This window comes from Brevundimonas sp. TWP3-1-2b1 (assembly GCF_049896165.1).
Classification (GTDB): Bacteria; Pseudomonadota; Alphaproteobacteria; order Caulobacterales; family Caulobacteraceae; genus Brevundimonas; species Brevundimonas subvibrioides_B.
On sequence record NZ_JAFCTT010000004.1, the window covers coordinates 166,414 to 224,084 of the forward strand.

Annotated in this window: 48 protein-coding genes (2 of these 48 only partly in view); 20 read left to right on the forward strand and 28 right to left on the reverse strand. The window is 65.1% G+C overall.

All coding sequences use genetic code 11. The annotated features are described in order from the left end of the window. Both ACP7AB_RS05655 and hisC read left to right on the forward strand, forming a co-directional pair. Positions 1–99, forward strand: the final stretch of a protein-coding gene (locus ACP7AB_RS05655) for a hypothetical protein (protein WP_425989108.1). The gene continues 609 nt to the left of window position 1, outside the view; only the last 99 of its 708 coding nucleotides appear in the window; its start codon lies beyond the left edge, outside the window; the stop codon is at positions 97–99. Positions 100–129: 30 nt separating this feature from the next. After that, complete coding sequence (hisC, locus tag ACP7AB_RS05660) at positions 130–1,227, forward strand: histidinol-phosphate transaminase (protein WP_425989105.1); 1,098 nt, start codon at positions 130–132, stop codon at positions 1,225–1,227. Positions 1,228–1,233: 6 nt separating this feature from the next. On the opposite strand, the gene ACP7AB_RS05665 is transcribed toward hisC, so the two are convergent. From ACP7AB_RS05665 to ACP7AB_RS05680, 4 genes are read right to left on the reverse strand one after another with little or no spacing between them, the layout of a single operon-like run. Next, positions 1,234–1,971 carry a lysophospholipid acyltransferase family protein gene (locus ACP7AB_RS05665; RefSeq protein ID WP_425989103.1) on the reverse strand — a complete coding sequence of 246 codons (738 nt, stop codon included), beginning with the start codon at positions 1,969–1,971 and terminating at the stop codon, positions 1,234–1,236. Further along, positions 1,968–2,618, reverse strand: coding sequence for a YdcF family protein (locus tag ACP7AB_RS05670; protein ID WP_425989101.1), 651 nt, complete (start codon positions 2,616–2,618; stop codon positions 1,968–1,970). The genes ACP7AB_RS05665 and ACP7AB_RS05670 overlap by 4 nt, the downstream gene beginning before the upstream one ends. A 9-nt stretch (positions 2,619–2,627) precedes the next feature. Then, complete coding sequence (locus ACP7AB_RS05675) at positions 2,628–3,560, reverse strand: cell division protein FtsX (RefSeq protein WP_425989098.1); 933 nt, start codon at positions 3,558–3,560, stop codon at positions 2,628–2,630. After that, on the reverse strand, positions 3,557–4,267 hold the full coding sequence (locus ACP7AB_RS05680; protein WP_425989095.1) for a cell division ATP-binding protein FtsE: 711 nt from the start codon (positions 4,265–4,267) through the stop codon (positions 3,557–3,559). The genes ACP7AB_RS05675 and ACP7AB_RS05680 overlap by 4 nt, the downstream gene beginning before the upstream one ends. Positions 4,268–4,344: 77 nt before the next feature. On the opposite strand from ACP7AB_RS05680, the gene ACP7AB_RS05685 reads away from it, so the two are divergent. Together ACP7AB_RS05685 and ACP7AB_RS05690 are read left to right on the forward strand one after the other, a co-directional pair. Continuing rightward, on the forward strand, positions 4,345–5,256 hold the full coding sequence (locus ACP7AB_RS05685; RefSeq protein ID WP_425989093.1) for a zinc-ribbon domain-containing protein: 912 nt from the start codon (positions 4,345–4,347) through the stop codon (positions 5,254–5,256). Continuing rightward, positions 5,249–5,782: a phosphoribosyltransferase gene (locus ACP7AB_RS05690; RefSeq protein WP_425989091.1), complete on the forward strand. Its 534-nt coding sequence runs from the start codon at positions 5,249–5,251 to the stop codon at positions 5,780–5,782. The genes ACP7AB_RS05685 and ACP7AB_RS05690 overlap by 8 nt, the downstream gene beginning before the upstream one ends. Here ACP7AB_RS05690 and recQ read toward each other — a convergent pair. Next, complete coding sequence (gene recQ / locus ACP7AB_RS05695; RefSeq protein WP_425989089.1) at positions 5,779–7,650, reverse strand: DNA helicase RecQ; 1,872 nt, start codon at positions 7,648–7,650, stop codon at positions 5,779–5,781. The two genes, ACP7AB_RS05690 and recQ, sit on opposite strands and share 4 nt — an antisense overlap. A gap of 84 nt (positions 7,651–7,734) precedes the next feature. Then, the gene (locus ACP7AB_RS05700; RefSeq protein WP_425989086.1) at positions 7,735–8,847 is read right to left on the reverse strand and encodes a class I SAM-dependent methyltransferase; all 1,113 of its coding nucleotides are present in this window, start codon (positions 8,845–8,847) and stop codon (positions 7,735–7,737) included. Between the two features lie 196 nt (positions 8,848–9,043). Between ACP7AB_RS05700 and ACP7AB_RS05705 the strand changes: the two genes are divergently transcribed. Further along, positions 9,044–10,072 carry a class I SAM-dependent methyltransferase gene (locus tag ACP7AB_RS05705; protein ID WP_425989083.1) on the forward strand — a complete coding sequence of 343 codons (1,029 nt, stop codon included), beginning with the start codon at positions 9,044–9,046 and terminating at the stop codon, positions 10,070–10,072. On the opposite strand, the gene dapD is transcribed toward ACP7AB_RS05705, so the two are convergent. From dapD to argB, 3 genes are read right to left on the reverse strand one after another with little or no spacing between them, the layout of a single operon-like run. Continuing rightward, a complete protein-coding gene (gene dapD, locus ACP7AB_RS05710; protein WP_425989080.1) occupies positions 10,069–10,941 on the reverse strand; it encodes a 2,3,4,5-tetrahydropyridine-2,6-dicarboxylate N-succinyltransferase in 873 nt (290 codons plus the stop codon). The genes ACP7AB_RS05705 and dapD overlap by 4 nt on opposite strands. Continuing rightward, positions 10,938–11,615, reverse strand: coding sequence for a pyrimidine 5'-nucleotidase (locus tag ACP7AB_RS05715; protein ID WP_425989078.1), 678 nt, complete (start codon positions 11,613–11,615; stop codon positions 10,938–10,940). The genes dapD and ACP7AB_RS05715 overlap by 4 nt, the downstream gene beginning before the upstream one ends. Continuing rightward, positions 11,612–12,538: an acetylglutamate kinase gene (argB, locus tag ACP7AB_RS05720; protein ID WP_425989452.1), complete on the reverse strand. Its 927-nt coding sequence runs from the start codon at positions 12,536–12,538 to the stop codon at positions 11,612–11,614. The genes ACP7AB_RS05715 and argB overlap by 4 nt, the downstream gene beginning before the upstream one ends. A gap of 133 nt (positions 12,539–12,671) precedes the next feature. Here argB and ACP7AB_RS05725 point away from each other — a divergent pair, with 133 nt between their 5' ends. Together ACP7AB_RS05725 and ACP7AB_RS05730 are read left to right on the forward strand one after the other, a co-directional pair. Continuing rightward, positions 12,672–13,523: a class I SAM-dependent methyltransferase gene (locus ACP7AB_RS05725; RefSeq protein ID WP_425989076.1), complete on the forward strand. Its 852-nt coding sequence runs from the start codon at positions 12,672–12,674 to the stop codon at positions 13,521–13,523. A gap of 206 nt (positions 13,524–13,729) precedes the next feature. Next, positions 13,730–17,332, forward strand: coding sequence for a M10 family metallopeptidase C-terminal domain-containing protein (locus ACP7AB_RS05730; RefSeq protein WP_425989073.1), 3,603 nt, complete (start codon positions 13,730–13,732; stop codon positions 17,330–17,332). Positions 17,333–17,362: 30 nt separating this feature from the next. On the opposite strand, the gene ACP7AB_RS05735 is transcribed toward ACP7AB_RS05730, so the two are convergent. Beyond that, positions 17,363–17,617 (reverse strand): DUF6471 domain-containing protein, encoded by a 255-nt coding sequence (locus tag ACP7AB_RS05735; RefSeq protein WP_426046116.1) that lies wholly within the window; start codon positions 17,615–17,617, stop codon positions 17,363–17,365. A 143-nt stretch (positions 17,618–17,760) separates the two neighbouring features. On the opposite strand from ACP7AB_RS05735, the gene ACP7AB_RS05740 reads away from it, so the two are divergent. The 5 genes from ACP7AB_RS05740 to ACP7AB_RS05760 all read left to right on the forward strand — a co-directional run bounded on the left by ACP7AB_RS05740 (position 17,761) and on the right by ACP7AB_RS05760 (position 27,013). Beyond that, complete coding sequence (locus ACP7AB_RS05740; protein ID WP_425989070.1) at positions 17,761–19,569, forward strand: type I secretion system permease/ATPase; 1,809 nt, start codon at positions 17,761–17,763, stop codon at positions 19,567–19,569. Further along, a complete protein-coding gene (locus ACP7AB_RS05745) occupies positions 19,566–20,942 on the forward strand; it encodes an HlyD family type I secretion periplasmic adaptor subunit (protein WP_425989068.1) in 1,377 nt (458 codons plus the stop codon). The genes ACP7AB_RS05740 and ACP7AB_RS05745 overlap by 4 nt, the downstream gene beginning before the upstream one ends. Before the next feature lie 7 nt (positions 20,943–20,949). Then, positions 20,950–21,720, forward strand: a complete 771-nt coding sequence (locus ACP7AB_RS05750; protein ID WP_425989066.1) for a sulfotransferase domain-containing protein — start codon at positions 20,950–20,952, stop codon at positions 21,718–21,720. 269 nt (positions 21,721–21,989) lie between these two features. Beyond that, entirely contained in the window at positions 21,990–25,220 is a 3,231-nt protein-coding gene (locus ACP7AB_RS05755) for a beta strand repeat-containing protein (RefSeq protein ID WP_425989063.1), read from the forward strand. 110 nt (positions 25,221–25,330) lie between these two features. Beyond that, positions 25,331–27,013, forward strand: a complete 1,683-nt coding sequence (locus tag ACP7AB_RS05760) for a glycosyltransferase family 4 protein (RefSeq protein ID WP_425989061.1) — start codon at positions 25,331–25,333, stop codon at positions 27,011–27,013. Between the two features lie 380 nt (positions 27,014–27,393). Here the strand turns inward: ACP7AB_RS05760 and ACP7AB_RS05765 are convergent, their stop codons facing one another. Further along, positions 27,394–28,689, reverse strand: coding sequence for a glycosyltransferase (locus tag ACP7AB_RS05765; RefSeq protein ID WP_425989059.1), 1,296 nt, complete (start codon positions 28,687–28,689; stop codon positions 27,394–27,396). Positions 28,690–28,811: 122 nt separating this feature from the next. Here ACP7AB_RS05765 and ACP7AB_RS05770 point away from each other — a divergent pair, with 122 nt between their 5' ends. The 3 genes from ACP7AB_RS05770 to ACP7AB_RS05780 all read left to right on the forward strand — a co-directional run bounded on the left by ACP7AB_RS05770 (position 28,812) and on the right by ACP7AB_RS05780 (position 32,081). Then, the gene (locus ACP7AB_RS05770; RefSeq protein WP_425989057.1) at positions 28,812–29,681 is read left to right on the forward strand and encodes a class I SAM-dependent methyltransferase; all 870 of its coding nucleotides are present in this window, start codon (positions 28,812–28,814) and stop codon (positions 29,679–29,681) included. A gap of 34 nt (positions 29,682–29,715) precedes the next feature. After that, positions 29,716–30,411, forward strand: coding sequence for an acyltransferase (locus ACP7AB_RS05775; protein ID WP_425989055.1), 696 nt, complete (start codon positions 29,716–29,718; stop codon positions 30,409–30,411). Between the two features lie 62 nt (positions 30,412–30,473). After that, entirely contained in the window at positions 30,474–32,081 is a 1,608-nt protein-coding gene (locus tag ACP7AB_RS05780; protein WP_425989052.1) for a glycosyltransferase family 4 protein, read from the forward strand. 5 nt (positions 32,082–32,086) lie between these two features. Here ACP7AB_RS05780 and ACP7AB_RS05785 read toward each other — a convergent pair whose 3' ends face one another. The 11 genes from ACP7AB_RS05785 to ACP7AB_RS05835 form a co-directional block, all read right to left on the reverse strand. Beyond that, positions 32,087–32,647: a class I SAM-dependent methyltransferase gene (locus ACP7AB_RS05785; protein WP_425989049.1), complete on the reverse strand. Its 561-nt coding sequence runs from the start codon at positions 32,645–32,647 to the stop codon at positions 32,087–32,089. 22 nt (positions 32,648–32,669) lie between these two features. Further along, positions 32,670–34,316: a hypothetical protein gene (locus tag ACP7AB_RS05790; protein ID WP_425989046.1), complete on the reverse strand. Its 1,647-nt coding sequence runs from the start codon at positions 34,314–34,316 to the stop codon at positions 32,670–32,672. Positions 34,317–34,319: 3 nt separating this feature from the next. Continuing rightward, complete coding sequence (locus ACP7AB_RS05795) at positions 34,320–35,804, reverse strand: hypothetical protein (protein WP_426046117.1); 1,485 nt, start codon at positions 35,802–35,804, stop codon at positions 34,320–34,322. A 269-nt stretch (positions 35,805–36,073) separates the two neighbouring features. Beyond that, positions 36,074–37,126 (reverse strand): hypothetical protein, encoded by a 1,053-nt coding sequence (locus tag ACP7AB_RS05800; protein ID WP_425989041.1) that lies wholly within the window; start codon positions 37,124–37,126, stop codon positions 36,074–36,076. Beyond that, the gene (locus ACP7AB_RS05805; RefSeq protein WP_425989040.1) at positions 37,123–38,700 is read right to left on the reverse strand and encodes a hypothetical protein; all 1,578 of its coding nucleotides are present in this window, start codon (positions 38,698–38,700) and stop codon (positions 37,123–37,125) included. The genes ACP7AB_RS05800 and ACP7AB_RS05805 overlap by 4 nt, the downstream gene beginning before the upstream one ends. Beyond that, positions 38,697–40,352, reverse strand: a complete 1,656-nt coding sequence (locus tag ACP7AB_RS05810; RefSeq protein WP_425989037.1) for a glycosyltransferase family 4 protein — start codon at positions 40,350–40,352, stop codon at positions 38,697–38,699. Before ACP7AB_RS05810 ends, ACP7AB_RS05805 begins: the two co-directional genes overlap by 4 nt. Before the next feature lie 19 nt (positions 40,353–40,371). Continuing rightward, positions 40,372–41,175, reverse strand: coding sequence for a methyltransferase (locus ACP7AB_RS05815; RefSeq protein ID WP_425989034.1), 804 nt, complete (start codon positions 41,173–41,175; stop codon positions 40,372–40,374). A gap of 97 nt (positions 41,176–41,272) precedes the next feature. Then, a complete protein-coding gene (locus tag ACP7AB_RS05820; protein ID WP_425989031.1) occupies positions 41,273–42,244 on the reverse strand; it encodes a glycosyltransferase family 2 protein in 972 nt (323 codons plus the stop codon). After that, positions 42,241–44,397: a glycosyltransferase gene (locus ACP7AB_RS05825; RefSeq protein WP_425989029.1), complete on the reverse strand. Its 2,157-nt coding sequence runs from the start codon at positions 44,395–44,397 to the stop codon at positions 42,241–42,243. Before ACP7AB_RS05825 ends, ACP7AB_RS05820 begins: the two co-directional genes overlap by 4 nt. Before the next feature lie 19 nt (positions 44,398–44,416). After that, a complete protein-coding gene (locus ACP7AB_RS05830) occupies positions 44,417–45,301 on the reverse strand; it encodes a hypothetical protein (protein ID WP_425989026.1) in 885 nt (294 codons plus the stop codon). Between the two features lie 15 nt (positions 45,302–45,316). After that, the gene (locus tag ACP7AB_RS05835; RefSeq protein WP_425989023.1) at positions 45,317–48,070 is read right to left on the reverse strand and encodes a glycosyltransferase; all 2,754 of its coding nucleotides are present in this window, start codon (positions 48,068–48,070) and stop codon (positions 45,317–45,319) included. A 212-nt stretch (positions 48,071–48,282) separates the two neighbouring features. On the opposite strand from ACP7AB_RS05835, the gene rfbC reads away from it, so the two are divergent. The 5 genes from rfbC (at position 48,283) to ACP7AB_RS05860 (ending at position 52,770) form a co-directional block, all read left to right on the forward strand. Beyond that, positions 48,283–48,858, forward strand: a complete 576-nt coding sequence (gene rfbC, locus ACP7AB_RS05840) for a dTDP-4-dehydrorhamnose 3,5-epimerase (protein ID WP_425989021.1) — start codon at positions 48,283–48,285, stop codon at positions 48,856–48,858. Between the two features lie 24 nt (positions 48,859–48,882). Then, positions 48,883–49,941: a dTDP-glucose 4,6-dehydratase gene (rfbB, locus tag ACP7AB_RS05845; RefSeq protein ID WP_425989019.1), complete on the forward strand. Its 1,059-nt coding sequence runs from the start codon at positions 48,883–48,885 to the stop codon at positions 49,939–49,941. Further along, positions 49,934–50,848 (forward strand): dTDP-4-dehydrorhamnose reductase, encoded by a 915-nt coding sequence (gene rfbD, locus ACP7AB_RS05850; protein WP_425989016.1) that lies wholly within the window; start codon positions 49,934–49,936, stop codon positions 50,846–50,848. Before rfbB ends, rfbD begins: the two co-directional genes overlap by 8 nt. Continuing rightward, positions 50,845–51,717 carry a glucose-1-phosphate thymidylyltransferase RfbA gene (gene rfbA, locus ACP7AB_RS05855; RefSeq protein ID WP_425989013.1) on the forward strand — a complete coding sequence of 291 codons (873 nt, stop codon included), beginning with the start codon at positions 50,845–50,847 and terminating at the stop codon, positions 51,715–51,717. The genes rfbD and rfbA overlap by 4 nt, the downstream gene beginning before the upstream one ends. A gap of 168 nt (positions 51,718–51,885) precedes the next feature. Then, positions 51,886–52,770 (forward strand): FkbM family methyltransferase, encoded by an 885-nt coding sequence (locus ACP7AB_RS05860; RefSeq protein WP_425989011.1) that lies wholly within the window; start codon positions 51,886–51,888, stop codon positions 52,768–52,770. Here the strand turns inward: ACP7AB_RS05860 and ACP7AB_RS05865 are convergent. From ACP7AB_RS05865 to ACP7AB_RS05890, 6 genes are all read right to left on the reverse strand, one after another. Continuing rightward, a complete protein-coding gene (locus ACP7AB_RS05865) occupies positions 52,757–53,668 on the reverse strand; it encodes a hypothetical protein (RefSeq protein WP_425989009.1) in 912 nt (303 codons plus the stop codon). The genes ACP7AB_RS05860 and ACP7AB_RS05865 overlap by 14 nt on opposite strands. Continuing rightward, positions 53,668–54,345 carry an ABC transporter ATP-binding protein gene (locus ACP7AB_RS05870; protein WP_425989006.1) on the reverse strand — a complete coding sequence of 226 codons (678 nt, stop codon included), beginning with the start codon at positions 54,343–54,345 and terminating at the stop codon, positions 53,668–53,670. The genes ACP7AB_RS05865 and ACP7AB_RS05870 overlap by 1 nt, the downstream gene beginning before the upstream one ends. Next, the gene (locus tag ACP7AB_RS05875; protein ID WP_425989004.1) at positions 54,345–55,508 is read right to left on the reverse strand and encodes a chain-length determining protein; all 1,164 of its coding nucleotides are present in this window, start codon (positions 55,506–55,508) and stop codon (positions 54,345–54,347) included. The genes ACP7AB_RS05870 and ACP7AB_RS05875 overlap by 1 nt, the downstream gene beginning before the upstream one ends. A 38-nt stretch (positions 55,509–55,546) precedes the next feature. Next, positions 55,547–56,323, reverse strand: a complete 777-nt coding sequence (locus ACP7AB_RS05880) for an ABC transporter permease (protein WP_425989001.1) — start codon at positions 56,321–56,323, stop codon at positions 55,547–55,549. Between the two features lie 173 nt (positions 56,324–56,496). After that, positions 56,497–57,552 carry a nucleotidyltransferase family protein gene (locus ACP7AB_RS05885; protein WP_425988999.1) on the reverse strand — a complete coding sequence of 352 codons (1,056 nt, stop codon included), beginning with the start codon at positions 57,550–57,552 and terminating at the stop codon, positions 56,497–56,499. Continuing rightward, positions 57,549–57,671, reverse strand: partial view of a GDP-mannose 4,6-dehydratase gene (locus ACP7AB_RS05890; RefSeq protein ID WP_303696038.1) — the 3' end only. The gene runs 882 nt beyond the window's last position; 123 of the gene's 1,005 nt are visible here — the last part of the coding sequence; the start codon falls outside the window, past its right edge; it ends in the stop codon at positions 57,549–57,551. Before ACP7AB_RS05890 ends, ACP7AB_RS05885 begins: the two co-directional genes overlap by 4 nt.

Consider the following 57,671-nt stretch of genomic DNA (forward strand, 5'->3'; position numbering starts at 1 on the left):
CTGTTCATGTTGGCGGGCTATGTGCAGGCCGAAGACGGGCGGCTGAACCATGCGCCCGGTTCGCTGTCCGGCGTCATCGGCTCAGCTCCTCTGTTCTGACGTCTCCCCGAGTTCCGAAAGACCGACCTCATGACCGAGATCAACGCGCCCGCGCCCAAGCCGGGCATCCTCGACATCGCCCCCTATGTCGGCGGCAAGTCGTCGATCGTCGGCATCGCCGAGCCGATGAAGCTGTCGTCGAACGAGAACGCCCTGGGTGCCGGGTCGAAGGCGCGCGAGGCCTATGAGGCCGCGATCAAGAACATCCACATCTACCCCGACGGCCGCGCCACCAGGCTGCGCACGGCGGTCGCCGAACACCACGGGCTGGAGCCCGAGCGGCTGATCTTCGGCAACGGGTCGGACGAGGTCTTCGCCCTGCTGAACCAGGCCTATCTGACGCCGGGCGACAATATCGTCACCGGCCAGTACGGCTTCCTCGCCTACCGGATCAGCGCTCTCGGCTGCGAGGCCCAGGTCAAGCTGGCGCCGGAACCGGGCTACAAGGCCGAGGTCGACGCGCTGCTGGCCGAGGTCGATGAGCGGACCAGGATCGTCTACGTTTCCAACCCATCGAACCCGACCGGCAGCTACAATTCGGGCGAGGAAATCCGCCGCCTGCACGAGGCCCTGCCGTCACACATCGTTCTGGTCATCGACGAGGCCTATGCCGAGTTCGTCACGGAGGCCGACTGGGAGACCGCCTTCCCGCTGGCCCGCGAGGCGGCCAACGTGGTCGTCACCCGCACCTTCTCCAAGATCCACGGCCTCGGCGGCCTGCGCGTCGGCTTCGGCTATGCGCCGATTGGCGTGGCCGAGGCGGTGGACCGCATCCGTCTGCCGTTCAACGTGTCCATCCCCGGCATCGAGGCGGCGACCGCCGCCCTTGGCGACGAGGCGCACCAGAAAGCGTCGCGCGAGATGGTCCAGACCTGGCGTCCGCGCCTGACCCAGGCCATCCGCGGCTTCGGCTTCGAGGTCCTGCCGAGCGCCGGCAACTTCGTCCTGGTCCTGTTCAGGGACGAGAAGCGCAACGCCGCCGCCGCCAGCGACTACCTGAACTCCAAGGGCATCATCGTTCGCCCGGTCGGCGGCTACGGCATCCACGACGGCCTGCGCATCACCGTCGGCACGGAGGACCAGAACCGCGCCGTGATCGACGCCCTGAGCGAGTTCGCAGCGAGCTGAGGCGCGCTATCGCTGGGCGCGCGGCGCTCTGCTGCCTGAGGCCTGAAGCAATGCGTTCGACGCCGTCTCGATGCGCAGTTCCAGCTCGGCCATGAAGGGCGCCCGCTTCATGTTCGCCTCGATCGGCGGCAGGAATTCATAGACGACCGTGCCCGGATAGCGGCGGAAGCCATGGGCGGGCCAGTGAACCCCGGCGTTGGTCGCGACGGGCGTGCAGGGCAGTTCAAGGTCGCGGTACATGGCCATCACGCCGGGCTTGTAGTCGGGAACAGCGCCGACCGGGGCGCGGGTGCCCTCCGGGAAGATCCAGATCTGGCGACCCTCGGCCGAGCGCGCCCGGGCCTGTTTGACCATGTCGCGCAGGGCCTTGGACGCGGCGGACCGATCCACGGAGATCATCTTCGTCTTCCAGGCGAACCAGCCGAAGAAGGGCAGGATCATCAGCTCCTTCTTGGTGATGATGCAGGGATCGGGCAGCACCACGAAGGGGATGATGATGTCGAGCATGCCCTGGTGCTTGCAGGCCAGGAGCGCGCGGCCGGTCGGGCGATGTTCGAGTCCGCGGAACTCGACCTTGATGTCGGTGATCCAGTCCAGGCCCAGCAGAACGGAGCGGGCCCACATCTGGACAACGCCCAGGGCGTAGCGATGCGGCAGCACCAGCGCCGGCGACATGCCGACTGCGAAGATCGCCAGCGACAGATAGAGCCAGGCCACGAAGACCAGGGAGCGGATCGTGTTCACTGGCTGTCGGCTTTCCGGGCAGGCGCTTCATCGGTGGGTGTTTCGACGGCGGCCCGCTCGTCGTGGCCGGTGACCCTGTGCACGGTCTCCCGGCCGAGGACGGCGAGGTATTTGACGTATTCCAGCGTCATCCGTCTCGCCGTGACGGCCGCCCGCCACCAGCGCGAGTTGTCCAGCGACGGCGTCGAGACGGCATAGGGCGTCAACTCCAGATCCGGCGCTGCGCTGCGCAGCTCCAGAATGGAACGGGGCATATGGTAGTCGGAGGTGACCACGATCAGGCTGTCATAGCCCCTGGCGCGGGCCCAGGCGGCGATTTCCTGGGCGTTGCCGTTCGTGGTCTCGGCCTCGAAGCCCAGGTCGACGCAGCAGTTGAACAGGCGGTTGGACCCCGGCGTCAGTTCGCGCAGTTCCTGGCGGCGGACCTCGCGGTTGACGCCTGAGATCAGGACCCGCTCGCCCTTGTCCTGTTCCAGCAGGCGGATGGCGACGTTGACACGCTCGGCGGAAGGGCCGGTCAGGGCGACGATGCCGTCGGCGCGCGCAGGCTCCGGTGCGGGCGTGAAGCCGCGCACCCGGTCGGCGAAGGCGAACAGCCCCACCAGCCAGATCAGGGCCACGATCCCGACAAGCGCCAGAAACTTCATGCTGAATCTCTAGCCGCCGACCTGGGACGCGCCAAGTCTCGCCATCGCCCGTCCGGCGCCAAGTCGCGCCGCGACAAGCGCCACCGTAGCGGCGACCAGCGGGCAAGGCGAGAGCATCAGGATATCGGCCCAGGCGACGGGCAGGGCGGGGGTCAGGCCTTCGGATCCGCCGAGCGCGCGCAGGAGGGCGAGCAGGGCGATGGCTGTCGCCGTTCCGGCCGCGCCGGCGACCAGGGCCAGCAGGGCGTAGCGGCGCTGGAACAACCAGGCGATGGCGGCGTCGGTGGCCCCGGAGAGGCTCAGGGTCTCGATCACCGATCGGCGCGCCTGGATGCCCGCGCGGACGGCGTAGATGATGGCCGCCCCCGCCGCGAAGGCCGTGGTCAGGAAGGCCGCGAGCGCCAGGACGGTGATCAGGGTCGCCGACCGTTCGACCTCGCCGCGCCACAGGCTGTGGTCGTCGACCGTCGCGTCCAGCCCTGCCTCGGCCAGGGCGCGGCCCAGGGTCAGGGCGCTGGCGGGCGCGCTGCGGTCCAGGCGGACGGTGACCAGATAGGGCAGGGGCAGGTCGGCCAGCACGGCTTCGCCCATCCACGGGCGCAGCAGGGCCTCGGCGGTCTCGCGGTCCATGGCGGCGGCCTCGGCCACGCCGTTGACGCCGGCCAGGGTCTCGGCGGCGCGGGCGGCTGCGGTGGCGCCGCTCTCACCGACGCGCGGACGGACCTGGACCGTGGCCTCGGCTCGCAGTTCCCGGGCCCAGCCGTGCGCCGCCCGGTCGGCGGCAACCGCGCCGACGGCGGCGAGGCAGGCGAGGAAGCAGAGGACGGCGATGACCGCGGCCAGCCAGCGCTCCCCGGCCGCGTCGCGCGGCAGGAGACCGCTCTCGGGCCGGACCGGTCGGGCTCGCGGGCCGGAGCCGAACAGGGTGGACCAGCGGATCATGTCGCGACCCCCGAGATGCGGCCGTCGCGCAATTGCAACCGGCGCGCGCCCGACCGTCTGGCCAGATCTTCGTCATGGCTGGCGATCAGGACGGTGGCGCCCAGCCTGTTGAGCGCCTGGAACAGTTTCAGCAGTCGGTCGGCCATGGCCGGGTCGACGCTGCCGGTCGGTTCGTCGGCCAGGATCAGGTCCGGTTTGGCCATGACGGCGCGGGCGATGGCAAGGCGCTGTTTCTCGCCGCCGGACAGGGCGGTGGGCAGGGCGTTGGCGCGATCGCCCAGCCCGACCCAGGCCAGCATCTCCTCGACGTCGGCGGCGTAGTCGCTGCGTTTGCCGCCCCGCACCCGCAGCGACAGGGCGGCGTTGTCGAAGACGCTGAGGTGATCCAGCAGACGGAAGTCCTGGAACACGACTCCCATGCGCCGACGCCAGGCGGGCCGGTCGCGGGCCGTGATCCCGGTGACGTCCTCTCCGAACAGGGCGATGCGGCCTTCCCCGGGCCGGTCGGCGAGGGTCAGAAGACGCAGCAGCGAAGACTTTCCCGCTCCCGACGCGCCGGTAAGGAAGTGGAAAGAGCCACGCGGCAGGATGAGGTTAACGTCACGGAGCACGCCGGGCGATTCGGCATAGCCGAACCCGACCGCCGACAGGCGGACGGTTTCGGGCGAAGGCGCGGATTCGGCGGCGCGACGGGGCGACTGAGGCATCGATTGTTTTCGTTAGGACCGGACCGCATTGCGTTCCGACAGGAGGGGGCCGGCGAGCGGCCTCGCAGTCAGCGACCATGATACTGACCTGCCCGTCCTGCGCCACCAGCTATTTTGCCCCCGACGGCGCCATTCCGCCAGGCGGCCGCAAGGTGCGTTGCCAGTCCTGCGCCCATGTCTGGCACGGCATGCCCAGCGACGAACCGCTGGAGCTGACGGCGGCCAGCGAGCCGATCCTCGCTCAGGAGCCCAGGAGTTTCGAGGACGCGCCGCCGGTCTCGCCCGAGATCCCCGCGCCCGAACTGCCCAAGGCCTTTCGTGCCCGGGCCGAACAGCAGCGTCGGCTGCGCCGAGCCGCGACCCACGGCGCGGTCTGGGCCGGTCTAGCCAGTATGTTCGTCGGCCTGATCGGCGCCGGCTGGCTGTTCCGGGTCGAGGTGGTGGAACTGTATCCCCGCGCCGCGGCCGCCTACGCCATGGTCGGGACGCCGGTGAACCCGACCGGGCTCGAGTTCGAGGCCCTGACCGCCAAGGCCGTGGCCGAACGGCCGGACATGGTGATGGTGTCCGGCGCCCTGAGGAACGTCAGGGAGCGCGAGATCGTCGCGCCGCCGGTCCGGGTCGCCCTGCTCGACGCCCACGGGGCCGAGGTCGGGTATGCTCTGATCGAGCTGGACGGGGCCCCCGTCCTTCCGGGCGGGGTCCAGGGCTTCGCGGCCCTGATCCGCGACCCCGGCGCGCACGGCGTCGATGTCGGCGTCGATTTCGCCAGGGCGGGAGCCGGACCGGCCGCGCCTACGGAGGCCGCGCCCGCCGCCCACGTCCGGCCCTTGCCGACGCCCGACGAACACGGTCTGCGGCCCGCCATGATCGAGGAGGCGCCCACGATGCATGCCGAGCCGATCGACGCGACTCCGGTCCCCGCCGCGCCGGCGCATGAGTCTATCGACAGCCATGGGGCCGAGGCGGTATCCGCCTCGCATGGCTGAAGCTCCCCCGACGCCCACCGTCCTCCTTTCCGAAGCCGAGATCGGCCGGATCGTCGCCGATCTGGCCGAACGGATCGCGCCGGTCATCGACGACGAGACCGTGGCGGCGGTGCTGCTGACCGGAGGGCTGTGGTTCGCCGCCGACCTGACGCGGGCCCTGTCGCGGATCGGACGGAATGTCCGCTTCGACGCCCTGTGGCTGGCCTCCTACGGCGATGCACAATCGAGCCGGGGCCGGATCGACGTGCATGCCCCGTTCCAGCGGTCGCTGACGGATCGCAAGGTGCTGATCCTCGACGACGTGTTCGATACCGGCCTGTCGCTGGCCGAGGCCGTGCGGCATGCGAGGGAGGCAGGGGCCGCCGAGGTCGTGACCTGCGTCTTCGCCCGCAAGCCCTGGCCGAAGCCCCGCGCACCCGAGCCGGACTTCGTCGGCTGGGAGGCGCCGAACCGGTTCCTGGTCGGCTACGGCCTGGACCACGCGGGCGCCCTGCGCGGCCTGCCGGACATCTGCGCGCTGGATTAGGCGTCCGCCAGCGCGGCCAGAACCCCCTTGCCGTAGCGGTCGATCTTGGTCTGGCCGACGCCGGAGATGGCGGCGAGCGCGTCGAGCGAGCCGGGTTCGCGCTGGGCGATCTCCAGCAGGGTCTTGTCCTGGAAGATGACGTAGGGCGGGACGTGCTGTTCGGCGGCGCGGTCGCGGCGCCAGGCGCGCAGGGTCTCGAAACGGGCGCGGACGTCGGCGTCGAGCGCCTCGACCGCGGCGTTCCGGTCGTTGCGGGTGCGGTTCCTCGGGCTGGCGGATCGGCCGGTGTCGGAGCCCGGCGGGGTGCGACGGACCTCGATGGCGATCTCGCCGCGATAGACGGCGCGGACACGTTCGGCGTCGCCGAGGCCGACCAGCGGCTTGCCGTCGTTGGGATCCTCCAGCAGCAGGCCTTCGAACATCAGGTGGTCGACGACGTCGCGCCAGCCGCCCAGCGAGATCTCCTTGCCGATGCCCCAGGTGGAGAGGTCGCTCTCCCACGGCTGGACCTCCTTCGTCTTGCCCAGCAGGTGGTCGACGATCCGCCCCTTGCCGAAGCGGCCGCCGAGGCGCTGGACGGCGGCGAGCGCCTTCTGGGCCGGGACGGTGGCGTCATAGAGGGCGGGCGGGTCGGAACAGACGTCGCAGACGCCGCACGCGCCGGCGTCGGTTTCTCCGAAATAGCGCCGCACGGCCTGGGGCCGGCAGGTCGCGCCGTCCAGCATGGCGAACAGCTGGCGAGCTTTCCGCGTCTGGACCTGTTTGACCTCCTCGGCCATCGGGCGACTGTCGAGACGCTTCAGGGTCCAGGCGATGTCGGAGGGGCCGTAGAGGGTGATGCCCTCGGCCGGTTCGCCGTCGCGTCCGGCGCGGCCGATCTCCTGCCAGTAGGCCTCGAGGCTGCCCGGCGGATCGGCGTGGATGACGAAGCGGACGTCGGCCTTGTCGACCCCCATGCCGAAGGCGATGGTCGCGACCATGACGGCGCCGTCTTCGGCCAGGAACCGTTCGAGCCGCTTGTCGCGGTCCTGGCCCGGCATGCCTGCGTGATAGGCGATGGCGTTGGTCCCGGCGGATTTCAGGGCGTCGGCGACGCGTTCGCAGCCGTCGCGGCTGCCGCAATAGACGACGCCCGACTGGCCGCGTCGGGCCCGAACCAGTTCGATGACGTGGGCGTCGGTCCTGGCGCGGGAGGCGCTCTCCTTGCGAATGGCCGAGAGCTGCAGGTTCGGGCGGGCGAAACTGTCGACGAAGACGGCGGCGCGCTCGAGGCGGAGCGAGGCCAGGATGTCGTCGCGGGTGCGGGCGTCGGCGGTGGCGGTGACGGCGATGCGGGGGACGCCGGGGAAGAGTTCGCCGAGGCGACCGAGGGTCCGATAGTCGGGGCGGAAGTCGTGGCCCCACTGGGACACGCAGTGGGCCTCGTCGATGGCGATCAGCGACAGGGGCAGGTCGCGCAACCGGTCGGTCAGGGCGCCGGAGGCCAGGCCTTCGGGCGAGACATAGAGCAGGTCCAGTTCACCGGACTGCGCCGCGCGTAGGACATCGGTGCGCTCGTTCAGCGACAGGCCGGAGTCGAGCCGGGCCGCCGCCACCCCCTGCTGCTTCAGCGCCTCGACCTGATCGGTCATCAGGGCGATCAGGGGGGAGATGACGAGGCCGAGGCCGGGGCGCAGGATGGCCGGGATCTGGTAGCAGACGCTCTTGCCGCCGCCGGTCGGGAGGACGGCGAGGACGTCGCGGCCGGCCATGATCTCGGTGACGACCCTGGCCTGCAGCCCCCGGAAGTCGGCGTGGCCCCAGACCCGCTCCAGCGTCTGCCGCGCGGCGTCGAGGCCGGGCGGGGAGGTGGGTGAGTCGGCGAGCATCGGCGGTTTGTGCCCGATCCATTCCGGGGTGTCACGCCGCTGTGGGAGGTTCCGCCCGCCTGGCCCGCGAGATCGCGTCGGCGGCTAGATCTTCTTGAACCAGAAAGAGGCTCCGTAGAGGTTCAGCGTCTCCAGCGGGCCTTTTCGGAGAGCCGAAGCGGCGCGCTCGAACAACGCGGGGTCCCGGTGGGCGAACCAGCAGGGGAACAGGATTTCAAATCGATTCTCGCCGAACAGCAGAGCAGTGGCCAGTAGATATTGCTCGTTCCACAACCGATCCACGTGGCCCGAAATGTAGTCGTCGGGCAGGTAGATGTCATGGACATGGAGAATGACCCCCGGCTTCACACGAGGAAGGATTTCCATGAAGAAGACTGTGACGTCCGATCCCTGGAAGCTGCGGTGTGAACTGTCGAGAAACAGGATGTCCCCCGGCTCGAGCGCTTCGAACAGGCTGAGATCGGTCTCTTCCAGAGGTTGCCGAATGACCTGATCACACAGGGTGTCGATTTCATTCCGGGGCTGAGGATCGATGGACGTGAGATGGGTTTTGAGGCCGTAGAGTTCGACTGCCCGGCGGGCGACCTTGGTCGAGACGCCTGACCCGATCTCGACAAAGCGAGGGGGGGCGAACTTCTTCAGGAAGTGCGTCAGAACCATCGTGTCGAGCGGAGGGAACCAGGCGTTTATCCAGAAGGGATCCCGGTCGTCGTAGCTTCCGCCCAGAGGCACTGCGGTGAAGTCTGACTGCAGCCCCCTCATGTCGTCGATGACAGCTTCGTAGCGACGACGCCCCTTTTCGATGATCCCGGTCAGTTCAGGATGGGACGGTCGGCCTGCGCCGTAGCGGATCGTCGCGCGGTAAGGATAGTCGAGAGCGTTGAACTCGCGCGTCCTGTCGTCGGTGCTGAAGATCGGCGGAGCGCCGGGGGCTCCGAGCGCGACCGCGAGATCCGAGCGGATTCCCCAGTCCTCGGGATCCGAGGCCGCAGCAGCCCTGAGCATCTCGAGCCCCTCGTCCGTGCGCCCCAGTTTTACCAGGGCGACACCGAGAAATCTCTGTGTCGGAGCATGTCCTGGAGCCTGGACGAGCACGCGTCTCAGGCCGAGTTCGGCGTGATTGAGCAAGTGATCCCGAATCCAGGCCACGCCTTGATTGAAGGGCTTCTGGAGCGGCTTGGGCAGTGTTGACGGCATGGGGGCTTTTAAAGGTGGTGGAGTTCAAGAAGGCAAGCACAGGATCGCCTTTGGCCCGCTTGACCGGACGAGCGGGCTCGCCGCCCCACCGGTCCTTGAACGATGCGGCCTTCCATCGCCTGCGGCGCGGTTACCGTGCCACAGGTGAAAAACCCTGTCGGCCTTGTCGTGCCGGCTCCAGGGTTTAGGTTGACTCATGCTCTCGATGAACCTCGCCGACCGGACGCATCCCCGCCCGCCCGCCTGGGCGCAGGCCCTGTTTGCCTCGCCTCTTGTCGCGGCAGGAGACGCGGGTGACGCAAGGATGTGGGCCATCGAAGATCCGATGTCGAAAGCCACGGTAACCGAGCAGTTCACGGTCCATGCAGGCGAATACGACAACCGCTATGGCCATTCGGAGCACTTCCTCCGCCTGTTCAGAACGGCGTTCGCGGCGGCCGGAGTGGCGCTTCCGGCGTGCCCGACCATTCTCGATCTGGGCAGCGGATCGGGCGTCAACTCGGTGCTGCCGTGCCTCGAGCTTTTCGATGATCCTGCTATCGTCGCCACCGACCTCTCGCCGCAGCTGATCGGCATGCTGGCGCGCCGCATCGCCAACCACGGCCGGGCTGCCCGCGTTCTGCCGGTGGTGATGGACGCGATGTCCGACCATGTACAGCCCTGCCGGTTCGACCTGGTGACAGGCGCCGCCATTCTTCATCACCTGGAGGAGCCCGAACGTTGTCTCGCCGCGGCCCTTCGAGCGCTCAAGCCGGGGGGCACGGCGATCTTCTTTGAGCCGTTTGACGGCTACTGCCTGCTGCGGCTGGCTCACCAGAGGATTCTCGCAGAAAGCCGCCACCTGCCGCTCAATCCCGTTATTGCCGAAGTGCTGAGCCGAATGATCGCCGACACTGCGGCCCGCACCCGGCCGGACTCATCGTCGGCCGCCTGGCGGGGGCTTGACGACAAGTGGCTGTTCTCGCGGGAGTATATCGAAACCGCCGCTTCGGCTGCCGGCTTTGCGCGGGTCGCCCTGGTACCCCACAGCGACAATTCCCGCCTGTTCCGGAACTTCGGCAATATCCAGCTCGGCCTGGCGACCGGTCGATCCGACCTCGCGATGCCAGCTTGGGCGAACGGCATCCTCGACGAGTTCGACGACGCCATCACCGCTGCGGGAAAGCGGGCGATGATGCTGGAAGGGACGGTCGTGTTGACCCGAGGGCCCGACCTGAGCCTCTAGTCCCGCAGCAACTCGTTCACGCCGGTCTTCGCCCGCGTCTGGGCGTCGACGCGCTTGACGATGACGACGCAGTAGAGCGACGGGCCGCCGTTGGCGTCGGGGAGGGTTCCCGGGACGACGACGCTCCAGGCGGGGACCTCGCCGCGCGTGATCTCGCCCGTGGCGCGGTCGACGATCTTCGTCGAGGCGGAGAGATAGACCCCCATCGACAGGACGGCGCCCTCGCGGACGATGACGCCCTCGGCGACCTCGGCGCGGGCGCCGATGAAGCATCCGTCCTCGATGATGGTCGGGTTGGCCTGAAGCGGTTCGAGAACGCCGCCGATGCCGACGCCGCCCGACAGGTGGACGTTCCTGCCGATCTGGGCGCAGGAGCCGACGGTGGCCCAGCCGTCGACCATCGAACCCTCGCCCACATAGGCGCCGATGTTCACGAAGGACGGCATCAGGATGACGTTGCGGTCGATGAAGGCGCCCTTGCGCACGATCGAGCCGGGGACGGCGCGGAAGCCGGCTTCCTTGAACTCGTTGGCGGTCCAGTCGGCGAACTTGTTGGGCACCTTGTCGTACCAGGGGCCGACGGCGGGTACGCCGCCGCTGGAGGAGGGCGCCGACAGGCCGCGCTCGCCGGCGCGCATGATCTCGTTGTCGTTGAGGCGGAAGGACAGCAGCACCGCCTTCTTGAGCCACTGATGGGTCGTCCAGACGCCGTCCGGGGCGCGCGAAGCGACGCGGGCCTGGCCGGAATCCAGCAGGTCGATGGCGGCGTCGACGGCCTTGCGGGTCTCGCCGTGGGTCGAGGGCGACAGGTCGGCGCGCGCCTCCCAGGCGGATTCGATGACGGCTTCGAGCTGGGCGTGATCGGTCATGCGGCCTCCTTGAGGGCATAGGGGGTCAGGAAGTCGAGCAGGTCGGGCGCGGTGGCGTCGATCCAGTCGCCGGTCGCCAGCCCCCGGGCCGCAAGGTGTCCGGATGTGGCGATCAGCACGGTGGTCATGCCCATGGCCTTGGCCGGCTCGAGGTTGCGCGGCGTGTCCTCGAAGAAGACGGCCTGCTTCGGGTCGATGCCGAAACGCTCGAGGAAATGCCGATAGGTCGAGGGCGCAGGCTTGGGCGTCAGGTCCATGTCCTCGATGGCGAAAACACCGTCGAACAGGGCTGTGACGCCGATCCGGTCCAGGACGCGCGAGGCGTGGCGGCGCGCGCCGTTGGTCAGGACGAACTTGCGGCCAGGCAGACGGGTGAGGACCTCGGCCAGACGCGGGTTCGGCTCCAGCGAGTCCAGGGGCACGTCGTGGACCTCGCGGAGGAAGGTCTCCGGATCCACGGCGTAGTTGGCCATCAGCCCGGCCAGGGTCGTGCCGTGTTCGTTCAGGAACTGACGCTGTAGCGTCCTGGCTTCGTCGGCGGGCAGGCCGACGGCGTCCACCATGAAGGCGTTGATCCGGCCCTGGACGAGACCCATCACGCCCTGTTCAGGCGGATAGAGGGTGTCGTCGAGGTCGAAGACCCAGGCGTTGATGCTCGAGAGATCGAGGCTCACGCCTTCACCAGGGTGCCCGCACCGTATTCGGTGAACAGCTCGACCAGCATGGCGTGGGGACGACGGCCGTCGAGGATGACCACGGCCTCGACGCCCGCGCGGACGGCGGCCATGGCGGTCTCCAGCTTGGGGATCATGCCGCCGGAGGCGGTGCCGTCATCGATCAGGGCCTGGGCCTCCGCGACCGTCATCTGGCGGATGATCGCTCCCGTCTTGTCGAGCACGCCCTTCACGTCGGTCAGCAGCAGCATGCGTTTGGCGTTCAGCGACCCCGCAATCGCGCCGGCCACGGTGTCGGCGTTGACGTTGTAGGTCAGGCCGTCCTCGGAGACGCCGATCGGGGCGATGACGGGCACCCAGTCCTCGGTCTCCGAGGCGATCAGGCCCGCGATCAGCTTGGGATCGACCTTCGTCGGCTCGCCGACGAAGCCGAGATCGACCTCGTGCTCGATCAGACTGTCGGGGTCGCGCTTGGTGCGGGTGGTCTTTTCGACGGTCAGCAGGCCGGCGTCCTTGCCCGACAGGCCGACGCCACGAACGTCGGCCTCGCGGCCCGCGACCGTGATCCAGTGGGCGATCTCTTTGTTCACGGCGCCGGACAGGACCATCTCGGCCATGGCCATTGTGTCCTTGTCGGTCACGCGCAGGCCGTCGATGAAGCTCGACCTGACGCCCGCCTTGTCCAGCATGGCGCTGATCTGCGGCCCGCCGCCGTGGACGACCACGGGGTTGACCCCCATCAGCTTCAGCAGCACCACGTCGGCGGCGAACTGCCTGGCCACGGCGACTTCGCCCATGGCATGGCCGCCGTATTTGATGACCACGGTCTCGCGGTCATAAACCTGGATATAGGGCAGGGCTTCGGCCAGCGTCTTCGCCGTGGCCCAGCCCCGTTCCTCGGATTGCCGGTCGTTCTCGTCCATGGCGGCGCTGATACCGGTGAGGCTTCGCCGTGTCACGGCCCAACCGTGGCGCATCGCCCTTGATCCAATGCAATCAGTTGTGCAGACAGTCCATCCGTCAGGTCCTGCGGGACGACGCGTGCAGGATTGAGTCATGGACAGAACCGACAAGATACTGGCCCGTATCCCGGATGGCGGTCGGATCCTGGAGTTTGGTCCCAGTTTCGCTCCGGTTGTCCCGAAGGCCGTTCGGGAAAATGTCTTCACGCTCGATCATGGCGATCAGTCCGAACTTCGGGCGAAGTATGAGCCGTTGGGCGTCGACATCAGCAAGATCGAGCCTGTCGATTTCGTCTGGAGAGGCGGGCCGATCGACGAGGCGATCCCGAGAGAGCTTCACGGTACCTTCGATGCGGTGATCGCCAGCCATGTTCTTGAGCACATCCCCGATCCGATCCGCTTTTTCCAGTCCGTCGGAGTGCTGTTGAAGGACGGTGGCGTACTGTCCCTCGCCAATCCGGATCAACGCTACTGCTTCGACCTGCTCAAACCGACCACGACATCGGCTGACCTTTTGGAAGCCTATGAACTGAAGCGCGACCGTCATACGCGCAAAGCCTTGCACTATCTGAATTATTTCAGCGTCAACAACAACGGCGCAGGCGTCTGGGGGGTCGGTGACACGATCGGCGAACTGACGTTGAACAATCCCGCCCTCGGCTATATCCCGCCCCAGCCGGGCGAGGACGACGTCTACACGGACTGCCACGCCTGGTTCTTCACGCCGTCCAGTTTCGCCCTGATCGTGCTGGAGCTCAGCGCGCTGGGTCTGGTCCCCTTCAAGACCGAAGACATGTTCGAGCCGTGGGGCTGCGAATTCTACGCAAGCCTGGTCAAGGGCCCGGGACCGGATCCCAGCGCGATAGCCGCTCAAAGGCTGGAGTTGCACCACGGGATGCGAGAGGAGATGCAAGCCCAGATCGAGACCTGGGCTCGGACCCGATAGACCTGTATCCTTCCAGATACGGAACGCGACTTGGAGTTGTCCGGGCGGGGCGGGGAACAGTCCTTGAACTACGTCCTGTCTTGGCCAGCAACCGTACATTTGCCGACTCGCGAGAAGTTGTAACTATGACCGCTGCAAGTGGCTATATTGGCTGATAGATCAGCTGCGAGACGACCTCGGGGCGCGTCAGAGCGGAGCAGCGGCGCATGTCGAATTTCGAAGGTGGCGGTCAGGCTGACGGCGTGCAAGGCTTTGCTTATAACCTGAGTGGCAGATGTTCTTGCGGATGCGGCGGATCCGCACATGTCGTTGTCGATGATGGACAGCTCCTGCCATTCAACGGCCTGAACGGCGACGACCGCGGCGGAGGTGTCGTACAGCCGAACGGAAAGGTCTCGTTCGACACGAACGAAGCCGCCGTGCAGTTGACGCGCTCCGGACTCAGCTGGGCGACCGGACTGGGCCAGGCCGTCACGGTTACCTATGCCTTCCGGTCGACCGCGCCGGGCACCTTGCCTACGGACGTCGCCGGCTTCTCGCGCTTCACCGAGGCACAGATCAACGCCACGCTTCTGGCGCTGGCCTCCTGGTCGGACGTGGCCAACATCACGTTCCAGCGCGTCACTACTGACGGTGCCTACAGCAACAACGCCACGATCCTGTTCTCGAATTACGCTTCGGGCGAGGCGGGTTCGGCCGCCTTCGCCTATCTGCCAGGCTCCGCCTCGACGACGTCGAACGCCGGTGACGTCTGGGTCAACGTCTCACAACCTTCCAATGCCAACCCGGTTCTTCTGGCCTACGGACAACAGGTCCTGACCCACGAGATCGGGCATGCCATCGGCCTGTCTCACCCCGCCGCGTACAATGCGGGCGAGAACGTCACCATCACCTATGCCGCTGACGCAGTCTACTACGAGGACTCGCGACAGTATACCGTGATGAGTTACTTCGCTTCAACGAACACCGGTGCGTCTCTGGGCGGAAACTTTTCTTCCGCACCTCTAATGGACGACATCGCTGCGGCTCAGCGTCTCTACGGCGCCAACATGACGACTCGCACCGGTGACACGGTCTATGGTTTCAACTCAAACGCCGGCCAGCCTTGGTATTCCGCCACGAGCGCCACGAGCCCGCTCGTCATGGCGATCTGGGACGCGGGCGGGACCGATACGCTCGATGCATCGGGCTATTCGCAGAACCAGGTGCTTGATCTTCGTCAGGGCGCCTTCTCGGACCTGGGCGGTCTGATCGGGAATGTCTCCATCGCCTACGGCGCGGTGATCGAAAACGCGATCGGTGGAACCGGCGCTGACACCATGTTCGGCAATTCCGCCAATAATCGGCTGACCGGCGGCGGCGGCAACGACACGATAGACGGCGGGCTGGGTGACGACATCGCCGTCTACACCGGCGCGAGCTCGGCCTACACCATCACCTATCAGGGCCAGACGGCGATCATCACTGGTCCCGACGGCGTGGACACTCTGAGGAATGTCGAGCGGGTCCAGTTTTCGGACCAGACCTTGGTTCTGGCCGCTCCTGTCGGTGGAGTTTCGATCACCGGCGACGCCGCCGACAACACGATCCAGGGCACCGGGTTCGCGGATAGTCTCTACGGTCTGGGCGGCAACGATATACTGAACGGACTGGACGGAGCCGACCTGCTCGACGGCGGGGCCGGGAACGATCGCCTCTCGGGCGGGGCCGGGACCGACACGCTCCTCGGCGGCGCCGGTGCCGATACCCTCGACGGCGGCGCGGACTTCGACTGGGCCTACTACACGACATCGACCTCGTCCGTGACGGTCGATCTCGGGACGGGGCGCGCCACGGGCGGGGCGGGCAATGATGTCCTGTCGAATATCGAGGGCGTCTGGGGCTCACCTGACATGGATCGGCTCGTCGGCAACGGCCAGGCGAACATTCTCAACGGCGGCGGCGGCAGCGATGTCCTGATTGGCGGCGGCGGCAACGACACCCTTATCCTCAGCGGGACCCCGACGGTCGTGGCTGCTCCGGACATCATCAAGGGATCCGCAACGGCAAACGCCGCGAGCGGGACAGCCATCTCGCTGGACGGCGGCTTTGACAAGGATGCAAGGACCGGGGTCGCCAACCCCACGACCATTCCGCATGCCACGGTCGTCGCCACATGCCACGGCGGTCTTGAGTATTACTCGGTCACCCTCGCCGCAGGCGCGTCTTTGACGCTCGATATCGACAACGGCAGTTTCGACACCACCCTGCGGCTGTTCAATGCGGCGGGGATCGAGCTGGCCTCGAACGACGATGCCAATCCCGACGGCGGCGAACGGACGGATTCGCAGATCACCTTCACAGCGACCACGGGGGGCGTCTACTACATTCAGGTCGGTCAGTGGTCGACCGGATCCGGCGCAGACTTTACCAGCGTCGCGCCCCCCTTCGGCGGCACCTACACGCTCCACATCTCGGCTTCGGGACACGACTTCATCACCGCGGCCCCCGTCGGCTCGACCCTGGATGGCGGCGCCGGCGACGATACGCTCACGGGCGGCTCGGCCAACGATATCTTTATCGGCGGTAGCGGCAGCGACATGATCACCGGCGGGGCCGGAATCGACACCCTGATCCTCGACCAGGCCATGGGGAACTACGTCTTCAGCTCGCTCGGGAACGGGATCTGGACCATCCTCGATCCGCAGGGCGGCCTTGATCGTGTGGACGTGGAATGGGTTCAGGCCGCAGGCTCCGGACCGATGGCGATCGCGGTTGCGGCCGCCGGCAACGGGTTCGACCCGAACCGTTACATCGCGGGCTACAACGATTTGCTGGCGGTATTCCGCAGCAATCCCTCGGCGGCCTACGACCATTTCGTTCGCTTCGGCCAAACCGAAGGCCGATCCGCGACGGCGTTCGACTCGCTGGGCTACATCGCGAGTCAAGCCGACCTGATCCGCGTGTTCGGACCGAATGCGGCAGCGGGCGCCGCCCACTATGTTCAGTTCGGCTCGCTGGAGGGTCGAGGCATAACATTCAACGGGCTGGCCTATTCCGCCAGCAACCTGGACCTGGCCCGCATTTTCGGCGGCGACCAGGACGCGGCGACGCGCCACTATATTTCGTTCGGGTTCAACGAAGGGCGGGCCACCGCCGGGTTCGATGCCGTCGGCTATCTTCTCAGCAATCCAGACCTAATCGGCCTTGGGGCTGGCGGGGCTCTCACTCACTGGCTCGCATACGGCGCCGACGAAGGTCGCCCCGGCGATGCGATCTTCGGACGCGAGCAGACGAGCCATGCGCTGACGGGCGGACTCACCAACGGCAAGATTGATTCCGTGACCGATCGCGACTGGTTCTCCGTGCAACTGACTGCGGGCCGGCAGGTCGTGCTCGACCTGGTGGACCAGCCGAACGGGCCAGGGCTCATGAGAGGCGGTACGGTCCAGCTGTACAATGCCAATGGGACCCTGGTCGCCTCGCTGCCGAATGCTGCGAACGGAGAATTGACTTACGTTCCGACGAGCAGCGGAACTTTCTATATGGCTGTTTCGGGGGTCAACGGCGGAACAGGGGCCTACGACGTGCGGATCACCGGAACCTTCTCCGCAGGCCCCGCGATCGACGGGGACGCCGCCGAATCCTCGGCTGCCCCGGCGGATCCGCACGCCGATGCCGTTCTCGCGCAGTTCGCCCTGATGGCCGCCGCGAGCGCGTTTGAATTCGATCTCGCGATCGTCCGAACGAATTGGAGCGACTGGAGCGAGAACATGCCCGCTCACCTGCAGCCGGATCCGGTTTTGTCGCTTTCCGAATGGTTTGCCTGACTGGGGCGAAGCGGCGACTGCCGCCTTGGTTCACTTGTTCGGATTCTGAATGCTAACCTGCTCGCAGCCAATCGCGAGCAGGCATTGAACGAAGAAAGCGGCCGTGAAGGCTCCGCGACTGATCTTGTTGCGTAGGTTGACTTCGCTTTCGACAATTCCGCGTTCCGCCAAACGCTCGACCAGGTCGCCATAAGTCAGGCCGCGCCGTTTCAGCTCGGCTTTGAGAATGGCTTTGACATCCTCTCCAGTGAGTTTTCGGGCCTGAGGTTCGATCCTATGCGACATCGCCATCTTCAATGCATTTGTCATCGAATACGATACAAATGCCGTTGACAGCAAGTCGCTATCGCCTCAATGCGTCCGGGAAGATCGTGAACGTTCGACCGCGTGTCGCCTCGAGAGGCCTCTGACGCAGGAAAGATACAGGTATGAAGCGCCCGCAATCGCAGAAGAAGGCCCCTGATACTCTGCTCGTCGCGGCAATCAGGGAGGGGCGACCGGCGTTCCTGTTCGCAGGGCTGTTCAGCCTGATCACCAATGCGCTCTATATGGCGCTGCCAATCTATACGAACCAAGTCTACGGCCGGGTGCTGTCAAGCTACAGCGTGTCCACGCTCATCGTCCTGACGACAGGCACGATCGCTGTGTTCGCGGTGTCGAGCATTCTCGACAACTATCGGGCGCGCGTCCTGTCAAACTTCAGCGCCGTGCTGGATCAACGGGTTGCGGGGCATGCGTTCACCGCGTTGTTCGACGGCGTCATTCAGCGTGCGCCGCAAGCGGGCGCGCAAGCCCTTCGTGATGTCGATGGATTTCGCCAGACCTTGACCGGCAACGGGATCAGCATCCTGTTCGACCTGCCGTGGGTGCCTCTCTACATCATCGTCCTGTTCGTGATCGATCCGGCCGTGGGCGCCATTACCCTGGCGGGCGGCGGCGTATTGCTGGTCTTCGCCCTGCTTCAGGACCGCGCTAGTCGCCCCGCCCTGATGGCGGCGAACGAAGCCGCGCTCAGGAGCTATGCGTTCACTGAAACAGGCCTGCGAAACAGCGAGGCGGTCCGGGCCATGGGTATGCTTCCGCATATCGGTCGAGAGTGGGGCCGTCACAGGCTTGAGACCATGGCGCAGAGCGAAGTGGCCGGTCGGTCCTCCGAATTCTGGGGTAACTGGATCAAGTTCGTGCGGATGCTGGTCCAGATCCTGATCATCGGGGTCGGCGCCTTCCTGATCATCAAGGGCGACCTCGGGCCCGGCCTGCTGTTCGCCAATATGATTCTGTCATCCCGGGCGCTTCAGCCGATCGATAGAACGGTTGCCTCCTGGCCGTCTCTGGTCGCTGCGCGCCAGGCCTATGATCGCTTGAATGCCCTGCTCGCGGACTATCAAGCCGCCAAGCCGAGCACGGCCCTTCCCCGCCCCAAGGGCCGTCTGACGGTCGAAGGGCTGAACTATGCCGTGCCGGGGACGAACCAGCTTATCCTGACGGGGATCAATTTCGATCTCGCTCCGGGCACGTTCCTCGGCATCATCGGTCCGTCGGGGGCGGGGAAGTCGACATTGGCCCGGCTCCTCGTCGGGGTGACCACGCCTCTCAACGGCGCCGTTCGTCTGGACGGGTCGAGCGTGTTCGGCTGGAGCCGCACCGACTTTGGACAGTACGTGGGCTATCTGCCGCAAGACACCGAACTGTTCGCCGGCACGGTCCGGGACAACATCGCCCGCTTCCAGCAGGACGTCAGCGATGAAGACGTCATCGCCGCCGCCCGCACGGCTGGGGTTCATGATCTGATCGTTCGCCTCGCCCAAGGCTACGACACCGAACTGGGAACCGGCGGCATGGTTTTGTCGGTCGGGCAGCGCCAGCGTGTCGGCCTGGCCAGAGCGGCTTTGAAAAATCCCGCCTTCGTCGTTCTGGACGAACCCAACGCCAACCTCGACGCACAGGGTGAACAGGCGTTGATGGAGGCCCTCGTTGCCATGAAATCGCGAGGAGTCACCGTCGTCGTCGTTTCACACAAGCCCAGCATCCTGACCAACGCCGACCAGCTGCTCATGCTTCGTGACGGCCGGATCAACATGTTCGGCAATCGCGGCGAGGTCCTGGCCAAGCTCGCCGCCTCCGCAGCTCCCGCAGCCTTTGCGGACGCTCCTGCCCCGCCCGTCGGCAGCCCGGGGCAGGCGGCGGCCAAGCCCTTCATCCCGCCGGGCATGAAGGTCGTGGAGGCCAAGCGATGAACTTCGACCTCAATCGCATTTTTGCGGACAAGCGCCAGCTTGAGGCCCCTGTCGTCGGAGCGCCCGATACGCCGCTGTCGGCCGAAGCCCGCGAAAGCATGCGGGCGCCGATCGTGGCCGGGATGGCGGTTGTCATCATCTTCGTCCTCGGCCTTGGCATCTGGGCGTCCGTGGCCCCGATCTGGGGCGCGGTGGTTGCCAGCGGATCGGTGCGCGTCGAAGGCAACCGTCAGACGTTGAAGAGTCGCGAGGGCGGTACGGTGCGGGAGATCCTGGTTCGCAACGGCGATCTCGTGCAACAGGGTCAGGTCCTGCTGCGCTTCGACGACGGCGTTCCCAGGGCCCAGGTCGCGGTGATGTCCAACCAGTATGACGTGGCGCTGATGCAGCGGGCGCGTTTTCAGGCGGAAGTGTCAGGCCGATCGTCGGTGCCGGTTCCCGCCGAGCTTCTGGCGCGCGCGTCGGACCCCCGGGTCGCGGCCACCATTCTGAACGAGACGACCCTGTTCAATTCGAGGCTCGCGGCCATTCAGGGCCAGGGCGCGATCCTGAACCAGCGGTTCGAACAGCTTCTGACGGCGCGGTCCGGCCTGAACGTCCAGGTCGAGTCGATCGACCAGCAGGTGGCCCTGATCCAGCAGGAGCTGGAGGGTTATCAAACCCTCTATGAGCGCGGCTTCGCGCCGCGGACTCTGGTCCTGCGCAATCAGCGGGCCCTGGCCGAGATCGGTGGTCGCCGCGGTGCCCTCGTTGCGGACATCACCCGTAACCAGCAGGCGGCGGGCGAGACGCGACTTCAGCTCGCTCAACTGTACGAACAACGCGCCAGCGAGGCCGCGACCGGTCTGCGCGATGCGGAGGCCCGGATCTCGGATGTCGAGCCCAGGCTCGACGCCGCCGACCTGTCGCTGGCCGCCACCCGGGTGACGGCGCCCATGACGGGCTACGTGCTGTCGCTCAGCCAGTTCACCGTCGGCGGCGTGGCCCAGGCTGGCGAGGTCCTGATGGATGTGGTGCCGATCAATGCACCCCTGGTCGTGCGTGTGCGTGTGCGGCCGACAGACATCGACGAGGTGAGGGTGGGCATGGATGCGGAAGTCAGTCTGCTGGCCTTCAGCACCAACAAGGTGCCCAAGATGCTGGGCAAGGTCACAGCCGTCTCGGCGGACGCCCTGACCACGGAAGACGGCGTGTCGTTCTTCGAAGCCGACGTCCGCATCGGGCCGGACGAACTGCGCAAGCTCCCTGAGGGCGCCAGGCTGGATCCGGGCATGCCGGCCCAGGCCATGATCCGGACGGGGCGACGGACGGTGATGTCCTACCTCCTGGGTCCGATCGGACAGATTACCAACAACGCCTTGCGCGAGCAGTAGGGCCGCGATGGACGACCCGCGGCTGAGTTTCCTGGTCGCGGGCGTCCAGAAGGGCGGCACGACGGCGCTGTTCGACTATCTCGTCGAACATCCCCGGATCGACATGCCCTCGATAAAGGAGGCGCATTTCTTCGACGACGAGACCGGCGTGGACTGGAACGCTCCTGACTACGGGCCTTACCACGCCCTGTTCCGGCCGCGCCGGGCCGGGATGCTCCGGGGCGAGGCGACGCCGATCTATGTTTACTGGCCGAACGCACTGGAGCGGATCGCGGCCTACAATCCCGCGATCCGGCTGATCGTCGTCCTTCGCGACCCCGTGGAGCGCGCCTGGTCGCATTGGCGGATGGAGTATGCGCGCGGGGCGGAGACCGAGCCCTTCGCCTGGTGCATTCGTCAGGGCCGGTCGCGCGTCGCCTCCGACCCGGCCGCTCCGGGCTTTCATCGCGTCCACAGCTACGTCGAGCGCGGCTTCTACGGCGCCCAGCTCCGGAGGATGTTTTCGCTTTTCCCCCGTGAGCAGGTATTGCTCCTCGACGCCGTCGATCTTCACGGGAAGCCCGCGTGGATTCTGGGCAACGTCTGCAGATTTTTGGACGTGCCTCCGCTGACCGACGTTGGACCAAAGGAAAGTCACGTCGGCATATCCGTGACCGGTATCCAATCTATAACGGATGAAGACCGGCAATACTTGGCCGACATTTATGCACACGATCAGCAACTTCTCGCTAATCTTAGAGATAACGGCCCGATTGGTTACACCGAAGTGAGGCCTTGATCTCAACCGTCATACATGTTTGTCACATTCTGCCTTTATTTATCCAAAATTAACTCAAGGCGTGGTTCGGACAATACGCTTCGATAAGCCAACCGCCTGTCTAGCGTTCGTCGCCCTCTCGGGGGGCGGCGGAAAGGGCAGCGATCCAAACGGGTTGCAATAATCGGGGCCTTGGCTAAAAGCAGACAAGGGCGGGCTTGCGCTTAGACGTTCTCCTATTGGGGGCGGGCATGGCGGACCACGGTCTGGACACAACTGGAGAACTTTAGATGGCTACGTACAATTTCGACACGATGACCCAGGCCGACGCGAACGCGTTTACGGCCACCGACATTCTTTTCTTCCCGACCGGAACAGCGCAGGGCGTCACCGTGGTGGCCAACCCCGCCATTGGTGCAACCCCCGCCAGCCTCTCGATCACCGTGAACGGCCGGACCCTGACGTTTGACGAATCCGACTTCGCGGGTCGCCCCGAGGCCGGCACGCTGTTCGCCGACGGGTCGAGCTTCTATTACGGCAGCGCCGGGGCCAACCCCATTACCTCGGGTTCGGGCAACGACTACATTCTCGGCCTCGCCGGCAACGACACCATTGATGGTGGGAATGGCAACGACCTGATCTTCGGCGGCAACGACGAAGACCTCATTTCGGGTGGCAACGGTGCCGACACCATCAACGGTGGTCAAGGCAACGACACGATCTCGGGAAATAATGGCGACGACGCCATCCTGGGCGGTCAGGGCAACGACACCTTGATCGGCGGCGAGGGCAACGACTACCTTCACGGCAACCTCGGCAACGACTCTGTCAACGGTGGGGCCGGCAACGACACCATCCTCGGCGGCCAGGGCAACGACACCATCGGTGGCGATGACGGCAACGACCTGATCTTCGCTGATCTCGGCGACGATAACGTCAACGGCGGCAACGGCGACGACGATATCCAGGGCGGCGAAGGGAATGACGTCCTGAGCGGCAGCGAAGGCAACGACTTCCTGGACGGCAACAATGGCGATGACACCCTGAATGGTGACAACGGCAACGACGACCTTCAGGGCAATGCCGGTAATGACAACCTCAACGGTGGGGCCGGCAACGACACCCTCCTCGGCGGTCAGGGCAACGACACCCTCGCCGGCGATGCGGGCAACGATCTGATGTTTGGTGACCTCGGCGATGACAGCATCACCGACGCTGCCGGTAACGACACAATCTTTGGCGGTGAAGGCAACGACACGATCACCGACTCGGCTGGCGATGACTATATCGACGGCGGCAACGGCAACGACACCATCAACGACAACGGCGGCACCGGCAACGACACTGTATTCGGCGGTGCTGGCGACGACACGATCGTGGCGCAGGGCGGCAACGACATCCTTGTCGGCGGTGCGGGTAACGACAGCATCACTGGTGGTGCGGGCAACGACGTTGTTTCCGGTGAAGCAGGCAACGATACCATCAACGCCGGTGAGGGCCAGAACACCGTCAACGGCGGCGACGGCAACGATGTACTGTCCGCTGGTGCCGGCAACGATCTGATCGGTGGCGACGCCGGCAACGACACGATCAACACCGGCAACGGTGAAAACACTGTCAGCGGCGGTGTCGGTGCCGATACGCTCAATGGCGGTTCCGGCAATGACGTGCTGAGCGGCGACAACGATGCTGACAGCATTTCGGGTGCTGCGGGTCGGGATACGCTCATCGGTGGTGAGGGTGCCGACACACTGCGCGGTGGCGCGGACAACGACTCCGTGTTCGGCGGCAACGACAATGACTCGCTGTTCGGTGATGCGGGTGCCGATGCTCTCTATGGAGACAACGGCGCTGACACTCTCGATGGCGGGGCCGACAACGACAGCCTGTTCGGTGGCGACGGCAACGACGTCCTGCTGGGCAGCTCTGGCTTTGACTTCATCTCCGGCAACGCTGGGAATGACTCGATCGACGGCGGAGCCGACGGCGACTCCATCTCGGGCGACGAGGGCAACGACACCGTTATCGGCGGTACCGGGAACGACCTGGTCGGCGGCGGCACCGGTAACGACACTGTCGATGGGGGAGACGGAAACGATGTCGTAAACGGCGATGCCGGTGACGACACCATCAATGGCGGAACGGGTGCCGACACGCTCTCGGGCGGTGAAGGCAACGATACCGTCATCGGTGCCGCTGGTAATGACGTCCTCTCGGGCGGCAACGGCAACGACACCTTCGTCTTCACCGCTGGTGACTCCGTTGCGACGGGTGCCACGGTCAACGCCGACGGAACCACGTCCCTTGACGTCATCACCGACTTCCAGGTGACCGACATCATCTCGACGGCCATCAACGGCCTGCCGGCGATCACGGCTGCCAACTACGCGGAGACCTCCGTTACTCCGGGTGCCAACGCTCTGCCCGCCAACGCCACGCCGCAGCAGATCTACAACGCGGCCCTCGCCGCTGCGAACGCGGCCCTCACCGATGTCAACGTCGCCATCGTGGCGGTCGCGGTCCCCGGCGGTGTCTATGTCTTCATCGACAACAGCGGCACGCCCGACGCCGACGATGCCTTCTTCATCGCCGGTGCCAACCTCAACTCCATCGACTCGGTCAACTTCGTGGCCCTGACGACGGGCGATGCCGGCAACGACGTCATCACCGGCACCAACGGTGACGACACGCTGAACGGTAACGGCGGCAACGACACCATCACTGGCGGTCTCGGCAACGACACCATCAACGGTGGCGAAGGCGCAGACAGCGTCGTCGGCGGCAACGGCAACGATGTGATCACTGGCGGCAACGGCGATGACTCCATCTCCGGCGGCGACCAGAACGACTCGATCCAGGGCAACAACGGCAACGACACCCTCGACGGTGGCGCTGGAACCGACACCATCACGGGCGGTGAAGGCAACGACACCATCACGGGCGGTGCCGACAACGACAGCCTCACGGGCGACAACGGCGATGACAACATCTCCGATGCAGCCGGTGCGGACACCCTGTCCGGTGGTGGTGGTAACGACACCATCTCGACGGCGGGCGACGCCGTCGCCGACAGCCTCCTGGGTGGTGCCGGCAACGACACGATCACGGGTGGCGGCGGTGCCGACACGATCAACGGCGGAACGGGTCTCGACTCGCTCACCGGTGGTGCGGGTTCGGACATCTTCGTCTTCGCCGCGGGTGACTCGGGTATCGTTCCGACCGGCCAGATCGGTGCCGACCTGAACATCGACACCATCACCGACTACGCCGTCGGCGACGTGATCGACTTCACCGGCACGCTGACCCTGGGCGCCAACTTCGCGGCAACCGCGGGTGCGGGAAGCTACGGCGCGGCCCTGATCGCCGCCAACGCGACCCTGGCCTCGACTGTGGACACGGTCTTCGTGACCTCGGTCCTGGTCGGCCCCGACACCTACGTGTTCTGGGACTCGGACAACAACGGCTCCGCCGACGTTGCCATCCTGCTCACGGGCTTCGCTGGCGCCATCGGCATCCAGTAAGAGCCACCGAACCAAAGATTGGGGCCGTCCTTCGGGACGGCCCCTTTTTTTTGCTCTATCCACAAGGGTGGCCAAGCCAGCGGCCAAGCGAAAAGGACACCAGAAACGGCATGGGAAATGCGGCGCTCTATCTGAACCCCGAGGCCTTCAACACCGGACTGCCCGCCCTGATGGGTCGCCAGTCCGCCGGCGAGAGCTTCCTGAAAGGCTATCTGCGCCATTCGACCGCCGACGACTTCCACTTCTGGAACGTCGCCAATGCCGCGCCGCATACGCTTCAGGGGTTCATTGAGGCCATCGGCTCGATCGGCAAGCCGATGACCGTGATCCCCCGCCACGACCGCCGTCAGCTGGGCGCCGCCGGCAATGCCTTCCTGCCCTCACCCAATCTGGCCCGCGAAAGCTGGCATCGCCGGGTGGCCAACTGCACCGAGGCCTATGGCATCACCGGCATCACCCACACGACGGCCTCTGACAACATCATGGACGCCCTGGCCGACATGTTGACCGCCCCGGTCGAGCCCTGGGACACACTGATCTGCACCTCCAGTGCCGTCCGGGCCAGTGTCGAGGTCGAACTGGAAGCGGTCCGGGCCGATCTGGAAGAGCGTGTCGGGGCCAGACGCCTGGGCGAACCGCAGCTGGCCACCATTCCGCTCGGCATCAATGTCGACGACTTCGCCACCACGGGGGACGATCGGGCCCGCTGGCGAAACCAGCTCGGCATCGCCGATGAAGCCGTCGTTGTCCTCTATGTCGGCCGCTTCAATCCTCACGCGAAGATGAACCCTCTGCCGATGGCCCTGGCGCTCGAACAGGCGGCGCAGATCGCGGGCAAGCCGATCGCCTGGGTCCAGGCCGGCTGGGGACTGAGCGAAACCCAGGAAAAAGCCTATCACGACCAGACCCGGGCCCTGTGCCCGAGCGTCGACTATCATGTGGTGGACGCCCGCAAGCCCGACGCCCGCTTCTCGATCTGGTCCGTCGGCGACATCTTCATCTCGCTGTCCGACAATATCCAGGAGACCTTTGGCCTGACTCCGGTCGAGGCGATGGCCGCCGGCATTCCCTGTGTCGTTTCGGACTGGGACGGCTATCGCGACACCATCCGCCACGGCATCGACGGCTTCCGCGCCTCGACCTACGCCCCCAAGGCCGGCGCCGGTCAGGATCTGGCCTATCAGTACGCCAACCAGTGGATCAGCTACGACACCTACGCAGGGGCGACGAGCCAGCTGATCGCGGTCGACGTCGTAGAAGCCGCGCGGGCTCTGGCCGACCTCGTGTCGAATCCTGATCTCCGCAAGCGAATGGGCCAGGCCGCCGCCGCCCGTGCCCGCGACACCTTCGACTGGAAAGTCGTGATCCCGCAGTATGAAGCCCTGTGGGCCGAACAGACGCGCCGTCGTCTCGCCTCGGCCGGCCGGGTCGCACGTCCCCGCAACCTGGCGCCCCATCCCCGCCGTCTCGATCCATTCCTGCTGTTTGGCGGTTACGCGTCGGAGTGGCTGACGTCGTCGACGATGGTCACGTTGCGCCCTGGAACCGACGAAGCCGCTCTTGCGGCCATTCGGGGACTGTCGCTCGCCGTCTATGGCTCCCACGCCCTGCCGACGACCAGTGAGCTGACCCTGCTGATCGAGCGACTCAGCAGGGTCCGACAGATAACGGTCGGAGAGCTGGTCGGGGTGTTCCCGGCGGGGCGTCGTCCCTTTGTGGAACGCGGCGTCCTCTATCTGGCGAAATATGATCTCGTCAGGATTCTTCCCCGGTCCGACGTGATAGCCCGATAAGCGGCAGCCCGGGGTTCACGTCGTCGAGACCGCAGTATTTCGCCGGAGGGGGTCGATTGGCCGGATCGCAGGAGACTATACAGTCCGCGATCCGGCCGACGAGACACAGCCAGTTGGAGAACGAGGCCGATCCGAACCCATGCCACAGTCGCCGTCGTTTCAAAAGGGCTGCGGCGCCGCCAAATCAGCACAGAGTGACAGATTGTAGCTCATCTTCGCCTGAAGCTGCGAACCGGTCGCAGGTCTGCCTTGGTCCTCACGGGCCGAGGCCCGGAAATCCCAAGGCATTGCACGTGGATAGACCGCGAGCGCAGTAGACCCGGCTTCAGACGCGCACGGCCATGACTCCAGCGCTCACGAAATTGTGTGACGCGGGGCGCCTAGTTCGCCCTGCTCGATGACTGGAGAACCTCCGAGATCGCCTCCATCCAGCGTGGCACGCCCACGGTATGCCGATCGTAGAGGGCGAGGGCCGTCGCGCGCGCCTGCAGTCTCAGCGGATCGAAATCGCGTGGCCGCTGGCAGGCATCGATCATCGCTTGCGACAGCGCCGGGACGTCGAAGAAATCGTTCAACACCCCATTCACGCCATCAGTGATCGCATCTCTCACGGGCGCGGTGTCGGATCCAATAATCAAGCATTCGCAGGCCATCGCCTCGACGACCGACCAGGACAGTATAAACGGGTAGGTATAGTAGACATGTCCCCAGGACAGCGAGAGCGCCGAGATCATGTCAGCATGCTCGAGCTTGCCGACGAAATGAACGCGGGACAGATCAACCGTGTCGCCGAGCTCCGCGAGCATGCGGGTCTTCCAGGTCTGCCCCCCCTCCAACTGACCTCCGTACCCGCCGCTCCCGTCCGAACCGATGATCACCACGTCCGCGTCCGGGCAGTTCCGCTGCAGCTCGGGCAGGGCTCTCATAAAGATATGGAAGCCGCGCAGTCGTTCGAAATTGCGATTGATAAAGGTGATGACCGGTCGTGAGCCGTCGAGAAACCGCCCGCCCGTCACGCGCAGACGGGCGTTCGCCTTCTTCACGGACCGATCCATGTCCACCCCTTCGTGGAAAGTCCGGATCCGGGGCTGGAAAACGTCAGGCAGGCCGGACGCCTGAAAAGGCGTAGGGCAGATGATCCTCTCGGCGGTGGCGTATGCGAGCGCCAGACCCATGTTCTTTGCGTGGACACGCATATCTGCCTGGAGACCGTTTCTTTCGAACTCGGGATCGAACCCGACATCGGCTCCATGCGACTGGTAGTAGAACTCTCCGAACATGATCTGGGGGACGCCGGGAAAGATTTCGTTCAGTTGCAGCGTCTCTCCCCAACCCGGATGGCCTACGATCAGGTCGGGCAGGAAGCCGTCGGCCTTCAATTTCACAGCCGCCTCGGCCGCCGCATAGGCTCGCATCAGGTCGGCTTCGGCACGCGTGGCCGGATCGAAAAGCCCGGCCGTGGTCCCGCGATTCAGGGACCAACGACGGACGTCAACGCCCGGTCTCCCTTTCGCTGTCTGGCCGCCGATTGCCGCAACCTTGTAGCCCGCTTTTACACAGGCGTCGGCGATGTGCGGAAACTGGCCGGGGAAGTTCTGATGAACAAGAAGAATGCGTTTGACCACCCGATACCCCGGCGACAGTGAGACGTGGGTTGCGCCTTTTTCGTTGGACAACCGTCTTCTATTTACCCGGCATCTCGCGTGGATAAAGCCGGTAAATCATCAGGCGGATCAGCACGCTCGTCGCCCAACGACGCCGGCCTTGACGTGAAACAGAGTTCAGCTGACGGTGGCGGATGGACTTTCCTCGCGAAATTCAACCCGATTTTCTGAGGGAGCGAAACCCTGATCTCGCTGATCTGTCAGATCCCGCGATTGTCGCCCACTATAATCGGTACGGACGCGTGGAAGGCCGGGAGGCTTCCCCGGGTGCGCTGAGAGAGTTGCTTCTGCGGCTGATCCCCCAGGATGCCAAGGCGCTGGAGATCGGCCCGTATTTTTCCCCGGTCCTGAAGGGGCCGAATGTGAAGTATCTGGATGTCTTCACGAACAAAGAGCTTCGCACACTGAGCGTCGAGGTCGGCGGCGATCCCGATCAATGCCCGAGGATAGATTTCGTCGGCTCGCTCGGCGAAGTCGACGAGACTTTCGACATCGTGTTCGGCAGTCACAGTATCGAGCATCAGCCGGATCTGGTTCGCCACCTTCAGGAGGTCGAACGCGTCCTCGCCCCCGGCGGGCACTACATCATCCTCTGCCCGGACAAGCGCTACTGCATCGATCACTTTCAACCTGAGTCGGGCATCACCGACGTCGTGGCGGCCTATCTCGACAAAAGGACCCGGAACACCGCCAGTGCTGTTCTCGGCCAGTTGTCGATGACGACCCACAATGACTGCTTCGCGCATTGGGTCGGAGATCATGGGGCGAGACCGGACGATGAAGACGGCCTGCCGCGTCTGAAGGCGGCAATCGCATACTATGAGAGCAAGAAAGACGCCTATCTCGATGCTCACGCCTGGAAGTTCACGCCGGAGACCTTTCGCCGGATCATGCAGGGACTCAGGGCGCTGGACCTGATGACCCTGACGACCGAAAGGGTCTACGATACGCCGTCCCCGCGGCTGGAGTTCGCCGCCATCCTGCGAAAGCCCGACATACCGTGAGACGCACGGGTTCACCGCGCCACGAGACGCGATCATGACCGGGGATCAGGCCGAATACCTGGAAGTGGAGGGAGAGGGACACCGGATCGAGATCAGCCCCTCCGCTGTCCTGTCGTCCACCATCAAGGTGCGAGGAACCGCCAATACCCTGCGGATCGGGCCAGGCGTCCGGTTCGCGCCCGAGAGTGGTGCGATGATGATCGCGGGCGAGGGCCACCACGTGTCGATCGGCGAGAATACGACCGCAAACCTAAACATCACCCTGAAGGGATCTGGGGGTGTCATCGAGATCGGGGAGACCTGCCACCTGACCGGTGCGGTGAACCTGATGGGCCAGGGCGCCCGTCTGAGCTTTGGTCGGGGGACGACGATGGTCGATGGCAGGTTGCAACTACACGAGCCGGGCGAGATCGAGATCGGGGAAGACTGCATGATCTCAAGTCAGGTCTATATTTCGATTAGCGACATTCACCCGATCTATGATCGAACCACAGGCGCCCGTATCAATCCGGCGCGGTCCATCTTCGTGGGCCGGCATGTCTGGCTTGGTTTGCGATCCATGATCTTGAAGGGCGCCCATATCGGAAACGGGACCATCATCGCGGCGGGTGCAATGATCAGTGGCGAGACGCCTGCGCATGCGATCGTTGGCGGCCCGCCAATGCGCGTAATGCGCAGCGACGTCGCTTGGAGCCGGGACTTCGGCGACACGCCTCCGGTCATCGAATGACGGCGCCGGTTAAACGGCTTGGCATTTATCAGCCGAGCGGAAGGGTCGGCACGGGCCAGAACGTGTTCGGCGTATCTGTGGCCAATACGGAACTTTATCGCGCGCTCGCGGTGAACGCCGGACTGGATCGTCTGGATGTCCTGACCCACGACCCCGTTCCTCTGGAGCAGATCGTTCGGGGACTGACAGGTGACCGGGCGGGAAAGACCGAGATCGCAACGGCATCCATGCTGGACCCGACCGCCGCGCCGTCGTCAGGGGTGATCCTGCGCGGTTCGGCCAAACTTGAGGATCTCGCGTGGCTTCGTCGATCGCGCTCAAGCGACGCCGGATACAGCCTTATGGGCCTGATCCACACCATCGCCCCGCCCGCAATGCGTCAGGAAATCGCGGCGGCATCCGTCGCTCCCGTTCAGGCGTGGGATGCGCTGATCTGCACCTCGCCTTCGGTCCAGTCGGCTATGCACTCCATGTTCGACGAATGGACGGCCTACCTTGCAGAACGGTTCGGCGGAACCACGCGACCGAAGCCGCAACTTCCTCTGATCCCTCTGGGTATCGATAGCGACCGGTTCGCGGCAATGGCTGATCGGCCGGGCGCGCGCGTCGATTTTCGGCGCCGGCTGGCGGCGGGGGACAGCGATGTCGTGGTTGTCTGGGTTGGACGCTTGTCGTTCTTCGAGAAGGCCTTCCCGCAACCCATGATGCGCGCCGTCGCTGAGGCCGCCGCCAGACAGGGCTGTCGGGTCCACCTGGCGATGGCCGGCTGGTTTCCCGGAGGCGAACAGGACGAAAAGAACTATCGCGCGGCGGCATCGGCCTATGCGCCCGATGTCGCCTTTCATGTCCTGGACGGCAACGACCGCGGTCTTGTCGCAGACCTGTGGGCCGGCGCGGACATCTTCATCTCCCTGGTCGACAATATCCAGGAGACGTTCGGCATCACTCCGATCGAGGCGATGGCGGCGGGCCTGCCCGTGGTGGTCAGCGACTGGGACGGCTATCGCTACACCGTGCGAGACCAGATCGAGGGTTTCCTCATCCCGACTTTGGGCGGACCGCCCGGCGGATCTCCGAGGGCGCTCATCGACGGTCACGCTCTGACAGCGAAATCCTACCAGCAGTACGTCGGCGTGATCGCACAACATACGGCCGTCCATGTGGGACGTGCGGCCGAGGCTCTCGGCGCCCTGATCGCCTCGCCGGAACTGCGCGCCAGCATGGGCGCCGCGGGGCGGCGGCGGGTCAGGGAGTTTCTGGACTGGTCCGTGGTGGCTCCGCAATACGTGGAACTGGCGCGTGAACTCACCGCTATTCGCAAGGCCGTCGGGGCTCCGTCGGTTGGCGAACATCCCGTTCGGGGAGAGCCGTTCCGGGACTTCGCAGGGTTCGCCAGCCAGACCTTGTCGCCGGAAACGAGGGTCAAACTGCGCGACGGCGCCGGCTCCAACGATCTGATCCGTTCGGCATCACTCCGACTTGACTGCTTCGCGGGCAACTGGCGCGCCACGACGGCGGAAGCGACTGCCCTGCTGCTGGCACTGGAAGATCGCCAGTCCAGGCGGGTCGGGGAACTGCTGGCCGGGTTCCCGCCGCAGAGGCATCAGCGCCTGCGGCTGACCTTGCTCTGGCTCGCCAAGACAGGCGTTCTGGACTGGCTGGATCCGTAGGCGGACTATTTGACCGCGCGGATGCGAATCTGCAGTTCCTTGACCACGTTCCACGTCTCGTTCGCCGCCACCCGCAGTTGCTCGCGGGTGATCTCTCCGCGCTGCTCCTTGGCGACCCAGCTGGAATCGTAGGTTTGAGAAGCGTGCTCGACCTCGAAATCGACATTCATGGCGTAGGCGATCATCGAATAGTTGGCCTTCCTCGCGATCCAGTCGTCGTTGCGTCTGCGCGACATCATTTCGAAGGTCAGAGGCGTGAAGGCGCGGACGTGGGTCGGGTCAGACCAGAAGGTGTCGTGCCGGAAGTGAGGCACGTGGATCTCGACGATCCCGTCCTTGGCGGTGATCCGGTAAAGTTCCTGCATCACCTTGGTGAACACATCGAAGGTCGCGCCCACGTGTTCGAGCACGTGTTTCATCAGAATGTAGTCGAAGGCGTTGTCCTCGAACGGCCACGGGAAGGACTCGATGTCCATCATCACGTCCGGATCGCACTCGGGGAAGCTGTCGGCGTTGACGAACCCTTCGCGCTTGTCGAAGCCGCAACCCAGGTTGAGTTTTCTCATCGCGTATCTCCCTTCAGCAGGATCAGGTATTGATCGCGCCTAGTCTTTCCACACGCTGACGTTCCAGGTCGGCGCGATTGGCCATGATCGAACGCGACCAGGCCTCCCGCTCCGGTGCCTGCTGAGCGTGCATTCGCGTTGAGAGAACGTAGTCCCGTCCCCGTTCGCGCCGCTGACGGACCTTATCGGAGTTCGCGCACAGGTCGATGATCGCATCCTGCCATTCGTCAGCTGTCCCGGCGAATATGGCCACCTCCCCATGGCGATCAATTTCGTCATAGACGACGGGAGAACAAATCGGCACGGCGCCCGCCGCGCAGGATTCGATCAGCTTGATGTCGGACTTGAGCCGGTTGAAGGCCGTGTCAGCGAGCGGCAGCAAGGAGATGTCGCAGCCGGCGAGGACGGACATATAATCTGGGTGCGAAAGCGTCGGACGGAAGCGGATCCGGCTTCCGCGAGGCAAGGCCTCGGCGAACGCGCGATCGTGGACGACGTCAATTTCGATTCTGTCGCCCAGCCGCTCGAACGCCTCGCGGATGCCCGGCATCACGGGCGTCCAGTCGTCGATACGGTTCAACGCGCCGAAGAAAAGACGCAACCTGTTGCCGGTCTTCGGGGTGGACGCGGGGGCGTCCGGCAGGGCGAGAATGGCGTTCGGAAAGACCCGGACATTGGGATTCCATTGCCGGATCATGTCCGCGAGGGTTTCCGTGGTCACGGTGACGGCGTGGACGGCGCGATAGGCCCTGAAATCGGACTCCACGAAGGCCGGCCAGTGATGCGGGTCGTCATCCATGTCGGAGACGATCGTCCAGCCCGATCCGATGAGACGATCCACGGCCTGGATCAACTCGCTGCCGTCCATGAACTGTCGGTGCAGTGTCAGAACGCCTGGCGGACCCTTGGGAAGAACGACTGTGTTTTCCCCCCATGCCGCCCTCACGCCGGGGAGGCTGGTCAATGCCGTCCACGGGTGATCGATGCGCGCGTCGGTTACGCCCGCGAAATTCTTCAAACCGATCGCGGCCAGGGCGATCGTTGACGGAGGGGGGGATCGCGTTGCGCGTACCACCCATCCCATGGGCTCCAGTCTGGCCCGGGCGTCATCCGCCCCGATACCCAGTGCGGCCGTGGCCTGAAGAAGATGCTGGAGCGCCGTTCCTTCAGCGGGCCTCCGCGAGACGGCCTTGCTGTCGAGCACATGCCAGCCCGCCTTTTCGAATAGGGTCAGGGCGGCGGAAAGCGTCAGGACGGGTGGCGTCTCGTTCGCGTCTGTATCCTGGCCACGGATCAGCCGTTCGATTCTCGGCCAGTGGGCGGGATTCGGGACATAGGCGAGGCAAACAGCGCCGGGCGCAGATCGTTCGAGGGCTGACGCCAGAAGGTCTCCGGGGTCGGCGAAGGTGTTCAGATCGCCCAGGGTCACAGCATCGAACGGAACCTCCTGACGGGTCGCATCGATTGATCCCCACAAGCCCGCGGTAACGTTCGCTTGCGATAGCGTCTCCCGCCCTCCGGGTACGGAAATCCAGTCAACCAGGGGGTTGCGGGCACGATAGGGACGTTCTGACGCGGCTTGCTGCCCGATCGCCAGAATCCTTGAGGCTGTCAGCGGCAGATACGCGAGAGTCGCCGCCCGGACTGTTTCCGCTTCTGTCGCGGGCATGTCTCAGGTCTCACGCGGCAAAAGCGGGCTCGTCTGATCCTGGTCCGTCACGCTCTGGTAGCTCGTCGCAAGTTGGGCGAGGCGCTGGGCTGCGGCGGCGTATCGGTCCGTGGCTCCACGCTCGGCAGCGCGAGCCAGGCGTAGATCCGCTTCCAGACCGGCGACGCGTTGCTCGGCTTGTACAAGCCGGCTTGCGATGAGTTCGACCTCGGCGCGCGCCGCGTCCCTTTCCGCGATTGAACGGTCGTTCGCCGCGTCCAGCGTCGCAACAACGGTTCGCAGCTCCGCGGCCTCGGCCGCCGAAGCTGCCGCGTGCGTCGTCGCGGCGTCGGCGATCCCCTCGGTCGCCTCTCTCGCGGACGTCAGGGCGCGGCCGGCCTCGGCGGCGAGTCCAAGCTGACGGTACGCTTCGGCGAGGCCGTGCTGTGTGATCGAATGCGCGGTCTGCTCCTCCGCCCATCGGTCGGCGATGGCTTGCACGGCTTCGGCCTTGCGGCGTTCGTAGATGGCCCGGTCGGCCTCGGCGAGTTCGGCGCGCAGTCGGCGCTCGCGGATCAGTCGGGTCTCGCAACGCGCGATCTCTGCGATGGCCTGGATCAGGCTGGCGTCGCCTGAACCGACCGCCTCGAGCGATCTCTGTGGCGGCGTTTCGGTCGCAAGCGCTTGCGCCGTCGCCAACGCCTTCTCCGCTGCGTCGGCCGCCTGGGTCGCGCGGTCGGCCTCGCCGTGGAAGCGGTCGCAAAGCGCGCGCAGGGCCGCGTTCTCGGCTGCCGCTTCCGTGTGACGCAGTCGAAGCCCGGGATAGTCCGCGAGTTCCCGTCGCAAATCGCTCAAGGCGGGCGACACGGCTTGCGCGAGTTCGTCCAACTGCCGGATCACGCCATCGATGAGCTCGCCCGGCGGATCCTGGTCGCGACAGGCTTCGGCCATCCAGGACCAGGTCTCGCGCGTCAGGGGGGCGAGGCTGGCCTCCTCGTCGGGTACATTGTGATGGCGATGGGAACCCGACAGGAAGCGATCGATGTCGCCTTCAGCTTCCGCCGACCGGGCGGGCAGGGCCTGCGCCAAGGCGGTCTCGATCCGCGCCAGTTCCTGGCGCCAGTCGGTCAGCAGGGCGTCATAACCGACAAAGACGCGCGGCCAGCCCCGAGTATCCCGCTCGACCGCCGCCATGGTCGCGGTCCACGACATTTCGGAGGCAGCGATCGTGGCACCGCTCCTGGCCGCGATCGACCTGGCCACCTCTGACGGGTGGCGAACCATGATGACATAGACGGGCGTCAGGTCTTGCTGCGCCAAGGCTTCGCGCCAGAACCGGCTTGTCGCGGATGCTCTGGGGTCCTTCAGGATCGGCAGGTCACTGTCGCCGTAGTTTTCGGCGATGAAGATCGTTGCGGCTTCCATGTAGTCGGCGCGCGCGTCCCAGATAGCGGCATCGGCGAGATGAATGAAGATATCGTCCCAACGTGAGCCGACCTCGACCAGCATCCGGTCATTCAGGGCTACCATCTCCCACGGCTCCCAGAAGCCCTCCGGATTGTCAGGCCCGGCGTTCATCAGCCGTTCGGGCAGTGCGCCCCCGGCCAACGAAAGCAACCGTGCGGCGGCCGAGGTGCCGCTGCGATGCATCCCAACGACCATCAGCGCCTTTCGCGTCGACGCGGGCGCGGTAGGTGCTGCGGTCGCGGATCGCTTCGATTTGGCCTCGGCCACTCTGCAACTACCTCGGAACGGTCAAGCGGGACGGTGAGGCAGGGTTAGGCGACCGCGGTCGCGGGCGTCAACTCGCCTTCGCGTTCCAGCCAGGCCGAATAGGTGTGGGGCCCTGCGGCGAAGGGGTCGGGGAAGGCGTCCCTGAGGTCAACGCGTTCCCGGTAGAGCACACGATGACGCTTATCGATCTGCCGTCCATCGTCAAACCGATCATAGGCCCAGTATCGGTCGGGGATGCGCGGATCGCGGGCGACGGCCACGAGCCGCTTGTACCAGTTCCAGACCTCGTGGACCTCGAAGTTGGCGCCGGCATAGCGGCGGGTCATGATATCGCCGGTCGGGCCCAGTTTGGTGAAATGCCAAAACTTGAGCGGCGATCCGTTGATCCGCACGACGCCATCGACGCCGATCGCCACATGACGTTTCGACAGGTTCCAGCTGGCGACGTTGAGTCCGGGGTCGCGCAGGATCGCGAAGCGGTCGTAGAAGGCCGGAACGTGATCGCACCAGCGTTGATCGACGAACAGTCCGCGCGGAATATCGTCGTGGCAATACGCGAGGAGGCGGTCGTTCCACCAGCGGGCGAAGGCCGCGCCCTGGCCCGTCGTCCGGATGGCGACAAATCCCAGGTTGAAGATGCCGGTTCGCAGCGTCGCCAGTTCATTGTCCAGAATGGCGCCTTCTTCGTCTTCAGGCTCCAGAAGGTGAGGGGTCAGGCAGCCGTCATGGGTCTCCAACGCGTCCAGCACTGTGATCAGGGGATTGACCACCGCGATATCGGGATCGAGGTAGACGACGGCGTCGTGGTCGCCGGCCTCGCAGGTCTGATGCAGAAAGGGCCCCTTCACGGCCGTGCAGACCTCCACGACGTCATGCTGGAACAGCCAGCCCGTCGCATTCGGCAGGTTCAGGTCCTCGAACCAGACAAGACGGTCGAAATCTTCGTCCGCGACGTCGATCGACAGGCCTTCGGGAGGCCGGTCCGTGATCAGTGCGACAAGGGTCCAGTCCGGATGATGGCGCCGCAGCGTCTGAAACAACACACGCGCCCGATCCAGATAGGCAAAGGTGAAGCTTGTGAAACACAGGACCTTCACGTGGCCGGCCCCCCGATGAAGTCCGCGCTCATACGGCTGTACTCGAGATCCTGTCTCACGCGCCCCGGCCTGGCCAGCGCGGCGATTTCGCCCGTTTCGAACAGGTTGAACAGGTGGTCCTCGTCTCTGGCGACAAAACCTCTTCCGGCTTGCGAGGCGAGCTCGACCACATGCCCCGCCAGCGGTCCGGTCAGAACGAAGGCTCCGCCGGCCGCGGCTTCATAGGCGGTGAAGCAGAAGGTTTCGGGCCAGACAGACCAGACGACGGCGACGTCGATATCCAGCGCGCCGATCGCGGCGATCATCGGTTCCGGATCGGCCTCGCTGGGCGCGACGCGAGTGAAGGCCACGTCCGGCACCCTCGGGTCGGGCGAACGACCCAGATGATGGAAGTTGTACCGGGGATCGCCTTCGAAGCGTCGAACCAGCTCCGAGAAGACGGGCCACCCCTTGTGCAGCGTCGCCATGCCCGGAAAGGCGACACGCAGAGGGCCGGTGCGCGCCTTCTGGCGGCTTCCGGGCCGGGGGACCAGCCGGGCGTGCGGATGAACGCGGACCTCATGGCGGCCGGGAAACCGTTCCGCCCACAAGCCCGCCGCCGCGCTGGACGGAGCCAGGACCGTAACGTCCAGGACATCGAACAGCCTGGCGTGCTCGGCCAGGTGGATCGGGCGCCGCTGCCCGTAGGCGCAGAGTGTGCAGGCGTTGCTGAGCAAGTCCGGAGCGCCGCAATATTCCACGTCATTGCGCATCAGCGCGTAGTTCGCGCACAGGCTGGAGAAGTCGTGGAGCCAGACATAGGTTTCTGGAGCCTGCACAGCTGCCGCCAGCTGAAGAACGCCGTCGACCGAATGGCCGATCAGGCTGTGCACGGCGATGCTTGAAGGCCGCCCCCCGGACCATGCCGCCAGACTTGCCGCGACGTCCGCATAGCTGAAGCAGCCGATCGAGCGTCCATCCAGGTGCAGACGGACGAGAGGGGCTTCACGTTCGACCTCGATCGTCTGGCCCGGCGAGGCCGGATGAAGGTTCAGGTGTGTTCGTCCAGCTGCCTGGACCGCCTCGGATTCCAGCCGGATGCAAAGTTGAACGCCCCCCGGGATCGCTGTGTAGTCGTCGTGACTGAAGGTCAGATGGAGCCCGCCCGACGGTCCTGTTCGCTCGCCCGCCGACAAGAGCGCCTCATCCAGGGCGGCGACCGAATCCGGCCTGGGCCGTTCGGCCAGTCGGGAGCGAATCTGAATCCTTTCCTCGAAGGCGGGCCGTCCGATCAGAATATCGTAGCGGAGGCCATATTCGTGGTCGGTGGGTCGACCCTCCGCGCGTCCGTGACGGACGTAGTGGTCGAAAGGATCGGTCTGCAACACCGCCACGTCAGGGTGGAGATCGAGGTATTTGGCGACGGAGAAATCCGGCGTGGGATCGCGCTTCTCCCGCCAGCCGAAGGTCCGGAAGTGCAGCCACGGGTCGATACCCGATTCCGCAACGTCTTCATTCGTCGCCAAATAGAAATCAATATCGAATTCCGCCTCGACCAGATCGTCGGGCGAGGGTTGCGGCGCGTCGCTGGTCACCGCGACCCGGGGGCGAGAGCGGCCAGTCCGAATTTGGCGAGCCACATGAGCGCGCGGAAGTTCGTCGCTCGGGATCCGGGGACAGCGGCTAATAGGTTCCCCACCGTCTGTTCCTCGACGGAAAGCGAACGATGGATAGTCCGAATGGTTGCCGCTGGCAGCAGGGTGTCGTGCAGCCCGTAACGCGCAGGGGTCATTTCCAGAAGCACGTCGAGCGCCTTGCCGTTTGCATCGCGAACGGCGACGCGCCATTCCAGTCCCACGACCGCGGTGGGGTAGCCCGAAAACAGGCTGAAGGGGTCCGGTCTCATCGGCCAGGGCTGTGGCGGGTGGGAACCCGCCGATGCGCGGATCTCGCCAAGGCCTTCGACCATGTCGAAGTAGCGATCGAGGATTACTGGCCAGTCGAACTCCTGCGTCGCCCGGAGGCGACCCGCTTCGCCGAGACGGCGTCGCAATTCGGGAGCGCTCGCCAGCTCGACCACGCGCTGGATCAGCGCATCCGGATCGACCACGGTACTCAGCGAAACTCGCCCGATGTAGAAGTCGTAGGTGTCCTGTTCCAGCGCATGCCGCGCCGCGAGAACATTGCCCATGCCTTCAGGTGGGGCGAGGACCGGAATCCGGTACCCGTCGACACCGTCCCTCACGGTGTCCTTGTAGCCATTCCAGTCGCTGACCAGCACCGGCAGGCCGGCGGCCATACCCTCCAGCGGCGTGAGGCCGAACGTTTCCTGGATGTTGTCCGACAACGAAACGAAGACGTCGGATCCCCGCCAAGCGGCACGAAAACGGGCGTCGTCGCGACCATCGACGTAGATGAAGCGGGCGGACGGGGCCAATTCCGCGCGCGCGCGATCAAACGCCGCCGCGATCGCATCGTTGGGATAGACACCCGCCTCCACGACCGTGAGACGGCACCCCATGCGTTCGCACGCAGATTGCACCGCCTGGTAGAAGGGAATGGGATTGGCCTTGGCGTGGAACGTCAGACGCCCGGCGAACAGGAATGCGACTTCGTCGGGGTCCAGCCCCAGCAGTGCGCGCGCAGCCTTTCGGTCGTCCTCGGTGCTCAGAAATGCCGGAACGTCGATCCCCAGCGGAATCACGGGCAGCTGAATGGCGTTGAACCTGGTGGCTCCAGTGTGCTCCGCCATCCACTGCCGCATCTGCTCCTGCATGCGCGTCACGATTTCCAGCGCTGCGCTCGAAGTGCAGATGAGCGCGTCCCATTGCTGGAAGGGTGGAAGCACCATCTGCGAAATCTGGTCCATGGCGCCGGCCGAGGACAGTGTGTGGGTCACTCCGAACAGGCTGTAGGCCGCAGGTCCGCGCGTGTTTCGAGCCTTGGCCAGATCGTTCGAGGGCGGAGCCGGATAGTACAGCGCGCCCAATTGGGTCATGGCGGCGTCACCCGGCGCTTCACGCCAGCGAACAGATCCGGAATGGCCATTCGCGCGCAGTTGGGCCAGCATCTGCTCGCCGCCTTTTCGATCAGCGCCGAACGCGTGGATTTCGCCCGTCGACCAACGCCGGGCGACGCCGTTCATCAGCGCCTTCCCGGCGCTTTGGCGGCCCATGATCTTGCGCGTCGTCGTGTAGGCGTCGCCTGTATAGTAGAAGGCGAAGTTCGGGGAAGAACTCAGGGTCATCGTCGAGGCGCCACTCAGGTCAGCCGGCCTTGGGGGTCATGACGAACCACGGCGTCGGTCCGGCACGGAACTCCCACACCGCGATCAGATGATCCAGATGCCCGAGGTCCTGAAGCCACTGGGGCAGTTTCGGGACCTTGGGACCCTGCAGGTGGACGACGATGTCATGGGTGGCGCCGAAGCGCGCATGCATCCGGTCGACGATCCCCGGCTTGAACATCGGGTGGGTTTCCATGATGATTTTGAGCCTGTGCAGCGCCGGATAGAGCTCGGGGTTCATCAGGACGTCCTCGAACCCCTCCGCGTCGATGATGACCAGGGCGTCCTGGTCGACATAGCGTTCGAACATATCACCCGTGAACTCGCCGCTGATCGACACCCGATCCTCGACGCCATTGCGCCGCGCCAGATCCGCGCAGGCTTCCCGCGCCTTGGGATCGATGTCGAACGCATCGACGCGAATCTCGGGCATCATCCGGGCCAGGCCGACCGCATAGTAGCCCTCGGCGCAGCCGATATCTACGATGGTGCGAAGACCTGCGTTCTGGAATCGAGCGAGGTCAGCATGTAACTCGTCTTCATAACAGCCGAGCAGCCGCGGCAGAAGGCACCCCTCGGTCGCATAGTCGAGGTATTCCATCCCTTCGAAGGGCCCGGAATAGACGACCTTCCCGTGCAATTTGACGTAGGTGTTCACCAGCACTGTCGCCCGCCAACGCCCCATCAGGCGCAACAGTTCGTTCAGCGCCGGAATCGATTCGAGGTTCGGGTTGTTGAACCATCGCGCCCGCAGAATTTTGACGGTGTCAGAGGTGCTGGGCAAGACAGGCTCCCTCGCCGACGGTGTCATCGGCGAAAATTGGCTGGTGGCTCGATTGGCACGGCTTGCAGTCAGCGTCAAACCGTCGGGCTCGTGCTCGTCATCGCGCGAGCGAAGCAGCCACACGCTCATCGATCACGGCCATCGCAGCCAGATAATCGCGCCGGAAATCGTCCGTGATCCCGCACGCGCTCCCTTGCTCCAGATCGGCCCGCAGACCCAGAAGACCGCGCAGGAGAGCCCGCAGTTCCGGGAAGGCCGCAGCGCGCGCTTCGTAGGCTTTGGCCAGCCTGACGATCGCCCCGTCCGCGACTGCGTTCGACACATACCCGGCATCTATCGATCCGCGGATAAAAAGCTCCCACTCGAACAGGCCGGCCGAGAAGGCTGGATTGTCTCGACCCTCGGTGGCCTGTCCGCCGTGGCGACGGAACGCCGACAGGAAGTTGGCTATCCCTACCGTCGGCCCCACGTCGCAGGAGTTGAACAGCAGGCAGACATCGATCAGGTGCCGCACGGGCAGGCCCCGATAGAATCTCAGGCAGTCGGCCGAGGCGAACGCTGAACGCCGGATCAACATACTGCTGGGCTCCCCGACGGGGCTGTGCAGGGTCAGGATCGCCGACCTGACCAGCAGGCCTTCCTTGAGCTGGATCGACTTCGCGCCCGGGAAGATTTCGGGGGACAGCACGATTTTTCCCTTCGGATCGACGATGTGCCGTCGCGCGAACGCGAGCGGGGCCGCTGGATGTCGGGCCAGCGCATCGCGCATCTCGGCCAATGCGAACGGCATCAGGAAGTCGTCGTCATACAGGAACTTCAGGAAGTCATGTCTGGCGCTATTCCAGAGGTGCAGGCTGTTGGCGACGAGACCCTGCCTCGGCCCTTCGATAAGCCGGATGCGCGGATCGGAGAATTGGGCAACGACTTCCTTGACCGATCCATCCGGGCAATCATCGGAGATCAGCAGTTCATAGTCGCCGAAGGTCTGGGCGAGCACACTCGCCAGGCATTGCGACAACCAGGTCGCGCGAAAGGCCGGTACTGCGACCGTCACCGGAGCCAGGCTCATGCGGCGGATGCCACAGACCAGGGATGCGTCGACGCGCTGCGGTCGAGCCAGGCCAGAATCTCGCTGAGAGGGGGCTCGCGATAGCCGTCATAGGGCCGGCCGACACTGGAGGCCCAGCAGGGGTTTACGCCGGGCTCCACAAACAACACGTCTCCCCATTTCTGATGCAGGTCGAACAGTTCGTCACGATCCCAGCGCACCCGGTCGGGCGTGTCATTGAGCCCTCGGGACGGGGATTCGTGGTGCACCGCTTCGATGTCGGCGGCGTACACCACATCAAGACCGGCCGAGCGGATCTTGAGGCAGAAGTCGATGTCGTTGAAGCCGATGGCGAAACGGGGGTCAAACCCGCCCACCGCGTCGTAGGTGTGCCTGCGGCATCCGATGAATGCGCCCGTAACGGCCGAGGCCGCGTGGGTCGTTCTCCACCGGCCCAGTGGTCCGCCGTCCGCAGAAGCGGCGCCGACGCCCTCGTGAGCGGGCCCGTTCTCGTCCCGGCCGAAGACGATCCCGGCGTGCTGAATCGTCCCGTCGGGATACAACAAGCGCGCGCCGACCGCTCCGACCTCGGGTCGATCAAGATGTGTTCTCAGCCGATTGTCCCACCCTTCTGTCAGAAGCGAAACGTCGTCGTTCATGAACAGCAGAATGTCCGAGGCCCGGCCATCGACGCCGAGTGCGTTCAGGCGCGGCCAGTTGAAGGGTTCATCGACGGGCACGATTTCGACGCCCGGGATCAGAGCCAGACGAGCCGCCACCTGCCGGCTCTCCGGCGTCGGGCGGTTCTCGACGAGGACCACTCGCAGCAAGGCGGTCTTCGCCGCTTTGGAGAACAGGCTTTCGACGGCTTCTGCAAGGAGACGGGGCTGGTTCTGGGTCGGGATCACGGCCGTGATGACGCTGTCTCCCGCCGGAGAAACCGAGCCGCGAACGTCGTCGCCGACCGGCGGCGGATCCATCCCTTCGGCGGTGCTGGAGAGGATTCGCGGGAGATGGCCGATCCGGCCTTCCGCGGCGATCCGCTCGATCAATTTGCGACGTAGTTCGCACCCGGTCTGTTCGAGCGCCTGTCCAATCAGATCGCGGTGCGCGGCGGCGATCCAGAGCATGGCCGGAACTTTCGAAGGCGCTGCCGGCGGCCCCCGCTCGGGTGTGGGGAAAAGGCTCGGCGAATAGAAGGCCCGGCCCAGACGCCAGTCCTGACGGAAGCGGTCATGGTCGGCGTGGACGACTCCCGCCCCCGTGCGATGCCCGGCGAAGCAAAGCCAGGCGATCGACGTCGGGTCCAGTCGCGTCCCCGCCGACACGATGACGACTGGGCCGCCAGGATCGTTCGGGAGGACGGCGTCGGCCGTGGAATAGAAAGATATTCGGTCATCCATGGCGCTCGCCGCGGCCACCGAATGCTTCGCCAGGTCATCCCCGGGCGACGACAGCACGCACGCGACCCAGTCCCGGGTGGTCTGATCGGCCAGACTGTCCAGTGTAGTGCGCACCGCCCATGGGGGAAGCCCGCGAGCATCAACCACTACGGTACAGGTCGGCAGGTGCTCCTTGCCCGGGGGAGGGGCTGTGACGGGACAGGTCGCCCTGAATCTGTTCCAGGCTGAGACGGGAAAGATCGAAGCTTGCGACAAGGCTCTGTGAGCGGCCACGGCTTCGCGGGCAGCGGAGGCACCGAGCGACATGGCCTGCTCAGCCGCGCGACGGTCGAACTGATTTTCCGGCAGTCGATCGCGGGCTCCAAGTCGGATCATCGCATCGCGCGCATCTATCGTTCCAGGCGCCACCTCCAGGCAGGCGGCGTAGGCATCCACCGCTCGCTCGGTTCGACCCAGATCCACGAGGCTGTGACCGAGATAAAGGTAGCCTTCCACAGTTGAACCAGGCTCGATTGCGGCCGCCTGATAGGCTTCGACCGCGGCTTCGCGATCCCCTGATTCCTTCAGCGCGTGACCCAACTGCAAACTAAGCGCGCCGTTGGGCTTGTTGGCGTCTATCGCGGATTTATAGGCTTTAGCGGCGGCTTTCCAGTCGCCGCATGAGCGGGCCCGGTCTCCAGTCGTTTGAAGGCGACCGGCGCGTTGAGCCGGCGTGGCGAGCGCGGTGCGCCTCTGCTTCCGCCATTTCAGAAACGCAGCCCACGGGTTCATGAGGCTTCCTGGCCCGTCATCAGATCGCGGAAGGCGATACTTGCAGGACAGCCACGAACTCGCTGCGGCCATGGGGCGTATCATAGACCCTAAGAGGCCGCATCCGCGAGAGGCCGCTGGCTGCCACGCCTTGCATCAGTTCCCGGAAGCTCATCGGCGTGAAATGCCAGGCATGCACGTCGATATAGTCATCGCCAGCGGCGGCGAGCTTTTCCAACGCCACGCCCAGCCGCCCATCGTCGCCCAGAGGACGCGGGCCATGCTCGCCGCGCCAGTGCGCGGCAGGGTCGTTGTGACAGGTTAGGGCGATGTGTTCGATCACGTGGCGCGGGGCGTGTCGCGCACGCCTTTCGACATAGGCCTCGAGAACATCGGCGATGGTAGTTTCAGCCAAGAAGTGATCGAAGCAAAAGCGGCGATCCGGAATCAGCATGGCGTAGACGCCCTCCGGTGCCAAGGCCGCGGCCGCGTCGTTGAGGTGCCGGATCGGGTCGGGCTGGTGCTCGAAATTATGGCTGCTGAAGATCACGTCGAACGCCGCGCCAGCCGCCTCGCCCAGGCCGTTGTGGTAATGGATCTCTTCAGGACATCCCGACGGATCGAGACCGATCTCCCGCGCGCGCGCACCGAGTTCTTCAGCGGTCAGGACATCAAGATATCTGACGTGCGGTCCGCGAAACACCGGCTGGCAGAACGGGCCGATTTCAAGCATCGAAGCCGGGGTCCCGATGCGCGCGATCAGGCCCTCGCGGGTTGAGTCGTCCGAAGCCGTCCGGCCCTCGGTCCGGCCATAGGCATCGAAATGGGCGCCCAGCGCGGCGTCATCATAGTACGCCAGGTCGGCATAGAGGCGCCGCATGAGGACCGGATCGACTTCAGGAGACAACTGGGCAGCTACGGACATGACCTCTATTGGCGCCTAGAGGTCGGCTTTCGCAAGGCGCCAAGGCATCGGAGCTCGCGGTGGGTTGGCCAATGCGAAATCATCTCGTTTGTCGCTGAGGTTCGGCGACCAGAATGGATCGGCGCTGAGCGTCGTTCCCCAACGTTCCCGCATCAAGGCCCCCTCGGCCTCGAGTCTCAACGCCTTTTCACCGTTGTCATCCGATCCGCGCGTCTTCGATTCCTTGTGTACAAGAAGCACTTCCGGATCGCCGACGATCTTGAAGCCCGCCTGACGGACCTTCAGGCACAGGTCCACGTCGTTGTAGGCGACGCGCAGGCCTTCATCGAACCCGCCGACCGCATCGAACACGCTGCGCTTGACGAACATGCAGGCCGCAGTGACCGCCGAGAACTGCTGCGCCAGGCGCGCCTTGCCGAAATAGCCGGGGTCATCCGCCCCAAGACCCTGATGGGGAGCTCCCGCCACGCCGTGAGCCCCCATCCCGGCGGCCAGCCCGAAATGTTGAAGCGTCTTGTCGGGATAAAGCAGGCGAGCCCCGACCATACCGACGTCTTCGAGCAGCAGAAGGGTGCGCGCCCGGGCGACCCAGTTCCTGTTCACGACCTCGGTGTCGTTGTTGAGGAAGCACAGGATGTCGCCGGTCGTGTGCTGGACGGCGAAATTGTTGATGGCCGAGAAGTTGAACTCTTCCGGGTAGCTGATGACGGTTGCAATCCGGCCGCGCTGAAGCGCCTCGAAATACTTGAGGGTCGCCGGCTGATCCGATCCATTGTCGACGACGATGATCTCGACGTTCTCGGGCGGGTTCTTGATGACCGAGTCGATGCAGGCCTTGAGATCGTCCAGACCGTCGCGGGTCGGGATGATGATCGAGACCTTCTGGGTCGGCTCACGGGTGTTGCTGATCGCGCTGAGGCCCGGCGCGATGCCCTCGATCGAACGCAACGGCGTCGCCGTCCGCTCGAAGTGGCCGTTGATCGATCGCTGGGCCGCTGTGATCGCATAGCCTTTCTGGTCCGCCGATACGGCGGTCGAACCGGGGATCGCACGCCAGTGATAGAGGACATGAGGGATGTGCAGGATGGTGTCCTCGCCCGCAATCTCCATCGCGCGGATCAACAGGTCGTAGTCCTGGCTGCCCTCGAAACCGATCCGGAAGCCGCCGATCTGCTGAAGCAGGGCGCGCTCATAGACGCCCAGATGGCTGACCATGTTGTGCCCGTAGAGCAGGAAGCGGTCGAAATCGCCCTTGAAGTAGGGCGAGAAGCGGACGCCATCGATGGTGATCTTGTCCTCGTCCGAGAACACGATCCGCGCCTGCGGATTCTGGTTCAGATAGTAGGCGACGATGAACAGGCAGTAGTCCGGAATCAGGTCGTCGTGGTCGACCAGAACGATATAGTCGCCGGTCGCCAGGGCCATCGCGGAGTTGCTGGCGGCCGAGATGTGACCGTTGATCTCGCGCCGCATGTATTTGACGCGGCTGTCCTGCTTTGCGTAGCGGCGCAAAATGTCGCCGACCTCGGCGCTGGTCGAACGATCGTCCGCGATGCAGATCTCGAAGTCCGGATAGGTCTGGTTCAGCATCGAGTCGATGCACTCCACCAGAAGCTCCGGCGGCGTGTTGTAGACCGGCATGACGAACGAGAAGGTGGGCCTGCGCTCGAAGGCTTGGGTCATCTCCTCGATACGGTCGTAGTCGGCGGGGCGTGGCGAGATGAAGCGCTTCAGCCAGAACTCGTAGTCGAAATCGCGATCCGGCTTCCCGGGCGCCAGGAGTTTGGTCACCTGTACGGCCGAGGCGAGATCGAGGTGGTCGGTGTGCAGCATGTCGAACGCGCGGTTCATGTCGTCTTCGACATCCATGTCCGCCGGGTAGGTCGATCGCACGATGTCCCTGGCCGTCTCCGGCGAGACGTTCGGGCGGAACGCGATGCGTGTCAGGCGCATCATGTTGCACTTGTCGTCGGGGTCCCAACGGAAGCGCTTGATCTTGTCCGGTGCAGCCAGGAACAGCGTCGTCGACGACGGCTCGTCCATCTTGCCCTGCTGGCCGAGGTGGAATTTGAGCTCCTCGCTGTAGCCGGACCCGTAGTCGACATAAAGCTGCCCTGACAGGGGGCGCTGGTCCACAAGGCCGGAGACGGTGATCGACAGTTCGGCGAGGCATCCGCGTGATTCCCTGCTCGGTGCAGGCGCCAGTTCGATCCAGGGATCGTCCGACGTCAGGCCGAACCGATCAGCGCCGGCCGGCACGACGTGGCTCGAACGCAGGTTGATAAGCCCGTCGCATCGGTCCGCGATCGCGGCGCCGGATCGGGTCTCGATGTCGTGTCGCCGCTCTGGCGACAGGTACTGCGCCATTTCCGGCGCCGCCAGTTCGACCATGACGCTGTCCTGCCAGTCGGCTCTCAGCGCCCGCTCGTAGAGCCCGTGCGCCGCCGCCCAGTCATGGCGCATCTTCTTCAGGTGAGCGTAGTTGATCAGAAGATCGACATCCCGCGGCTTCTGGCCCAGGGCCCTGTCATAGGCCGCATCGGCCTCGACCAGTCGACCGGACTCCTTGAGCATGTGTCCGAGCTGGACACGGATGCCGAAATCCCTGGGCGCGGCCTTCAGATATGCTGAGTAGTGATCGGAGGCCTTCTTCCAGGCCTTTTCGTCGCGCGCTTCGTCGCCGCGCGTTCGCTCTTGCAGGGCCTCGTCCGGAATCGGACGTCCAGCTCCACCGACGGCCCGAAGCATCCGTCGCAGTTGTCGTTTCATGTATTCGCCCGCCCTTGGCCTCATCAGCCCGCTGATCGCAATAAAGCCACACAACGAAAGCGCAAGCGCTGCTCTCTGACTAGAACACATTCACAGCTGAGGAGGGAAAAGGTTTCACGAACTGCGGGTTGCCAATAGTCCTGACCCTAGGATAGGTCCGCTGCCGGGGCCGCAACGATGAGGTCGATGCCGATGATGATCGAGGAGGCCACGTGTCCAAGGACGTGAAACTGATCGAAGTCCGTCGCTTCGGCGACGCCCGCGGCTGGTTCTCCGAGACCTATGCGGAAGCGAAGTACGCTGCGATGGGGGTCGATGTCCGCTTTGTGCAGGACAACCAGTCCTATTCGGCGTTGAGCGGGACGATCCGAGGCATCCACTTCCAGACCCCGCCGCACGCCCAGGCCAAACTGGTTCGCTGCGTCCGCGGCAGTATCGTCGACTACGCTGTGGACCTTCGCAAAGGCTCGCCCACCTATGGTCAGGTCGCCTACGCCGAGCTTTCCGCCGAGAACGGCCGGCAACTGTTTGTCCCGGTCGGCTTCGGCCACGCCTTCGTGACGCTCGAACTCGACACCGAGGTCGCCTACAAAGTGTCCGCCGTCTATGCGGGCGACTGCGACGGCGGTGTCGCCTGGGACTGCCCGGAGATCGGCATCGACTGGCCCCTGCCCGAGACCGGTCCTGTGCTCTCGGCCAAGGACAAGGTATTGTCGCGCCTTGCCGATTTCGACAGCCCCTTCGTTTATGACGGCGTTCCGATGGCGGCCACGGGCGATCTGGGCTAGTTCGCGCCTCAGGAGACTTTTTTCATGCGCATTCTGGTCACCGGCGGTGCCGGCTTCATTGGCTCGGCCCTGGTCCGTCGCCTGATCCGCGACACCGACCACGAGGTCCTGGTGTTCGACAAGCTGACCTATGCCGGTCTGCTGAGCTCGCTTGAGCCGGCCTCGGCGAGCAATCGCTACGGCTTCGTTCAGGCGGACATCTGCGATCCCGCTGCGGTCGCTGCCGCCCTCGCCGACTTCAAGCCGCAGGTCATCGCCCACTTGGCGGCGGAGAGCCATGTCGACCGCTCGATCGACGGGCCGGGCGAGTTCGTCCAGACCAATGTCGTCGGCACCTTCAACATGCTGCAGCAGGCGCTGGGCTACTGGCGCGCACTGAACGACGCTGAAAAGGCCGCCTTCCGCTTCCATCATATCTCGACCGACGAGGTGTTCGGCTCGCTGGGCGAGACCGGCCTGTTCTCGGAGACGACCCCCTACGATCCGCGCTCGCCCTATTCGGCGTCCAAGGCGGCGTCGGATCACCTGGTCAGCGCCTGGGGCCACACCTATGGCCTACCGGTCGTGATGACCAACTGCTCGAACAACTACGGCCCCTATCACTTCCCCGAGAAGCTGATCCCGCTGATCATCATCCGCGCACTGAATGGAGAACCCCTGCCGGTCTACGGCGACGGCTCCAACGTGCGCGACTGGCTGTTCGTGGACGATCACGCCCGTGCGCTGCAGGCAGTGTTTGAACGCGGCCGTCCGGGTCAGACCTACAATGTCGGCGGCAATGCCGAGCGGCGGAACATCGATGTGGTCAGGGCGATCTGCGCCACCCTGGACGCGCTTCAGCCACGGGCGGACGGCAAGCCCTATGCCGAGCAGATCACCTTCGTTACCGATCGTCCGGGTCACGACGCCCGCTACGCCATTGACGCGACCAAGATCCGCGACGAGCTGGGCTGGACCCCCTCGGTGACCTTCGAGGAAGGCATCCAGCACACGGTGCGCTGGTATCTGGACAACCGGTCCTGGTGGCAGGCGATCCTGGACGGCCGTTACAAGACGGAACGCCTAGGCGTCGCCAATGGCTGAGGACGCCCCCCACGAGACCTGGGACATCCTGGTGACCGGCGGGGCGGGGCAGGTGGGGCTGGAGCTGGCCCGTGCCGGCTGGCCGGGCCACGTTCGTCTCCACATGCCGACTCGGGATGAACTGGACCTCGGTGACACCGACGCGGTGCGCGCCCTGTTCGCGGAGACGCCGTTCAAGGCGGTCATCAACTCGGGTGCCTATACGGCCGTGGACAGGGCAGAGACCGAGGTGGCCGCCGCCTTTGCCGCCAATGCCATGGGGCCGGCCGTCTTGGCCGAGGTCACCCGGGCGGCGGGCATCCCGCTGGTGCAGGTCTCGACCGACTACGTTTTCGACGGCTCGGGCGAGCAGGACTATGTCGAGAGCGATCCCGTCGGGCCCTTGGGCGTCTACGGCGCCTCCAAACTGGCCGGCGAGGTTGCGGTCCTGACCGGCAATCCGCGCTCTGTGGTCCTGCGCACGGCCTGGGTGCTGAGCCCGTTCCGCGCTAACTTCCTCAAGACCATGCTGCGGCTCGCCGCCGGCCGGCCCGCCCTGCGCGTCGTCGCCGACCAGACGGGCTGCCCGACCTCGGCCAAGGACATCGCCGAGACCCTGGTCGCCCTCACGATGAAGATAATCGCGGATCCGCAGGCGCCGACCGGCGTCTATCATTTCGTCAACGCCGGCTCGACCAGCTGGGCCGGACTGGCGCGCGAGATCTTCGCGCAGAGCGCCGTCCACGGCGGCCCCACGGCCGAGGTCGAGGGCATCTCCACCGCCGCGTACCCGACGCCCGCGCGCCGGCCCTCGAATTCGCGGCTGTCGACGTTCAAGATCACCCGCGACTATGGGGTTACGCCCCGACCCTGGCAGGACGCCGTGGCCGAAATCGTCGCCGAACTGCATCAGGAGACGACCACGTGAAGGGCATCATCCTCGCCGGCGGATCGGGCACGCGCCTGCATCCCATGACGCTTGTCACGTCCAAGCAGCTCATGCCGATCTACGACAAGCCGATGATCTACTATCCGCTGTCGACCCTGATGCTGGCCGGCATCCGCGAGGTGCTGATCATCTCGACGCCGCGCGACACCCCCTCGTTCCAGGCCCTGCTGGGCGACGGATCGAAATGGGGCATGGACATCCAGTATGCAGTCCAGCCCAGCCCGGACGGCCTGGCCCAAGCCTATATCATCGGCGCGGACTTCGTCGCCGGCGGGCCGTCGTCGCTGATCCTCGGCGACAACATCTTCTACGGCCACGGCATCAACGACCTGTTCAAGAGCGCGATGACGCGTCCAGACGGGGCGACGGTCTTTGCCTATCACGTCAACGATCCGGAGCGGTACGGCGTGGTCGAGTTCGACGCCGACATGCGGGCCCTGTCGATCGAGGAGAAGCCGCCGGTTCCAAAGTCGCCTTGGGCGGTCACGGGCCTGTATTTCTACGACGAGCAGGTGGTCGACATCGCCGCCAACCTCAAGCCGTCGCCGCGCGGCGAGCTTGAGATCACCGACGTAAACCGCGAATACCTGAACCGCGGTCAGCTGTCGGTCGAGATCATGGGCCGCGGCTTCGCCTGGCTGGACACGGGCACGCCCGACAGCCTGATTGAGGCCGCCGAGTTCGTACGCACGCTGGAGAAACGTCAGGGCTTCAAGATCGCCTGCCCCGAAGAGATCGCCTTCGATCAGGGCTTCATCGACACGGCACAGCTGGAGTCGATCGTGAAGGCCCTCGGCAAGAGCGACTACGGGCGATATCTCCGCACGACGGTACTCGAACGGACGTGACCGGTCTTGCGGCGGGCCGGGACGTCCAGGCGGTCGTGGCCTCCCGGACGGCGCTCGAGGTCGATACCCCTGGCTTGAAGGTTTTCCGGAAGATGTTCCCGCGCGACGGTTTTCAAGCGGCCGGGGCGCGCCTAAAGAGCAGGCCCCTACATGAGCTGGCTGTGACCGATGCGTCTGCTTAAGGATTTGAGATTGCAAAAGCCGCAGCCTGCCGAGCTCAACCTGATCGGCCTCAACGAGCTGCTGCGCATGGATCGGTGGGTCCTGGAGCGTCGCAGTCGCGCATTGGTCCAGACCGCGTTCCTCGGCAACCAGCTTACGCTCTGTCGCGTGCTCGGTCGCTACAAGCTCTATGTTCCCACGACTGACGTTGGCTTTGGCGCTCACGTCATGATGGACGGCCTCTGGGAGAGCTGGCTGACCGTCTTCATGGCCTCTCGCATCAAGCCCGGAATGCGCGTCGTCGATGCTGGCGCGAACCACGGCTACTATACCGTTTTCTTTGCCGATCTCGTCGGACCCGAGGGGCGGGTGGCGGCCGTCGAGCCGAGCCCGCGAACGGCCTCCCTCCTGCGTCAAACCGTGATCGTCAACGGGTTCGACAGCCGGGTGTCGGTGTTCGAGAACGCTCTTGTTGCAACTGACGGGGAAACGCTCGTTTTCCACACGCCAAGCAGCGAACCGAAGAATGCGCGGGTCGTGACTTCTGACCATGCGGGTCATCTCGACATGGTAGAAGTGACCGGCGCCCGGCTCGATACCTTGATCGCCGATTGGCCCCGGGTGGATTTCATCAAGGTCGATGTCGAAGGCGCCGAGGAAGCGGCGCTGTCCGGAGCCTGGGGGGTTATCGAGCGTGACCGGCCCGAGCTGCTGCTGGAGTTCAACGGCTTGCGATGCCAGGATCCGGCCGGTCTTCTGGATCGGTTGGAAGCGCTCTATGGCCCGGCGCGCACAGTCGGCTTTGACAGCGCCTTGCACGCCGTTTCTCGCGAAGCTCTTCTGTCTCCCGACGACGAGGAAGACCAGATTCTCTACTTCACGCCGCGTTAGCCTGGCGCTTCCCGCCATAGGTCAAAGTCGCGCCGAGGAAATGCATCCGGCCGTCGAAGGCTCCCTCCATCAGCCAGAACCGCACTTCGCCATAGTCGGTGTTTGGCCAGTAGTGGTGCAGCTCGACTTCGTATACGCCGGCATGGGGCGCCTGGATCGATTGCGTCGCGAAATCGGCCGAAGTGCCCCAGTCAACGCGAAACTCGTGATTGGCCGCGACCTTGTCGACGAGGAACCGCACGCGGACGCTCCAGTGCCCGGCGGGCAGGCCCAGGTAGGGTCCGTAGACCAGAATTCGCGGCCGCCCGGTGATGTCGAGTTCGCCGATATTTTCGGAACGCCGGGATGCGGGATCATCGTAGCGGAAGATCCGTTCGGACCATACGGCCTCCCGACCCGCCACGGGCGGCGAAGCATAGAGTTCGAGGGCCGTTCTGACCGCGGGACGGACGATCTCCACATCCTTCGGCATCGGCGGCACGATCGCCAGGCCCAGGGCCAGCGGAATGGGTTTGCCTCGGAATTCCGCGATCTCGCGACCAAGGATCATCCGGGTACTCCTCGGCTCCTGTGCAGCCGCGCGGGCCAGGAGGATGGAGGCGTGGGACACGCTGTGCGGAGCCGGGATGCCGAACTTCTCGCTGATCGCCTCCGGCGCCGTCTCAGGCCTCGGGATGATGACGACGGTCGGCGTGCGGCCGAAGGAAGCCACCACATCGCAATCCGCGGTCAGCCAGACCTCACCCGCCGGATTGTCCGTGCTGCCTGGAACCTCGCGTTCGGAATCGCGGAGCACCATCCCGGCGGCCACGACGCTGCTCTGGATCGCCTCGCGCCAGGCTGCGTCGTCGGCGGAAGGCGTCAGGACCAGCCAGAAAGGTGCCGCCGCTGCAGACATCACGCAGCCCGCAGCCAGGTGTAGACTTCCACGGCCTCATTGATGTCGTCGAACATCTTGGCCTTGCCGCTCTCGATGATCAGGCCTCGCGTGCAGTGAGACGCCACAAGATGGGTATCGTGAGAAGCCATCATGAACGCGCGGTCTCCGCGATGCTGGAAGAGCTCTTCCTGACACTTCTGCTGGAAGCGCGCGTCACCAACAGCGACCAGCTCGTCGATCAGATAGCATTCGAACTCGATAGCCAGGGACAGGCCGAACGCGAGACGAGCCCGCATGCCTGACGAGTAGTATTTGACAGGCAATTTCAACGCGGATCCCAACTCCGCGAAGTCATCGACCCGTGCCAGTACGTCGGCGAAATCCCGATCGTAGATCCGGGCCAGAAAACGGATGTTGTCGAGGCCGGTCAGGCTGCCCTGGAAGCCGCCGCCGAACCCGATAGGCCAGGACGCAGACATGCGCCAGTCGATACGGCCCTCATCGTGGGGCAGGATGCCGCCCAGCATTTTGATGAGCGTGGATTTTCCCTGTCCGTTCCGCCCCAGGATCGCCAACCGCCCGCCACGCCCCAGCGAGAAGCTGAGTTCTCCGAACAGGGGTTTCTTCGCGCCATGAAACGTCTTGCCAAGGCGTTGGACACTCAGGCCGACAGGATCGGCTGTGACCATCTCCATCAGTCTTGCCCATGCTCGCGGACGCCGGCGTAGATGAGCCAACCCACGCCATAGATGAGCAGGGAAGACGCAAAGACCGTCAGGATAGCCAGCCACCGACGGGGTTCGGACGGCTCGTCAGGCAGGCTCGGCGCGACCACACGATCAAGGTACAATGTTTGGCGGCGCGCTTCCTGCTGGGCCGAGATCAAGGAGGCCGTGGCCTGGGTCAACTCGCGGTCTGCGAGTTCACGCGCCAGAGCAAGATCCTCGTAGATGCTGATCTTGGGAGCCAGCGAACCAGCCGCGCCCGCGACCTTGGCCCGTTCCGCTGCGATCTGCCGTTCGTAAGAGGCGATGCGGCCGTCGAACACGGGCAATTGCGGGCTATTTGGCGCCTCGGTTGCGATCTGGGACCTATCGGCGCGCAGAGTGGCGACCTGGGCCATCAGTCCGCCGATGAGCTCCGACGATTCCCTGGCTGCTATCGTCGGATCAATGAACTGCTCGCGGTTGCGGAAGGCGGTGAGCTGCTGCTGCGCGCCGGAAAGGCGGGCGCGCGCTTCGTCTCGCGATTGGGTTGCCTGGGCGACGGCGTCGGCCAACGAGCGCTCGTTCATCCGGTTCACCAACTGCTCGCCGCCGGAAAGCATCGCCTCAGTCAGAGCTTGTGCGTCACGCGCCTTGAACGCCTCGACGCGGACCGTCGAGATCCCCGTTGTTGAGTCGTAGCCGACGACCACGAAGCGCTGGAAACCCTTGTAGAGACCTTCCGACGTGCGGGATTCCCACGGACGCGGGAAGCGCGAGAATGCGTCTGCGCCCGAGGGCGCCAGCATCGCCGCGATGTCATATCGACGCGAGAGTTCACGCAGGCTGTCTCGTGAGGTGATGTACTGGTGGACCGCGAACGCATCGGTCTGTGCGGGCGCGATCCCGACACCCTGAAGCGCGACTCCCAGACTCGATGGCACGCTCTGACCGGCGGATCGGACGATGAATTGTGTCTCCGAAACATACCGGGGGGTGGCGATAACGAGGTAGTAGATCGCGGCCAGCAGTGTCGGCAGCACGATGACCAGCAGCGGCGCGATCGGAATCCGGCGCCACCATACCGGCAGCGTCCGTTCGAACGTCAGTACCTTCGGGATCGGCCCGATGTAGTTGAGTTTCGAATCCGTCATTTCTGATCCATATTTTCGGGCGCGTTCGATGACATTAGCTAGTCCAGAACGACCCGGTTCTTAGCGTCTGCCAATAGCAGCAACCCGGCGCCGATCAACACGGCTCCGAAGCCGATGGCGTAGATCGGGTGGTAGTAGGTGGGCACGAACTCGCCGAACACTCCACCGCGGATCATCTCGATCCCGTGCGGCAGTGGAATGAGAAGGAAGGGCTCGCGATAGCGCTCGGGCAGCCACGAGACCATGAAGAAGGCGCCAGAGAGCGGAACCATGGCGTAGGTCAGGACCGGCACCAGCCGCTCCATCAATTCGAACCTGAGCGAGAGGGCCGCCAGGGTTAGCGACAGACCGAAACCGACCCATCCCACCATCAACCAGCCCGAATAGAGAAGCAGCCAATCTTTCGGCAGCTCCACCTGGCGCAGAGCGAGCAGGACGACATAGACCACGATGAACGCGGCGGTGCCACCGCCGAACTCCATCAAATTTCTGGCGAGGAACAGGTGAAGGATCTTCACCTGACGGTGGTGCAGCAGGCCGACGTTGCCTTGGATCGCACCCATGCTGAAGCTGATCATGTGGCGATACATCAGCAGCGCCATGTAGCCCGTCATCGTCAGAGGACCCACGCGTATGCCGTGTTCATAGGCTGGCTTGATGAGTGTCCACATGATCAGGACGCCGATGCAAAACAGCAACGGCTCCCCGATGACCCAGACGAAGCCCAGGCCCTCGCGACCGAAACGGGTGGTGAGCTCGCGCATCGTCAATGCGCCAACGATGCGGAAGTGATGGCCGAGAAAACGCGCGATCATTCGATCAATTCAACTAGGTGGACGCTGAGATGCTGCGCATTCGCGGCGATGGTCGCCAGGTCGTGAAGCCCCGCGAGCGCGCTGGATACCGCTGTGCCGACCATAACGCCGCCGCATCCCGACGCAAGGGTCGAGGCGCCGTAGATCGTTGATCCAGACGCCGACGACGCCGTCTACGGGGCGATGACACCGAAATCTGTCTGGGCGCTCTCGAAGTCCGGCGGCCGGCCGATGTCGAGCCAGTACTCGTGGATCGGATAGGCGCCGACCATCTCTCCGTCCGAGGCCAGGCCGGCGAGCAGCTCGGGCATGTCATAGGGACCCTGCGCCGGAATCCGCGACAGGACCGATCCCTCCAGACAATAGACGCCGGCGTTGGCCAGCCAGCGGAAGGTCGGTTTTTCGCGCAGGGCCGTCATCCGCACGCCGTCCACCTCGGCCACGCCGTGCGGGGCCTGGAACTGGTGTTCGCGCAGGCACAGGGTGGCCAGGGCGCCGTGCTCCTCGTGGAAGTCGATCAGGCCGCCGAAGGCCATCCGCGTCAGGACGTCGCCGTTCATGACCAGCATCGGGCTGGTCACGGGATCGCGCACCAGAGACAGGGCGCCGGCAGTGCCGCGCGGGTGGTCCTCGCGCAGGTACTCGATCTCGACGCCCATCGAGGCACCGTCGCCGAAATGATCCTCGATCATCTCGGCAAGGTAGTTCACGGCGAGCCGGAAGCGGCCGAACCCCTGGGCTCTCAGCCGTTCGATGATCGTCTCGAGCAGGGGGCGTCCGGCCACCTTCAGCATCGGCTTGGGGCAGGTCTGGGTCAGGGGCGCGAGACGAACACCCCGACCTCCGGCCATGATGACCACCAGATTGTCCCGGGGGCGCGGCGTGCCGACCGTGTCGGGATAGAGGCCGACAACCCGCCCGGCACGGTCCAGCAGGGGCGCCAGGGTGACGCCGCGCTCTTCCAGCCGCTGCAGGGCCACGATGTCGGAACCGTCGATCTGAAGTGAGACCGGCGCTGTGTTCATGACCTCGCGGATCGGAGCGTCCATCGGCAGGCGACGGAGCAGACCGCGCCGGATGTCGCCGTCGGTCACGCTGCCCAGAAGACGGCGATCCTCGTCGACGACGACGATCAGCTTGCGACGGACTGCATCCAGCCGGGCGATGGCGTCGAGCAGGGGGGCGTCGGGCCCCAGCAGGTTCCCGGCGATGTCGCCCGCGGGGGTCACACCGCATACTCCGCGGGACGATAGAGCGCCGGATTGTCGCGGATGAAGGCGACCGTCCGGGCCAGACCTTCCTCGACCGAGATAGAGGGCGTCCAGCCCAGCCGTTCCTTCGCCAGGGA

Coding starts and splice junctions, on each gene's coding strand:
- hisC (WP_425989105.1), top strand. CDS start 130: ATGACCGAGATCAACGCGCCCGCGCCCAAGCCGGGCATCCTCGACATC.
- ACP7AB_RS05670 (WP_425989101.1), bottom strand. CDS start 2,618: ATGAAGTTTCTGGCGCTTGTCGGGATCGTGGCCCTGATCTGGCTGGTG.
- ACP7AB_RS05675 (WP_425989098.1), bottom strand. CDS start 3,560: ATGATCCGCTGGTCCACCCTGTTCGGCTCCGGCCCGCGAGCCCGACCG.
- ACP7AB_RS05680 (WP_425989095.1), bottom strand. CDS start 4,267: ATGCCTCAGTCGCCCCGTCGCGCCGCCGAATCCGCGCCTTCGCCCGAA.
- ACP7AB_RS05685 (WP_425989093.1), top strand. CDS start 4,345: ATGATACTGACCTGCCCGTCCTGCGCCACCAGCTATTTTGCCCCCGAC.
- ACP7AB_RS05690 (WP_425989091.1), top strand. CDS start 5,249: ATGGCTGAAGCTCCCCCGACGCCCACCGTCCTCCTTTCCGAAGCCGAG.
- recQ (WP_425989089.1), bottom strand. CDS start 7,650: ATGCTCGCCGACTCACCCACCTCCCCGCCCGGCCTCGACGCCGCGCGG.
- ACP7AB_RS05700 (WP_425989086.1), bottom strand. CDS start 8,847: ATGCCGTCAACACTGCCCAAGCCGCTCCAGAAGCCCTTCAATCAAGGC.
- ACP7AB_RS05705 (WP_425989083.1), top strand. CDS start 9,044: ATGCTCTCGATGAACCTCGCCGACCGGACGCATCCCCGCCCGCCCGCC.
- dapD (WP_425989080.1), bottom strand. CDS start 10,941: ATGACCGATCACGCCCAGCTCGAAGCCGTCATCGAATCCGCCTGGGAG.
- argB (WP_425989452.1), bottom strand. CDS start 12,538: ATGGACGAGAACGACCGGCAATCCGAGGAACGGGGCTGGGCCACGGCG.
- ACP7AB_RS05725 (WP_425989076.1), top strand. CDS start 12,672: ATGGACAGAACCGACAAGATACTGGCCCGTATCCCGGATGGCGGTCGG.
- ACP7AB_RS05730 (WP_425989073.1), top strand. CDS start 13,730: ATGTCGAATTTCGAAGGTGGCGGTCAGGCTGACGGCGTGCAAGGCTTT.
- ACP7AB_RS05735 (WP_426046116.1), bottom strand. CDS start 17,617: ATGTCGCATAGGATCGAACCTCAGGCCCGAAAACTCACTGGAGAGGAT.
- ACP7AB_RS05740 (WP_425989070.1), top strand. CDS start 17,761: ATGAAGCGCCCGCAATCGCAGAAGAAGGCCCCTGATACTCTGCTCGTC.
- ACP7AB_RS05745 (WP_425989068.1), top strand. CDS start 19,566: ATGAACTTCGACCTCAATCGCATTTTTGCGGACAAGCGCCAGCTTGAG.
- ACP7AB_RS05750 (WP_425989066.1), top strand. CDS start 20,950: ATGGACGACCCGCGGCTGAGTTTCCTGGTCGCGGGCGTCCAGAAGGGC.
- ACP7AB_RS05755 (WP_425989063.1), top strand. CDS start 21,990: ATGGCTACGTACAATTTCGACACGATGACCCAGGCCGACGCGAACGCG.
- ACP7AB_RS05760 (WP_425989061.1), top strand. CDS start 25,331: ATGGGAAATGCGGCGCTCTATCTGAACCCCGAGGCCTTCAACACCGGA.
- ACP7AB_RS05770 (WP_425989057.1), top strand. CDS start 28,812: ATGGACTTTCCTCGCGAAATTCAACCCGATTTTCTGAGGGAGCGAAAC.
- ACP7AB_RS05775 (WP_425989055.1), top strand. CDS start 29,716: ATGACCGGGGATCAGGCCGAATACCTGGAAGTGGAGGGAGAGGGACAC.
- ACP7AB_RS05785 (WP_425989049.1), bottom strand. CDS start 32,647: ATGAGAAAACTCAACCTGGGTTGCGGCTTCGACAAGCGCGAAGGGTTC.
- ACP7AB_RS05790 (WP_425989046.1), bottom strand. CDS start 34,316: ATGCCCGCGACAGAAGCGGAAACAGTCCGGGCGGCGACTCTCGCGTAT.
- ACP7AB_RS05795 (WP_426046117.1), bottom strand. CDS start 35,804: ATGCTGGTCGAGGTCGGCTCACGTTGGGACGATATCTTCATTCATCTC.
- ACP7AB_RS05810 (WP_425989037.1), bottom strand. CDS start 40,352: ATGACCCTGAGTTCTTCCCCGAACTTCGCCTTCTACTATACAGGCGAC.
- ACP7AB_RS05820 (WP_425989031.1), bottom strand. CDS start 42,244: ATGAGCCTGGCTCCGGTGACGGTCGCAGTACCGGCCTTTCGCGCGACC.
- ACP7AB_RS05825 (WP_425989029.1), bottom strand. CDS start 44,397: ATGAACCCGTGGGCTGCGTTTCTGAAATGGCGGAAGCAGAGGCGCACC.
- ACP7AB_RS05830 (WP_425989026.1), bottom strand. CDS start 45,301: ATGTCCGTAGCTGCCCAGTTGTCTCCTGAAGTCGATCCGGTCCTCATG.
- ACP7AB_RS05835 (WP_425989023.1), bottom strand. CDS start 48,070: ATGAAACGACAACTGCGACGGATGCTTCGGGCCGTCGGTGGAGCTGGA.
- rfbB (WP_425989019.1), top strand. CDS start 48,883: ATGCGCATTCTGGTCACCGGCGGTGCCGGCTTCATTGGCTCGGCCCTG.
- rfbD (WP_425989016.1), top strand. CDS start 49,934: ATGGCTGAGGACGCCCCCCACGAGACCTGGGACATCCTGGTGACCGGC.
- ACP7AB_RS05860 (WP_425989011.1), top strand. CDS start 51,886: ATGCGTCTGCTTAAGGATTTGAGATTGCAAAAGCCGCAGCCTGCCGAG.
- ACP7AB_RS05865 (WP_425989009.1), bottom strand. CDS start 53,668: ATGTCTGCAGCGGCGGCACCTTTCTGGCTGGTCCTGACGCCTTCCGCC.
- ACP7AB_RS05870 (WP_425989006.1), bottom strand. CDS start 54,345: ATGGAGATGGTCACAGCCGATCCTGTCGGCCTGAGTGTCCAACGCCTT.
- ACP7AB_RS05875 (WP_425989004.1), bottom strand. CDS start 55,508: ATGACGGATTCGAAACTCAACTACATCGGGCCGATCCCGAAGGTACTG.
- ACP7AB_RS05880 (WP_425989001.1), bottom strand. CDS start 56,323: ATGATCGCGCGTTTTCTCGGCCATCACTTCCGCATCGTTGGCGCATTG.